Source organism: Mesorhizobium sp. M7A.F.Ca.US.005.03.1.1, assembly GCF_003997975.1.
GTDB lineage: Bacteria > Pseudomonadota > Alphaproteobacteria > Rhizobiales > Rhizobiaceae > Mesorhizobium > Mesorhizobium ciceri.
The window spans coordinates 1-55,654 of sequence record NZ_RZRO01000013.1; the positions used below are offsets into that span (position 1 = coordinate 1).

General features: G+C 60.6%; 60 protein-coding genes and 2 pseudogenes (1 of these 62 cut by a window edge). 27 read left to right on the forward strand and 35 right to left on the reverse strand.

The window, feature by feature from the left end; genetic code table 11:
* Together EN990_RS08545 and EN990_RS08550 are read left to right on the forward strand one after the other, a co-directional pair.
* Positions 1-462 (forward strand): molybdopterin-binding protein (locus tag EN990_RS08545; protein WP_245469174.1); only part of this gene is annotated, 462 nt, incomplete at its 5' end.
* Positions 463-475: 13 nt separating this feature from the next.
* A complete protein-coding gene (locus EN990_RS08550; RefSeq protein WP_127371677.1) occupies positions 476-2,425 on the forward strand; it encodes a molybdopterin biosynthesis protein in 1,950 nt (649 codons plus the stop codon).
* Here the strand turns inward: EN990_RS08550 and mobA are convergent.
* Positions 2,409-3,050, reverse strand: coding sequence for a molybdenum cofactor guanylyltransferase MobA (gene mobA / locus EN990_RS08555; protein ID WP_164753851.1), 642 nt, complete (start codon positions 3,048-3,050; stop codon positions 2,409-2,411). The two genes, EN990_RS08550 and mobA, sit on opposite strands and share 17 nt — an antisense overlap.
* Positions 3,040-3,933 (reverse strand): formate dehydrogenase accessory sulfurtransferase FdhD, encoded by an 894-nt coding sequence (locus tag EN990_RS08560; RefSeq protein WP_064994250.1) that lies wholly within the window; start codon positions 3,931-3,933, stop codon positions 3,040-3,042. The genes mobA and EN990_RS08560 overlap by 11 nt, the downstream gene beginning before the upstream one ends.
* Positions 3,934-4,074: 141 nt before the next feature.
* On the opposite strand from EN990_RS08560, the gene glp reads away from it, so the two are divergent.
* From glp to fdhF, 4 genes are all read left to right on the forward strand, one after another.
* A complete protein-coding gene (glp, locus tag EN990_RS08565; RefSeq protein WP_127368547.1) occupies positions 4,075-5,331 on the forward strand; it encodes a gephyrin-like molybdotransferase Glp in 1,257 nt (418 codons plus the stop codon).
* A gap of 89 nt (positions 5,332-5,420) precedes the next feature.
* A complete protein-coding gene (locus tag EN990_RS08570; protein ID WP_064994283.1) occupies positions 5,421-5,660 on the forward strand; it encodes a sulfurtransferase TusA family protein in 240 nt (79 codons plus the stop codon).
* Between the two features lie 146 nt (positions 5,661-5,806).
* Positions 5,807-7,477 (forward strand): NAD(P)H-dependent oxidoreductase subunit E, encoded by a 1,671-nt coding sequence (locus EN990_RS08575; RefSeq protein ID WP_127365595.1) that lies wholly within the window; start codon positions 5,807-5,809, stop codon positions 7,475-7,477.
* The gene (gene fdhF, locus EN990_RS08580) at positions 7,477-10,269 is read left to right on the forward strand and encodes a formate dehydrogenase subunit alpha (protein WP_127368546.1); all 2,793 of its coding nucleotides are present in this window, start codon (positions 7,477-7,479) and stop codon (positions 10,267-10,269) included. The genes EN990_RS08575 and fdhF overlap by 1 nt, the downstream gene beginning before the upstream one ends.
* A 396-nt stretch (positions 10,270-10,665) precedes the next feature.
* On the opposite strand, the gene EN990_RS08585 is transcribed toward fdhF, so the two are convergent.
* From EN990_RS08585 to EN990_RS08605, 6 genes are all read right to left on the reverse strand, one after another.
* Positions 10,666-10,911: a DUF982 domain-containing protein gene (locus EN990_RS08585; protein WP_127368545.1), complete on the reverse strand. Its 246-nt coding sequence runs from the start codon at positions 10,909-10,911 to the stop codon at positions 10,666-10,668.
* Positions 10,912-11,151: 240 nt separating this feature from the next.
* Positions 11,152-11,427 carry a hypothetical protein gene (locus tag EN990_RS08590; protein WP_127368544.1) on the reverse strand — a complete coding sequence of 92 codons (276 nt, stop codon included), beginning with the start codon at positions 11,425-11,427 and terminating at the stop codon, positions 11,152-11,154.
* Between the two features lie 699 nt (positions 11,428-12,126).
* The gene (locus EN990_RS35460; RefSeq protein ID WP_164753852.1) at positions 12,127-12,270 is read right to left on the reverse strand and encodes a hypothetical protein; all 144 of its coding nucleotides are present in this window, start codon (positions 12,268-12,270) and stop codon (positions 12,127-12,129) included.
* Between the two features lie 41 nt (positions 12,271-12,311).
* Positions 12,312-12,776 carry an Rrf2 family transcriptional regulator gene (locus tag EN990_RS08595; protein WP_064994256.1) on the reverse strand — a complete coding sequence of 155 codons (465 nt, stop codon included), beginning with the start codon at positions 12,774-12,776 and terminating at the stop codon, positions 12,312-12,314.
* A gap of 47 nt (positions 12,777-12,823) precedes the next feature.
* Positions 12,824-13,288, reverse strand: a complete 465-nt coding sequence (locus tag EN990_RS08600) for a group III truncated hemoglobin (RefSeq protein ID WP_127365598.1) — start codon at positions 13,286-13,288, stop codon at positions 12,824-12,826.
* Between the two features lie 137 nt (positions 13,289-13,425).
* Complete coding sequence (locus EN990_RS08605) at positions 13,426-13,950, reverse strand: PTS sugar transporter subunit IIA (RefSeq protein ID WP_064994257.1); 525 nt, start codon at positions 13,948-13,950, stop codon at positions 13,426-13,428.
* Positions 13,951-14,370: 420 nt separating this feature from the next.
* Between EN990_RS08605 and EN990_RS08610 the strand changes: the two genes are divergently transcribed.
* The 3 genes from EN990_RS08610 to EN990_RS08620 all read left to right on the forward strand — a co-directional run bounded on the left by EN990_RS08610 (position 14,371) and on the right by EN990_RS08620 (position 16,247).
* Positions 14,371-14,784, forward strand: coding sequence for a DUF5602 domain-containing protein (locus tag EN990_RS08610; RefSeq protein WP_064994258.1), 414 nt, complete (start codon positions 14,371-14,373; stop codon positions 14,782-14,784).
* Entirely contained in the window at positions 14,781-15,305 is a 525-nt protein-coding gene (locus EN990_RS08615; RefSeq protein WP_164766098.1) for a plastocyanin/azurin family copper-binding protein, read from the forward strand. Before EN990_RS08610 ends, EN990_RS08615 begins: the two co-directional genes overlap by 4 nt.
* A 180-nt stretch (positions 15,306-15,485) precedes the next feature.
* On the forward strand, positions 15,486-16,247 hold the full coding sequence (locus EN990_RS08620) for an ATP-binding protein (RefSeq protein ID WP_127370081.1): 762 nt from the start codon (positions 15,486-15,488) through the stop codon (positions 16,245-16,247).
* A gap of 20 nt (positions 16,248-16,267) precedes the next feature.
* Here EN990_RS08620 and EN990_RS08625 read toward each other — a convergent pair whose 3' ends face one another.
* Positions 16,268-17,122, reverse strand: coding sequence for a LysR family transcriptional regulator (locus EN990_RS08625; RefSeq protein WP_245321858.1), 855 nt, complete (start codon positions 17,120-17,122; stop codon positions 16,268-16,270).
* Positions 17,123-17,556: 434 nt separating this feature from the next.
* On the opposite strand from EN990_RS08625, the gene EN990_RS08630 reads away from it, so the two are divergent.
* Positions 17,557-18,087 (forward strand): uracil-DNA glycosylase family protein, encoded by a 531-nt coding sequence (locus EN990_RS08630; protein WP_280953819.1) that lies wholly within the window; start codon positions 17,557-17,559, stop codon positions 18,085-18,087.
* Positions 18,088-18,167: 80 nt separating this feature from the next.
* Here the strand turns inward: EN990_RS08630 and EN990_RS08635 are convergent, their stop codons facing one another.
* The 10 genes from EN990_RS08635 to EN990_RS08685 all read right to left on the reverse strand — a co-directional run bounded on the left by EN990_RS08635 (position 18,168) and on the right by EN990_RS08685 (position 26,689).
* Positions 18,168-18,383, reverse strand: a complete 216-nt coding sequence (locus tag EN990_RS08635; protein WP_064994287.1) for a DUF2945 domain-containing protein — start codon at positions 18,381-18,383, stop codon at positions 18,168-18,170.
* Positions 18,384-18,996: 613 nt separating this feature from the next.
* The gene (locus EN990_RS08645) at positions 18,997-19,818 is read right to left on the reverse strand and encodes a universal stress protein (RefSeq protein ID WP_127369643.1); all 822 of its coding nucleotides are present in this window, start codon (positions 19,816-19,818) and stop codon (positions 18,997-18,999) included.
* Positions 19,819-20,002: 184 nt separating this feature from the next.
* Positions 20,003-20,299 (reverse strand): hypothetical protein, encoded by a 297-nt coding sequence (locus EN990_RS08650; RefSeq protein WP_064994261.1) that lies wholly within the window; start codon positions 20,297-20,299, stop codon positions 20,003-20,005.
* A gap of 89 nt (positions 20,300-20,388) precedes the next feature.
* The gene (locus EN990_RS08655; RefSeq protein WP_127388281.1) at positions 20,389-21,924 is read right to left on the reverse strand and encodes an FAD-dependent oxidoreductase; all 1,536 of its coding nucleotides are present in this window, start codon (positions 21,922-21,924) and stop codon (positions 20,389-20,391) included.
* A gap of 267 nt (positions 21,925-22,191) precedes the next feature.
* Positions 22,192-22,848: a fructose-6-phosphate aldolase gene (fsa, locus tag EN990_RS08660; protein WP_064994263.1), complete on the reverse strand. Its 657-nt coding sequence runs from the start codon at positions 22,846-22,848 to the stop codon at positions 22,192-22,194.
* A 124-nt stretch (positions 22,849-22,972) separates the two neighbouring features.
* Positions 22,973-23,344: a DUF488 domain-containing protein gene (locus tag EN990_RS08665; protein WP_127369255.1), complete on the reverse strand. Its 372-nt coding sequence runs from the start codon at positions 23,342-23,344 to the stop codon at positions 22,973-22,975.
* On the reverse strand, positions 23,341-23,562 hold the full coding sequence (locus EN990_RS08670; RefSeq protein WP_127369254.1) for a hypothetical protein: 222 nt from the start codon (positions 23,560-23,562) through the stop codon (positions 23,341-23,343). The genes EN990_RS08665 and EN990_RS08670 overlap by 4 nt, the downstream gene beginning before the upstream one ends.
* A 34-nt stretch (positions 23,563-23,596) precedes the next feature.
* A complete protein-coding gene (locus tag EN990_RS08675) occupies positions 23,597-24,022 on the reverse strand; it encodes a cytochrome c family protein (protein ID WP_224674324.1) in 426 nt (141 codons plus the stop codon).
* A 99-nt stretch (positions 24,023-24,121) separates the two neighbouring features.
* The gene (locus EN990_RS08680; protein WP_127369253.1) at positions 24,122-25,891 is read right to left on the reverse strand and encodes a GMC family oxidoreductase; all 1,770 of its coding nucleotides are present in this window, start codon (positions 25,889-25,891) and stop codon (positions 24,122-24,124) included.
* A gap of 27 nt (positions 25,892-25,918) precedes the next feature.
* The gene (locus tag EN990_RS08685) at positions 25,919-26,689 is read right to left on the reverse strand and encodes a gluconate 2-dehydrogenase subunit 3 family protein (protein WP_127366336.1); all 771 of its coding nucleotides are present in this window, start codon (positions 26,687-26,689) and stop codon (positions 25,919-25,921) included.
* A 223-nt stretch (positions 26,690-26,912) separates the two neighbouring features.
* Between EN990_RS08685 and EN990_RS08690 the strand changes: the two genes are divergently transcribed.
* Positions 26,913-27,863: a LysR family transcriptional regulator gene (locus tag EN990_RS08690; RefSeq protein ID WP_224674321.1), complete on the forward strand. Its 951-nt coding sequence runs from the start codon at positions 26,913-26,915 to the stop codon at positions 27,861-27,863.
* Positions 27,864-28,553: 690 nt separating this feature from the next.
* Here EN990_RS08690 and EN990_RS08695 read toward each other — a convergent pair.
* The 3 genes and pseudogenes from EN990_RS08695 to EN990_RS08705 form a co-directional block, all read right to left on the reverse strand.
* Complete coding sequence (locus EN990_RS08695; protein WP_164754921.1) at positions 28,554-29,174, reverse strand: Tim44/TimA family putative adaptor protein; 621 nt, start codon at positions 29,172-29,174, stop codon at positions 28,554-28,556.
* A 56-nt stretch (positions 29,175-29,230) separates the two neighbouring features.
* On the reverse strand, positions 29,231-30,826 hold the full coding sequence (gene ctaD / locus EN990_RS08700; protein WP_127388283.1) for a cytochrome c oxidase subunit I: 1,596 nt from the start codon (positions 30,824-30,826) through the stop codon (positions 29,231-29,233).
* Between the two features lie 101 nt (positions 30,827-30,927).
* A pseudogene (locus EN990_RS08705) lies at positions 30,928-31,531 on the reverse strand (5-formyltetrahydrofolate cyclo-ligase).
* Between the two features lie 190 nt (positions 31,532-31,721).
* Here EN990_RS08705 and EN990_RS08710 point away from each other — a divergent pair.
* Complete coding sequence (locus EN990_RS08710; protein WP_245460868.1) at positions 31,722-32,342, forward strand: LysR family transcriptional regulator; 621 nt, start codon at positions 31,722-31,724, stop codon at positions 32,340-32,342.
* Positions 32,339-32,566, forward strand: coding sequence for a hypothetical protein (locus EN990_RS36055; protein ID WP_245460869.1), 228 nt, complete (start codon positions 32,339-32,341; stop codon positions 32,564-32,566). Before EN990_RS08710 ends, EN990_RS36055 begins: the two co-directional genes overlap by 4 nt.
* A gap of 81 nt (positions 32,567-32,647) precedes the next feature.
* On the opposite strand, the gene EN990_RS36625 is transcribed toward EN990_RS36055, so the two are convergent.
* The 3 genes from EN990_RS36625 to rnk form a co-directional block, all read right to left on the reverse strand.
* The gene (locus tag EN990_RS36625; RefSeq protein ID WP_263499052.1) at positions 32,648-32,776 is read right to left on the reverse strand and encodes a hypothetical protein; all 129 of its coding nucleotides are present in this window, start codon (positions 32,774-32,776) and stop codon (positions 32,648-32,650) included.
* Positions 32,777-32,872: 96 nt separating this feature from the next.
* Entirely contained in the window at positions 32,873-33,274 is a 402-nt protein-coding gene (locus EN990_RS08715; protein ID WP_127367934.1) for a nucleoside-diphosphate kinase, read from the reverse strand.
* 323 nt (positions 33,275-33,597) lie between these two features.
* On the reverse strand, positions 33,598-34,062 hold the full coding sequence (gene rnk, locus EN990_RS08720; protein WP_064994272.1) for a nucleoside diphosphate kinase regulator: 465 nt from the start codon (positions 34,060-34,062) through the stop codon (positions 33,598-33,600).
* Positions 34,063-34,540: 478 nt separating this feature from the next.
* On the opposite strand from rnk, the gene EN990_RS08725 reads away from it, so the two are divergent.
* Entirely contained in the window at positions 34,541-35,398 is an 858-nt protein-coding gene (locus EN990_RS08725; protein WP_127367935.1) for a universal stress protein, read from the forward strand.
* A 7-nt stretch (positions 35,399-35,405) separates the two neighbouring features.
* On the opposite strand, the gene mnhG is transcribed toward EN990_RS08725, so the two are convergent.
* From mnhG to EN990_RS08760, 7 genes are all read right to left on the reverse strand, one after another.
* The gene (gene mnhG, locus EN990_RS08730) at positions 35,406-35,795 is read right to left on the reverse strand and encodes a monovalent cation/H(+) antiporter subunit G (protein ID WP_127367936.1); all 390 of its coding nucleotides are present in this window, start codon (positions 35,793-35,795) and stop codon (positions 35,406-35,408) included.
* Positions 35,792-36,073: a K+/H+ antiporter subunit F gene (locus EN990_RS08735; protein ID WP_064994275.1), complete on the reverse strand. Its 282-nt coding sequence runs from the start codon at positions 36,071-36,073 to the stop codon at positions 35,792-35,794. Before EN990_RS08735 ends, mnhG begins: the two co-directional genes overlap by 4 nt.
* A complete protein-coding gene (locus EN990_RS08740; protein WP_127367937.1) occupies positions 36,070-36,555 on the reverse strand; it encodes a Na+/H+ antiporter subunit E in 486 nt (161 codons plus the stop codon). Before EN990_RS08740 ends, EN990_RS08735 begins: the two co-directional genes overlap by 4 nt.
* Positions 36,552-38,192 (reverse strand): monovalent cation/H+ antiporter subunit D, encoded by a 1,641-nt coding sequence (locus EN990_RS08745; protein WP_127367938.1) that lies wholly within the window; start codon positions 38,190-38,192, stop codon positions 36,552-36,554. Before EN990_RS08745 ends, EN990_RS08740 begins: the two co-directional genes overlap by 4 nt.
* Complete coding sequence (locus tag EN990_RS08750; protein ID WP_127367939.1) at positions 38,192-38,533, reverse strand: Na+/H+ antiporter subunit C; 342 nt, start codon at positions 38,531-38,533, stop codon at positions 38,192-38,194. The genes EN990_RS08745 and EN990_RS08750 overlap by 1 nt, the downstream gene beginning before the upstream one ends.
* A complete protein-coding gene (locus EN990_RS08755; protein WP_127388284.1) occupies positions 38,533-41,451 on the reverse strand; it encodes a monovalent cation/H+ antiporter subunit A in 2,919 nt (972 codons plus the stop codon). Before EN990_RS08755 ends, EN990_RS08750 begins: the two co-directional genes overlap by 1 nt.
* A gap of 300 nt (positions 41,452-41,751) precedes the next feature.
* Entirely contained in the window at positions 41,752-41,958 is a 207-nt protein-coding gene (locus EN990_RS08760; RefSeq protein ID WP_127367941.1) for a hypothetical protein, read from the reverse strand.
* On the opposite strand from EN990_RS08760, the gene EN990_RS35765 reads away from it, so the two are divergent.
* The 11 genes and pseudogenes from EN990_RS35765 to EN990_RS08815 all read left to right on the forward strand — a co-directional run.
* Positions 41,957-42,277 carry a hypothetical protein gene (locus EN990_RS35765; RefSeq protein WP_206519123.1) on the forward strand — a complete coding sequence of 107 codons (321 nt, stop codon included), beginning with the start codon at positions 41,957-41,959 and terminating at the stop codon, positions 42,275-42,277. The genes EN990_RS08760 and EN990_RS35765 overlap by 2 nt on opposite strands.
* Positions 42,278-42,669: 392 nt before the next feature.
* Entirely contained in the window at positions 42,670-43,206 is a 537-nt protein-coding gene (locus EN990_RS08770) for a hypothetical protein (RefSeq protein ID WP_127367943.1), read from the forward strand.
* Positions 43,200-43,898, forward strand: coding sequence for a CBS domain-containing protein (locus tag EN990_RS08775; protein ID WP_127367944.1), 699 nt, complete (start codon positions 43,200-43,202; stop codon positions 43,896-43,898). The genes EN990_RS08770 and EN990_RS08775 overlap by 7 nt, the downstream gene beginning before the upstream one ends.
* Positions 43,899-43,931: 33 nt before the next feature.
* A complete protein-coding gene (locus tag EN990_RS08780; protein ID WP_245321852.1) occupies positions 43,932-44,330 on the forward strand; it encodes a group III truncated hemoglobin in 399 nt (132 codons plus the stop codon).
* Entirely contained in the window at positions 44,327-44,665 is a 339-nt protein-coding gene (fdxA, locus tag EN990_RS08785; protein ID WP_127367945.1) for a ferredoxin FdxA, read from the forward strand. Before EN990_RS08780 ends, fdxA begins: the two co-directional genes overlap by 4 nt.
* Positions 44,666-44,670: 5 nt before the next feature.
* Positions 44,671-46,689: a hydantoinase/oxoprolinase family protein gene (locus EN990_RS08790; RefSeq protein ID WP_127367946.1), complete on the forward strand. Its 2,019-nt coding sequence runs from the start codon at positions 44,671-44,673 to the stop codon at positions 46,687-46,689.
* Between the two features lie 19 nt (positions 46,690-46,708).
* The gene (folE, locus tag EN990_RS36780; protein WP_348629880.1) at positions 46,709-47,824 is read left to right on the forward strand and encodes a GTP cyclohydrolase I; all 1,116 of its coding nucleotides are present in this window, start codon (positions 46,709-46,711) and stop codon (positions 47,822-47,824) included.
* Positions 47,825-47,882: 58 nt separating this feature from the next.
* Positions 47,883-48,563: an RNA polymerase sigma factor gene (locus EN990_RS08800; RefSeq protein ID WP_127367947.1), complete on the forward strand. Its 681-nt coding sequence runs from the start codon at positions 47,883-47,885 to the stop codon at positions 48,561-48,563.
* Between the two features lie 117 nt (positions 48,564-48,680).
* Positions 48,681-49,205 carry a DUF4142 domain-containing protein gene (locus tag EN990_RS08805; RefSeq protein ID WP_064994314.1) on the forward strand — a complete coding sequence of 175 codons (525 nt, stop codon included), beginning with the start codon at positions 48,681-48,683 and terminating at the stop codon, positions 49,203-49,205.
* On the forward strand, positions 49,202-49,528 hold the full coding sequence (locus tag EN990_RS08810; RefSeq protein WP_206519124.1) for a cupredoxin family copper-binding protein: 327 nt from the start codon (positions 49,202-49,204) through the stop codon (positions 49,526-49,528). Before EN990_RS08805 ends, EN990_RS08810 begins: the two co-directional genes overlap by 4 nt.
* Positions 49,529-50,114: 586 nt before the next feature.
* Positions 50,115-50,362 (forward strand): annotated as a pseudogene (locus EN990_RS08815) (hypothetical protein); the annotation flags it as partial.
* Between the two features lie 405 nt (positions 50,363-50,767).
* Here the strand turns inward: EN990_RS08815 and EN990_RS36630 are convergent.
* Complete coding sequence (locus EN990_RS36630) at positions 50,768-50,893, reverse strand: hypothetical protein (protein ID WP_263499051.1); 126 nt, start codon at positions 50,891-50,893, stop codon at positions 50,768-50,770.
* Between the two features lie 540 nt (positions 50,894-51,433).
* On the opposite strand from EN990_RS36630, the gene EN990_RS36785 reads away from it, so the two are divergent.
* The gene (locus EN990_RS36785; RefSeq protein ID WP_084015936.1) at positions 51,434-51,736 is read left to right on the forward strand and encodes a DUF1127 domain-containing protein; all 303 of its coding nucleotides are present in this window, start codon (positions 51,434-51,436) and stop codon (positions 51,734-51,736) included.
* 1,504 nt (positions 51,737-53,240) lie between these two features.
* Entirely contained in the window at positions 53,241-53,810 is a 570-nt protein-coding gene (locus tag EN990_RS08830; RefSeq protein WP_127367953.1) for a DUF488 domain-containing protein, read from the forward strand.
* A 30-nt stretch (positions 53,811-53,840) separates the two neighbouring features.
* Here EN990_RS08830 and pgm read toward each other — a convergent pair whose 3' ends face one another.
* On the reverse strand, positions 53,841-55,499 hold the full coding sequence (gene pgm / locus EN990_RS08835; protein WP_206519125.1) for a phosphoglucomutase (alpha-D-glucose-1,6-bisphosphate-dependent): 1,659 nt from the start codon (positions 55,497-55,499) through the stop codon (positions 53,841-53,843).
* 13 nt (positions 55,500-55,512) lie between these two features.
* Positions 55,513-55,654, reverse strand: partial view of a transketolase gene (tkt, locus tag EN990_RS08840; RefSeq protein ID WP_127367950.1) — the end only. It continues 1,964 nt past the right edge of the window; only the last 142 of its 2,106 coding nucleotides appear in the window; the start codon falls outside the window, past its right edge; it ends in the stop codon at positions 55,513-55,515.

Below are 55,654 nucleotides of genomic sequence, written 5' to 3' on the forward strand. Positions count from 1 at the left end.
TTGCTGCTCCTGATCGGCGGTACTGGCGATGGCTGCGCCGATGTGACCGCCGAGGCTCTCGCGCGGCGCCGGGTTCTGCTCGCGCATGGCATTGCTCTGCGGCCCGGGGGGACAACGGCGATAGGGCGGCTCGGCAAGACACCGATCGTCGCATTGGCCGGATCGCCGCAACAGGCTTTCGCGGGGTTCCTTGCACTCGTCCAGCCAGTCTTGGACCGCCTGTCGGGCAGATCTGAACGGTCCGGCATTATCTTGCCACTCTCGCGGAAAATTTCATCCGCGGTCGGGCTTTGCGAGATCGTTCTGCTCGCAAAGGAGCGGGATGTGTGGACACCGCTCGCTGTCGGCGACTTTTCGCTGGACGCCATGCGTCTTGCCGACGCCTGGCTTGCAGTTCCTGACGATAGCGAGGGGTATGCCGCCGGCACGCCTGTCGCCGCCGTTCCGCTCCGCAACTTTTGATCGGTGTTCCGCCATGACGCATTCTCCAACATCGGCCCAGCAGAACAGCGGCCAGGAGCAGTTCCTGACCATACTATCGCGCGAAGCTGCACTGGCGCGCTTCGAGGCCGAGCTGTTTCCCCGCCCACTACCGACCGAGAAGCGGACGCTGGCCAACGCGCTGGGGCTGGTTCTTGCCGAGGACGTCGCAGCGCCGGTCGACGTGCCGCCGTTCGACCGCTCAAATGTCGACGGCTTCGCGGTGCGTGCAGCCGACCTCGCCGTCGCCTCTGAACCGCGTCCCGTTCGGCTTGCGCTCAATGCGGAAGCGATTGCCTGCGGCACGGTTCCGCAGTTGCCCGTTCTGACCGGCACCGCCACGTCCATCGCAACCGGCGGACCGCTGCCCCGCGGCGCGGACGCGATCGTCATGGTGGAGCACACCCATCCCGCCGGGTTGAGTGCCATTGAGGTGGCCCGCAGCATCTCGCCCGGCCAGTTTATCTCCAACGCGGGATCGGACATGGCGCGAGGAGAAGTCTTGCTGCGTGCCGGAACCGAAATCGGCTCGCGCGAGATCGGCATGCTCGCTGCCTGCGGAATCGCACAGCTGACAGTGGCTCGCAGGCCACGCGTGGCCGTGATCTCCACGGGCGATGAACTCGTTCAGCCGGGCGAGCCGTTGCGACCGGCCGGCATCTATGATGCCAACGGCCCGATCATCGCTGCGGCTGTCACTGAAAATGGCGGCGAGGCGCATTTTCTCGGCGCCTTTCCCGACGACGAGGCGAAACTTGAGAAGGCTATGCGCGAGGCGCTCGCCGCCCACGACGTGCTGATCCTGTCGGGCGGCACGTCCAAAGGGGCAGGGGATGTCACGCATCGCATTATCGGCCGACTGGGCAAGCCCGGTATCATCGCCCACGGCGTGGCACTGAAACCCGGAAAGCCACTTTGCCTGGCTGTGTGCGAGGGCAAGCCGGTCATCATCCTGCCGGGATTTCCGACCTCGGCCATGTTCACCTTCCATGACATGGTGGTACCCGCCCTGCGGCGCATGGCGGGGCTGCCGCCGCGCGTCGATACTCAGGTCACCGCAAGCCTTCCGTTGCGGATTCCTTCCGAACTCGGGCGGACCGAATTCGCCATGGTTTCCCTTGTGCAAGGGCAGGGAGGATTGACGGCCTATCCGACCGGCAAGGGCTCGGGAGCGATAACATCCTTTACCCAGGCGGACGGCTTCATCCGCATCGAGGCACTCGCCGATCACGTGCCTGCCGGTGCCGACGTGGCGGTGACGCTGTTCACGCCGCGGGTCCGCGTTCCCGACCTCGTCGTCATCGGCAGTCATTGCGTCGGCCTCGATCTGGTCGTTGGCGAACTTTCGCGCCGCGGGATTTCAGTGCGCTCGCTGCCTGTGGGAAGCCTGGGCGGTCTTGCAGCGGCCAAGCGCGGCGAGTGCGATCTCGCCCCCATCCATCTCTTCGACCCGAAGACGCGGATTTACAACGCGCCTTTCCTCGGTGACGGTCTCGAACTCGTGCCAGGCTGGCGGCGCATGCAAGGTTTGGTATTCCGCCAAGGGGACGAGCGTTTCGAGGGCCTCGGCGCGGAGGAGGCGGTCCGTGCGGCGCTCGCCGACCGCGATTGCATGATGGTCAACCGCAACCAAGGCTCGGGAACGCGCATCCTGATCGACCAGCTCCTCGGCGTGGAACGCCCGGACGGCTACTGGAATCAGCCGCGCTCGCACAATGCCGTCGCCGCGGCGGTGGCGCAAGAGCGCGCCGACTGGGGTGTCACCATCGCGCCCGTCGCGCGTGCGGCGGGGCTCGGTTTTATCGTGCTGACCGAAGAGCACTACGACTTCGCAATGATCTCTGCGCGAAAGGAACGGCCTTCGGTGCACGCATTCCTCGAGGCTCTCCGGACCGACGAGGTCCTTCTGGGCCTGGAGCGCGCTGGGTTCAGCCGGCCGGGTTAGCAGAAAGCAACGCGGCCAGGCGCTCAGCTTCGGCAAGATCCTCGACCGTGTTGGCGTTGAAGAACGGGTCCACCGGCTCGACGGGCCAGGATACGGTGGCAAGGCGCTGGCGGGCGGTCCACCGGTCAATCTTGCGGAGACCCTCGTTGGTCAACGCATGCCGCAATTCATCCCGCAGCGCGACTTTCCAGAGCCCGATGACCGGATGCGCCTGGCCGCCGGATGCCGCCACCGCCAAGTCTGCTTTCTCTGTGATGCGCGCCTGCTGGAGGCGTGCAACGAGGTCGCTCGGCAGGAAGGGACAATCGCCGGCAGCGCTGACCACCCATTCTACACCCGGCCTGTTCCCCGCCGTCCAATCGAGTGCGGCGAGTATGCCGGCAAGAGGTCCCGGATAGCTCTCGATCGTGTCGGCGGCAACGGGCAGGCCAAAGCGGGCGAAGCGAGCGGGGTCGCCATTGGCGTTAAGAACGAGCCCGTCGCATTGCGGCGCTAGCCGTTCGATGACATGCTCAAGCATCGTTCGTCCGCCGATCACACGCGTCGGCTTGTCTCCGCCGCCCATGCGCCGACCCAGACCGCCGGCGAGCACCACGCCCAGCGTTACGGTTCCCTCAGTCGTCATGCTCGGCACCCTTGCGGCGGTGGCGCGGCGCTTCCTCACCGACCGAAGCGAGGTCCTGGTCGAAGACGATCCGCTCCTGGCCCGAAAGCACGGTGAAGCGCTTGCCGCGCGCCCGGCCGACCAGCGTCAGCCCCACCTGGCGGGCCAGCGCCACGCCCCAGGCTGTGAAGCCGGAGCGCGAGATCAATATCGGAATGCCCATCCGTACCGTCTTGATCGTCATCTCGGAGGTCAGCCGCCCGGTCGTGTAGATGATCTTGTCTGCCGGATCGACGGTGTGGCGGTACATCCAGCCAGCGATCTTGTCGACGGCGTTATGGCGCCCGACGTCCTCCATATAGCAGATTGGCGTGCCCTCCCTGCAAAGGACGCAGCCATGAATCGCGCCTGCTTCCAGATAGAGCGACGGCGTGGTGTTGATCTTGCGCGTCAGCTCGTAGAGCCAGGAGGTGCGAAGCTCAGCGGGCGGAAGTGTGATGTCCTCGATCGCCTCCAACACGTCGCCGAACGCAGTGCCTTGGGCGCAACCCGAGGTCTGCGTCCGCTTTCTGAGCTTCTGCTCGTAGTCGGTGTTGCGCTCGGTGCGAACGACCACGACCTGCAGGTCTTCGTCATACTCGACATCCGTCACCACGTCGTCAGGCAGAAGCATGTTCTGGTTCAGCAGATAGCCAAGCGCAAGATATTCAGGGTAATCGTTGACCGTCATCATGGTGACGATCTCCTGCGCGTTGAGATAGAGCGTCAGGGCACGTTCTATCGGTACGCGGACCTCCACCGTCGCGCCTGTATGGTCGACGCCCGCGACCAACTCGGTCAGCCGTCGGTCTTGCGGGTCGGGTGTGATGATGGCGTGTTCGGGTTGGCGTCTCATCAAATGCATGGCAGTCTCCTGACGTCGTATTCTGGCTCGCCACTGCTCTGGCCTGATGTATCTTACAGGTGTTCAACCGAAGCTAATTAAAAAAAGCTCGGATTGATGCGATTGCTGCCAAGGCGGCACCCTCGTGCAATTGGAACATAAATGGCGCAAATCTCGGATGACTGCTTCGCTTTCGGCGGACCGATGCGGCCCATCGACGAGACCGCCGCGCTCATCGCCTCGAAACTGAGTGCTGTGCAGGAGGTCGAGGCGGTCTCGCTCGTGCTGGCGGATGGACGCTTCCTGGCGAGGAAGATGGTCGCACCGCTGCCGCTGCCACCCTTCACAAATTCCGCGGTCGATGGGTATGCCGTGCGAGGGGCCGACCTGCCGCAAACCGTCAAAACGGCGTTCGCCGTTGCCGGGAGGGTTCAGGCCGGCATGGCGCCGGATGAACCTGTGCTGCCCGGCCAAACGATGCGCATTTTCACTGGCGCTCCAATGCCCAAGGGGGCCGATACAGTGTTCATGCAGGAAGATGTGAGCGTGGACGGATCTGGCCGGGTCATTCTCCCGCCCGGCTTGAAAACGGGTGCCAATGTCCGTCCTATGGGTGAGGATGTCGCACTGGGTGAAGGCGTCCTCCCAGCCGGCCACCGGCTGCGGCCGCAAGATGTCGCGCTGGCCGCCGCATTGGGATTCATCGAACTCCAGGTCAAGCGCAGGATACGTGTCGCAGTGTTCTCGACCGGGGACGAAATCGTTGCGCCTGGAGACCTGCGCGGACCAGCGCAGCTTTTCGACTCGAACCGCTTCATGCTTACGGCAATGCTCGCTCGGCTCTGCTGCGACGTCACCGATCTCGGTATCCTGATGGATGACAGCCGCCTGATTGCCGAAAAGCTGCGCGAAGCGGCATCGAGCCATGACCTGATCCTGACTTCGGGCGGTGTGTCGACGGGCGAGGCCGACTGCGTGAAGGCCGCTGTCGAGAGCGCCGGAACCTTGGTGTTCTGGCGCGTCGCGATCAAGCCGGGCCGGCCCGTCGCCATGGGCGTGATCGATGGAATCCCGCTGATCGGACTTCCTGGCAATCCGGTGGCAAGCTTCGTCACCTTCGCCCATATTGCCCGCCCTGCGATCCTCGCCCTCGTCGGGGCGCGGCAGCAACCGCCGATCCCGATCGCTGTGCGGGCCGGCTTTTCTTACAGCAAGAAGCAGGGACGGCGCGAGTATGTACGAGCAAACGTGCACGCGACCGCGGATGGTTCCTACGAGGCGACGAAGTTCCCCCGAGAAGGCGCCGGACTGCTTTCATCTCTGGTCGCCACGGACGGTCTCGTCGAACTGGGTGAGGAGATAGTCCATGTCGAGCCGGGCCACACGGTCAACTTCCTCGCCTATTCCAGTCTTCTGTGACAGCCGTCCGGCCGCGCCAGAAGCAGGAGCCAAGACCCCAACGCTCCAATTGACGATGCCACGCCCCGTCGGGCATCATGCTGGCCATGATGACCACGACGAAGCTGGATCTGACCGGGCTTAAATGCCCCTTGCCCGCACTGAAGACGCGTAAGGCGCTGAAAGCCTTGAGGCCAGGCGATCGGCTCGAGGTTCACTGCACGGACCCACTGGCGGTCATCGACATACCAAATCTTCTCACTGAAATGGGAGAACGCCTTGAATCGACGGAACGCGACGACGATCGGATCGTGTTCGTGATCGAAAAAGCGCAAGCTGCGACGATCTGAAGGGTTGCACCACATCTCCCGCGGTTCCACGATATGACCTGGCAACGCCCAGCCTTGGTCGTGCAGGGAACATATCGTGCCTCATAGTCGACATCATGGTCCGCCGGATATCGTTACGAGGTAAGGGGCACGCGGGAGGCGAGCACATGACGATGCAGGAACAGCGGCGGCGTGATCGCGGACCAAAGGGCAGGCCGCTGGATGACGCCGCGCTCGCCGAGGTCCAGGCGCTGCTTGGCGCGCGCCAGCGACGGCGCGACTTGCTGATTGAATTCCTCCACCTTATCCAGGACCGATATGGCTGCCTGTCAGCGCGGCATTTGCGGGCGCTGGCACAAGATATGCGTTTGTCGCAGGCAGAGGTCTACGAGGTGGCGACGTTCTACGACCATTTCGACGTCGTGAAGGAAGGCGAGATGCCGCCGGCGCCGCTGACAATCCGTGTGTGCGATTCAGTGAGTTGCATGCTGGCAGGCGCCGAGACGCTCCTGGCCGAATTGCAAGCGGGCGCCGATCCGGCGATCAGGGTCATGCGCGCGCCCTGCATGGGCCGCTGCGCTGGCGCGCCGGCCGCACGTATCGGTAATCGCGAGGTCGACCAGGCAACTGCCGAGGCCCTGCTGCGCATGGCCGCGGCAGCGGAGACCGATGTAAGCATACCCGATTATGTGGGACTGGAGGCGTATCGCCAGGCAGGAGGCTACCAGCTTTTGCAGCAGGTACGGATTGGGACGCTGAACACAGACCAGCTCATCGCCACCCTGGGCGATGCGGGCTTGAGGGGCCTGGGCGGTGCTGGTTTCCCTGCCGGCAAGAAGTGGCAGATCGTGCGCTCCTATCCGGGCCCGCGCCTGATGTCGATCAATGGCGACGAGGGCGAGCCCGGCACCTTCAAGGACCGCATCTATCTCGAGCAAGATCCGCACCGTGCCTTTGAGGGTGCATTGATTGCAGCGCACGCGGTCGAGGCGGAACGGATCTATCTTTACATGCGTGACGAATACCCTGCGGTGCTCGCCATTCTTCGTCAGGAGATCGCCGCACTCGAAGCTACCGGCATCGTCAAGCCGGGGTTCATCGAACTCCGCCGCGGCGCTGGTGCGTATATCTGCGGCGAGGAGAGTGCGATGCTGGAAAGCATCGAGGGCAAGCGCGGCATGCCGCGCCACCGCCCCCCCTACATCGCCGAGGTCGGCCTGTTCGGACGACCGACGCTCAACCACAATGTCGAGACGCTCTGGTGGATCCGCGACATCGTCGAAAAGGGCGCGCAATGGTTCGCTACGCAGGGCAAGCCCGGCCACCCCGGCATCCGCTCATGGTCCGTTTCCGGCCGCGTGAAAAATCCCGGCGTCAAGCTGGCGCCGGCCGGCGTAACGGTACGCGAATTGATCAACGACTATTGCGGCGGCATGGCGGACGGTCATGAGTTCAAGGCCTATTTGCCGGGCGGCGCCTCAGGCGGTATCCTGCCAGCGACACTGGGCGACATTCCGCTCGATTTCGGCGGCGATCTGGCCAAGCAGGGCGCCTTCGTCGGCTCCCATGCTATCGTCGTGTTCTCGCGGGCCGACAATATAAAGCAGGTCACGCTCAATCTGATGAAATTCTTCAAGCATGAGAGCTGCGGGAAGTGTACGCCTTGTCGCGACGGGACCGAAAAGTTGGTGGCTCTCTTGCAGGAGCAGGGTCTGATGCCGGAAGACAAGATTCGCGACCTCGAAATGGTCATGCGCGATTCGTCGATCTGCGGCCTGGGCCAGGCAGCGCCCAATCCGGTCAATCATTTGCTGACGCATTTCCGGAGTGACCTCTGATGGCCGAGAGCACGGTATTCACCCTCGATGGGCAAACCGTAAGCGCCACCCCTGGCGAGACTATCTGGGATGTCGCCAAGCGCCAGGGTACAAAAATTCCGCATCTGTGCCATGTCGACATGCCGGGTTATCGTCCCGACGGCAATTGCCGCGCCTGCATGGTCGACATCGAAGGCGAGCGCGTGCTGGCTGCCTCCTGCGTTCGCCAGCCTTCTGCCGGCATGGTCGTGAAAACCGATACCGAACGCGCCCGCAAATCACGCGAGATGGTATTCGAGCTCCTCGCAAGCAACATGCGATCGGCGAGCGACGGTCCAGACAACCTGTCTGCGTTCTGGCAATGGGCCGGTTCGATGGGAATTTCGGGCAGCCGATACCGTTCCAAGTTCACCGAGGAGGGGCTAGCGCCAGAATTCGACATCACCAATCCGGCCATTGCCGTCAATCTCGACGCCTGCATCACCTGCGGCGCTTGCGTGCGCGCCTGCCGCGAGGTGCAGGTCAACGACGTGATCGGCATGGCCGAGCGCGGAAATCACTCGGTTCCTGTCTTCGATATGCACGACCCCATGGGCCTGTCGACCTGCGTCAGCTGCGGCGAATGCGTCCAGGCTTGCCCGACTGGTGCGCTCTACGAGAAATCGCTGATGGACGAAACCGGCAAGACCCGTGTCGTCCAAGCGTTCGACAAGCTTGTCGACACGGTCTGCCCGTTTTGCGGCGTCGGCTGCCAGACGCGCGTCGCCGTCAAGGACAATAAAATCGTCCAGGTCGACGGCCGCAATGGTCCGGCGAACGAGAACCGGCTCTGCGTCAAGGGCCGCTTTGGCTTCGACTATGTGATGTCGCCCGAACGGCTGACGAAGCCGCTGATCCGCCGCGACGATGCGCCGAAAGCCGGCGACATCGATCTGCGCGATGTCGACCCGCTCACCGTGTTCCGCGAGGCCACCTGGGAAGAAGCGCTGGAGCGCGCTGCCAGCGGGCTGAAGCGCATTCGCGACGACCATGGCGGCAACGCACTGGCCGGCTTCGGCTCCGCCAAGGGCTCGAACGAGGAGGCCTATCTCTTCCAGAAATTCGTTCGGCAGGCATTCGGGACCAACAATGTCGACCATTGCACCCGGCTCTGCCATGCCTCATCGGTGGCCGCTCTGATGGAGGGCGTTGGCTCTGGCGCGGTCTCGGCGCCTTTCATGGATGCCATGAAGGCCGAATGCGTGATCATCATCGGCGCGCGGCCGGCGACAAATCATCCAGTGGCGGCGACTTATTTTAAGCAAGCGGCAAAGCGCGGCACCAAGCTGATCGTGATAGACCCGCGCGGCCAGGAACTGATGCGCCACGCGACCTACAGCCTCCGCTTCAAGCCAGGCAGCGACGTGGCGATGCTGAACGCGCTGCTGCACGTCATCATCGACGAGAGGCTCTATGACCAGCAGTACATCCAGGCCAACGTCTCCGGCTTCGAGGCATTGAAGGCAAAGGTGAAGGATTTCTCGCCCGAGGCGATGGCTCCCGTCTGCGGCATCGAGGCCGGTGTGCTGCGCGATGTGGCACGCACCTATGCCAAGGCGGAGCGTTCGATGATCTTTTGGGGCATGGGCATTTCGCAGCACACCCACGGAACGGACAATTCGCGCTGCCTGATCGCGCTGGCGCTGATCACCGGCCATGTCGGGCGCGCCGGCACAGGGCTCCATCCGCTGCGCGGCCAGAACAACGTCCAGGGCGCCTCGGACGCGGGCCTCATCCCGATGTATTTCCCCGACTACAAATCGGTGGAGAATGCCGATATCCGCGGCCAGTACGAGAATTTCTGGGGCCAGGCGCTCGACCCCAAACGCGGCTTGACCGTCGTCGAGATCGTCGACGCGATCCATGACGGCGAGATCCGGGGCATGTACATTATGGGCGAGAACCCGGCCATGTCCGATCCCGACCAGAGCCATGCGCGCGCCGCACTCGCCAAGCTTGAGCATCTGGTAGTTCAGGACATCTTCCTGACCGAAACCGCATGGCACGCCGACGTGGTGCTCCCGGCCTCCGCGCATGCGGAGAAACTCGGCACCTACACCAACACAAACAGGCAGGTGCAGATCGGCCGACCCGCCGTCAACCTGCCCGGCGAGGCGCGGCAGGATCTCGATCTCATCATCGAGCTTGCCAGACGCATGGGGCTGGACTGGAACTACAAACACGTTTCGGATGTCTTCGGCGAAATGGCGCAAGTAATGCCGTCGCTGAAGCATATTTCCTGGGAGCGCATCGAACGCGAGGAGTCCGTCGTCTATCCTGCCGATGGTCCTGATGTTCCTGGCAACGAGATCGTCTTCACCACCGGGTTCCCGACCGCGGATGGCCGCGGGCGCATCGTGCCCGCCGACCTCCTGCCCCCCGACGAGGTGCCCGACGACGAATATCCTCTGGTGCTAACCACCGGGCGCTTGCTGGAGCACTGGCACACGGGCGCCATGACACGCCGCGCCGGGGTGCTCAACGCGATCGAGCCCTACGGCATTGCTGCGATGAATCCCTACGAGATCAGGCGCCGCGGCCTTGCGCAGGGGGACGTGATAAACGTAGAAACGCGGCGCGGCGTCGTCGAAGCCATTCTGCGGGCCGATCGAGAGGTCGCCGATGGCATGGTGTTCATGCCGTTCTGCTTTAACGAGAGCCCGGCCAACATGCTTACCAATCCTATGCTCGATCCTTACGGCAAGATCCCCGAGTTCAAATATTGTGCCGCGCGGATCGTGCCGGCATCGAGATCGGTCGAAGCTGCCGAATGATGTTGGAAACTGCCCGCTGACGTAGCTTGGTCGATGGCTGACTTGACGAATGCCATTTGCTCTACCGCCGCCGCATTGCCGGAGTCCGGAAGGCGCCAACCCACGTTGCAGGCCTTTGCGAAGATCGATAGATCGGAAAGCGCCGTTGCCGCCCAGACTCAGTCCACGCTTATTCCGAAGATACTCACTCGGCGTCCTCCTCATAGGTTTGTTTGGGCTGAAGGCGACGCGAGATGCATTCTAACGGAACGGTGCCGGCTTGCTTGCTTCAGTTTTCCGAGCGCCAGCCGAAGCACAGAAGCTCACCGCCGGCTTTCCGTTTTTCATTCTGAGTATGTAAGCAGGTCGACGCGTTCATGGGCGCTGAACCGCGGGGCAAGCTCTTGTCACCGCAACTCACCCGACCAACATGCGCGCTTCCCGCGCTGCTTCAATAAAAGCGTCTCTGGCGATGTCAGCCGGAACGTTGCCATTCAACGCCTGCTGGCATGCTCGTAGTGTAGATCGATGCTTGGCGCTTCCTTCGTTGCGCCACTTGTCGTTGAGCAAGTCAAAAGCCTCACGAGCGTTGGTAAGGTTTCGGATGTCGCCGCTGATGCCGGTGGCAACGGCTACAGGTTTGGAAAACCACGCTTCATACATGGGAAAGCCTCTGACGCGCACAGCTCACAACGCACGTCACAACACGGAGTTTCATCATCACGCATCACCGTCCCGCGAAAGCCGGGCTGTCTGAATATCGGTCGCGTCCGCTACTTTCAGCCTTCGGGAGGTATGCCAGGCGGGACCGTCCTAAAATGCCCCCCTGGGGTCGGCGGAGCCGCGTCCGTCGTAAAATGGCAGGTAATTGTGCCTGCCATTTTGATTCGCAAAAAGCCCCATTCAGTTGGCGCCGCCAAGTTGCTTGGTCATCTTGCAGAAATTGTCGTGATTTTTGGCTATGGCTTCGTCGCCACACTCCTTCATCATCCCGGCTCGGTCCTCGTCGTTCATCGCCATCCACGCGCTCCTGAAGTCGGCTTGCGATTTCAAGGTCTTCATGGTGGAGTCGGTGTGAAAGGGCGCCATTTTTGCCGGTTCGTCAAGCGCACCCGCAAATGCTACGCCAGCTACAGTTGTGAGAGCCGCCGCTCCCATGCAAAGTATTTTGATGCTCACGATCGTTTTCTCCTAACTGATTTGCGATCGCCTCACAACGATCGAGGTTAGGCTAAAGCTCAAGTCCTTCGTGAAGCAAATGAATTTTATGATTAAATATCTGCAGTTTCTATGTTGATCTCTTGCGCAGTTTATAGGGCTCAAAAAAAGATCAACTAGTGCCATTTATTCCAAAGTTCTTCTGGGTGGTGCGCGGGTATCCACCTGCTCGACAAATGAAGGCGAGCTTTGCGTCCCTGGCTCGACGGAGCAGCGATTGTGGCCCATCACCCTGTCGTTGTAAGATAAGCTACGCGTCCCACATAGGTGTTGCGTCGAGCGTTTCTCCCCATTCGTCGACGCGTTCCCCTCAGGAGGTATTTACCTTCAAACCTGGCCGGGCTTATCAGTCCGGCCTTTTTTAGCTCACGAACTCACTTCATCGAACTGAGGAGTCTCGGACCTGATTGTACTTAGACACCGACACCGATGGCGTACACAGTCCGGCCACGTACCGCCGTCGCAAACCTGGCGCCATATTGTCGCCTAATACGCGATTGTCTTCGGCGGACACCAGGCTCAAGTGGACTCTGTTCTGCGACAACATGTCCCCAGCGGCGACATCACGAGAGTGCCCGCGCCCTACATTGGCGTCACGCGGGCGCTTGACTGCACGAATGCTGCTGAACGATGTTCTAACACAGCGTCATGCGTCGCCAACTAGACAAACATCATGACGACAATCGCGCCGAGGACTATCAACACAAGCCCGCCAAGAAGCATTGGCAGCAGGCTGTTGTCGGGGTCGATACCGGAATCGATCTCTCTCGGTAACGGCTTTTCCTTCATCTTTGAGTCAGGCATGGGCGTCTCCATCGGAGCAAAACGGGCACGTAACGAAATAATCATGAGACGTTGTGCGCCGCACCGTTGCCAGCGGGTCTTTTCGGGCTGCCAAGGAAGTCCTTCGGCGCCAGCATGATGTCGGCCAGCGTATAGCGGTCCAGGGTGCTCTGGAACGAGGCAATCGCTTCACCAAACATCCCTGAAAGCTTGCAAGAGGCAGTTAGTACACATTGGTTTCCATCAGTCGCGAAACATTCAACCAGTGCGAAATCCGGCTCCGTCAACCGCACGACGTCGCCGATCCGGATCATCTCGGGCCGCTGTCCGAGAACAAGCCCGCCGGAACGGCCACGGATGGCTTTCAGATAGCCGCTGCGGGTGAGGGTATTGGCGACCTTGTTCAGGTGCGTCTTCGATATGTTGAAGGTGCGCGCAGCTTCCTCGATCGTGACCAGCCGGTCACCGGCGGAGGCGGCGTACATCAGCATTCGCAACGCGTAGTCTGAGAAGGCAGTCAGCCGCATGCATCTCTCCTGCTGTTGGCGCGAGAATCCTTACCAACCAGTCTGCATCAAAGGTCCTTCTCGACAATAGGTGCGAGGCCAATCGTGGTCTCACCGCGGTTGAAGGCAATCGCTAAACGGAAACTGTGCGCGATACGAAGCGCTCGGTCCATAAAGAGCGCTGCCACCTCGGGCGGGCAAATGCGGCGAACCGTTTTGCGAAACAACTTTAACCAGCGACGGAAATGCGTCTCGCCGAGGCCGGCTATAGCCAGGTGTGGCGGCAGTGGCCGCCCCTCATATCGGGACGTCCGAAGCAACGTCGCAGACCAGAAGTCACACATCTTCGCTAGATGCTGTGGCCAACTGTCTGGCTCGATCCGATCGTGGAAAATGGGGCCGAGAAGGTCATCATGTCGAATTTCGCCGTAAAAACCGTGGACCACCTCGCGGATCGTTGTCTCATCAAGCAACTCTGGCAATGGGACGCCGTCGACGACGATCGTCCTCCTGCTCTGATCATTCTGGCTCATCTGTTTGCTCCTGGCTTCCTCTGTCCCATCCAAGCGGGTTCAAGCCTTGGCTCGCCCATGATGATCGCCATAAAACATAGATTGTCAATCTATCTTTGCGAAACCTCCCAAGGTCCGCCCCAACGTGGCCTGGGGACCTAGGCGTTGCTGAACTGCCTAGACATTGCGGTGTAAGGTCCGACACGGGAAGTATGCAAATTGGGAGGGAATTCCTGATGCGATTCAGTTTCGAGGATCGCCAACACCTCATCAGATGACCGTGCCTGCCGGAGATGTTCCCGAACCTGAGATGCCCGAAACAGCCGGCACATTTGCGAAAGGGCAGGGAGAAAGGCGGAAGTGGCAGAACGCGGCCAGAGCACGGTGTAAATGAGATCTACACGATCGTCGTCTGGGCCCTCGAAATCAATGGGCTGGGCCAAGCGTGTCAAAGACGCGACCGGCGAATAGATTGTGCTGAGTAGAGCGTGCGGGATCGCGACGCCACGGCCGATGCCGGTCGAGCCGAGATGCTCGCGGTCGAAAAGACCACGCAGAACCACCTGCTGGTCAATCCCAGTTCTTCGCGCAATCCTAATCGCGATTTTTGACAAGGCTGATTGCTTTCCCTTTGTCACAAGGTCAAGCGAGATGTCTTCTTCTGACAGGATGGGGGAGATCATGAGCGTCAATCTTCGTGTCGTTCCAAACGCGCAGTGATCAGTCGCACTGCTTAAGCAGGGCTCTGTTCACTTTCGGATGAAGTGGAATCCTGGCTGTCCCGGCCGCGAAGGCAGTGCCTTCTCGCGTCCGGGTTAAGAGCCCATTTTGAGGTGGATTGGCTCTCGCCGGAAATGGAGGCTGAAGATATCCATGGCAATTCACAGGTAGTGAAGGATTTCCGGAAATCAAGCAAACAGTGCGGGCGGCGCAAGCAGAATTACTGCACTGAAATGCCAGCTAATTTCGTTTGACGAAAATAGGGGCCTCCTACTTACTGGCAGGGCGCGACAGGCGGTATCAACAAGCTAAACAACGATTTCGTGTACCGGTCTCCTAAATTGTCGGCATCGTGACTTTTGAATTCAACAAGGAGATAACCTATGAAGAAGCTCGCCCTCGCACTTGTCGTGACAATGGCCAGCTCGCTTTGCGCCATGGCGGCGTCTGAGGTCACCAAATCCCCGCCAGCAGCGCCTTACCAACAGGTCAGCAAGCTTGTGAAGCTGCCCGACTTCCTACCTGGCATGGGTCAACTTTTTGTCGATCCGGCGACACTGCCGGCCGGTCCGTTCCTTGCCTATGATCACGACGGCAAAATTGTCAGCACCATCTATATGCTGCCGATCAAAGATCTCAATCCGGACAAACGCTTTGACAACCTCGCCGCGCCCGGCGGCAATGTCGACCATGTCGACGTCTACTACAATGCCGGTCATCCAGGCGTCGAAGAGCCGCATGTCCACATTGTGCTGTGGCATGTCCCAGCCGCAGACGAGGCGCGGGTCGCCAAATGACACTCACGCGCCGTGAGATATTGGGCGCGGGCGGCGGTCTCGCCGCCGCCCTTTCCCTGCCTTCTCTGTCGGTATGGGCCGGCGAGGTGGTCAAAATCAAGATGCGAGGGCGCGGCGACGGTTCACAAGTCTGGTTCGATCCGATTGGCATTCTGATCAAACCGGGTCAGACGGTCCGCTGGACCAATCTCAATCCTGGCAATTCGCACACAACCACAGCCTACCACCCGGCAAACTTCGAGCGACCGCTTCGCATGCCCAAGGCGGCAAAACCATGGGATTCCGACTACCTCCTGCCCAAGGAAAGCTTTTCGGTTACCTTCACCGAGCAGGGGGTGTACGATTATTATTGTGTCCCGCATGAGCATGCCGGGATGGTCGGCCGCATCATCGTCGGCGAACCAGAGGTACACGGCTGGTCTGAAATGGTCGGAGCAAATGGCGACCTACCGGAGGAGACCCTCAAGGCATTCCCGACTGTCGAAGACATTATGACGAAAAGGGTCGTCCGGCGTGCTTAGATCATGCTCATGAAAGGTACGGCCCTCAGCAACAAATGAGACAGAATACGACGATATTGATGGGAGCGCGGGTTGCTCGGGTGTCGTCAGTGACCTTTAGGGGCGACTTCTATGACAGGCTGTGTGTTTCCGTGTGAAACTCAACGACCATCTCGGGCCGAACGCGACGCGCGCACTCCGATGCCGGACACGACTCTCTATCTCCGAACTGCAGTCGAGCAACGCGAACGTGCGACGCACCGGCTTGCTGCGCTGGGCGAAATGACAGGCGGTATTGCCCATGATTTCAGAAATCTCCTGGCAGTAATCCAATCCGGGCTCGGGCTCGCGGAGCGGAGAGCTGACGCACCCGAAAGCGTGCGTGCCTACATTGCCGCAGCGCGGGAAGGGATCGATCGAGGGATCGAGCTAACGTCACAGCTACTCGCCTTCGCAAAGCATCAGGAACTCGATGCCCATGCTGGCAATTTGAATGAGTTCCTCAAGTCTTTCGCGCCCCTCTTAAGGTATGGCGCCGGTCCCGATGTCCGCGTCAAGCTGGAGCTTGGTTCCGACGTCCCGGACTGCTTGATCGACCCAGCGCTGTTCGACGCTGCAGTGCTTAATCTCGTCATAAACGCGCGAGATGCGATGCCAGGTGGCGGGGAGATTCACGTCATCACTGAGCGATTCGTGCAGACCACCATGACACCTGACCCACCCGGGCCGGGTACCTACGCACGCGTTCGCGTCAAAGACCATGGTTGCGGCATGGCTCCGGAAGTTTTGCGGAAGGTGTTCGATCCTTTCTTCACCACAAAGGGTGAGAAGGGCACCGGGATAGGGATGTTGCAAGTAAAGGCATTGGCGCAGGCGGTTAATGGTCGGATCCGGATAAGGAGTGAACCAGGGATTGGGACAACAGTGGATCTCCTGTTCCCGTCAATCCAAGCGGACACTTAGACGCCCAAAAAGAGCTCCTATTATTTGTCGGCTCTTGCAACGGAATGCAATCCTGTCAGGGCAGGACCTACTACGCTCTCATCCGCATTTGCGGATTGCACCGCGTAAACCGGATAGGAGAACTGCGGCATTTCGGGCACAAGGTGCAGCCGGCCGGCCACTACGTGAGGCTGCACAGAGCTCATCCTGAAATATCCAGAGCCACCCGCCGCAAGAACATAGTTCAATGCGAGCGGGCCGAGATCGAAAGTAAGATCGGGCGCAGCAGTTGGGAAACTCATCCCGTGGTGATGTCCAAAGTCCGGACCCCAATCCATATAGACATAATCAGACCCATCCAGGAGGCGCGCTTCGGAATTGGTGGTCGCAAACACGAGTTTTTCTTCCAGAAGCAGATCGATTTTCAGGCCGGGTCGATGCTGGGGCGCGTACATGATCGCCACGTCGACGAGCCCGGATGCGACTTGTTTGATCAAGTCCTGCGGCACATCGACGTGCACACGAAGCGCGATATCCGGAAGGGATTGACGCATCCATCGGACCCAGTCGAGCAGAAGGGGTTGGGCAAGGCTGACTTCGCTGCCGACCGTCAGAACAGCTCGGCGTCCCGAGGGCACGGCAACCTGGTGAAGGGTGCGTTGCCACAACTGGACGAACATCGGGGCGTGGCGCAGGAACTGCTCGCCGGCGGGAGTGAGCGAAGCGCCGCCCTTGTGGCGGACGAAAAGCTGGCGACCCAGTTGCTGCTCGAGGTTACGGATTCGTGCGCTTACGGTCGTCTGGGCGACGTTCAAGCGCTCAGAGGCCCGAATGAAACTCCCTGTCGAAACGATTTCGATAAAAGTGCGAGCGAGCTCGATGTCCATGGCGATCATAACATGAAAACTGCGTTAAAAGGTCAATCGAAATCATTTGTCGGATAGATGCCGTCCAGATCTGGCTTCGGAAACCGTTGTTCGGCGAGGTTGACGCGGCCACAGCTAGGCGGGACATGTCGACCAAACAGTCGACGCAGCCCAATCTGGTGTCGGGGCTTTGCCTCACCGCGGCGAACGGTCGCGCTGCGCCAGTGGCGGCTGGTCTCATCTTACCCTGGTTCCCACATTCAATGGTCAGTCGTTAAACTGATCGTAGGGTAAGACACCAACAGGTTTAGAACGATTTGGTAGAGGTTGCTGCAACTAGGCCCGGCCTGGGGAGCCCCGAAACACGCGCTAGGTCGGAAGCGCCGCAACTTGACGTGTTGCTTTCGAGCGTTCGTGCCTGTCGCGCCTGTGCTGGGGAATTCAGCCATGAACCGCGCCCGGTGGTGCAGGTCACTTCCGAGACCCGGCTCTTGATCTGTGGCCAAGCCCCAGGACGACGGGTGCATGAGTGCGGATTGCCGTTCGACGACCCCTCAGGTGACCGCTTGCGCGCGTGGCTTGGGCTGGATCGCAGCGTCTTCTATGGGGATTCGCGAATTGGCGTGGCTCCGATGGCGTTCTGCTTTCCTGGGACCAATCCCAAAGGGGGCGACCACCCGCCACCGTCCCGGTGTGCCGCTCTCTGGCGACGGTCGCTTCTGGCGTGCTTGCCTAGAGTGGAACTGACGCTCCTGGTCGGCGGTTACGCTCAACGGTGGGCGCTGCAACACGCCTCGGGGAGGTCGATGACCGCGACCGTTGCCGCGTGGCGCACCTATGGTCCGGCAGTCATCCCGCTGCCCCATCCCTCGTGGCGCAGTACAGCCTGGCTGCGTCGCAACCCGTGGTTCGAGAACGAATTGGTGCCTCACCTGCGCACCCGGGTTTCTGCTGTCCTGGGCAGCGCGGCTGCTCCTCACGAGCCGGCGGCATGATAAGCGTGCGGTGGACTCGGCACCGGATCGTCCGAAAGTTCTGTCCGTGTTCAGGGAGACCCGTCCACGCGTTGCTCCCGTCAGTCGCTTAATCGGGTCAGCACCTGGCCGCGGTGCAGGGCCACGTGGTCGGTCTTGCTGCTCTTGATCTCGTATTGAGGAGACTGCGGGCTCGCGTGATGCGTGTGGCCTTTATAGTCTATATCTTGGGTATGAATCCGAATGATCGTTCCGTGGACGCGACCTGCCTCCGAGTTCCAACTCACCCGATCCCCGACTTCAAATGTTTTCGTCATCGAGACGGTCGCGGGTCGGCGTCGTGGTGCCTTCTTGTGTTCCGTCATTTCTCGGTGCTCCGCCTGGGTAGGGTCAATTTTGGCGCATTTGGCTGAGGCTTGGCAGTCACCCGTTCTTGCCCATCGCCTAGGCTGGCGCCGCACCCGAACCCTTATGTACGCGTCAGTTTGCTCGACATCATAGCAGGGGATTGATGATAGGGCAGGGGCGCGGACCGCTTCCCCCCTTGCGCAGACTCAAACAGGCGTGATGCCAAAGGGCAACGCACATTATCCTCCACGAGGAGCCATCGGCCAAAGGTGCGCCGTAGTGTGTACAGACCGATCCAACGGCGAATATTTCCTCGCCCCGACGTGCCAGCAAGACAGGCTCGTTGCCGACATAGCCGGAGAGCATGGCGCCATCTGCGAGTTGGCTCAGAGGGATGCCTTTGCCGAAGTCCGGACGGTCAGTATCAGGTGTATCGGAGTTCATGAAGGGCCTCCTTACTCAGGCCGACACCGTGGACATGCAACTGGCTCGGGGGACGGCACGACGAAAATCCTACAGCGGGCAAAGTCCTTGTCACGTTATTCAGCTTGACCGAGCGTATCGATCGTTCGAGCAACGTGATCAATTCGACATCACCCGGTTCAGCCGATCATTTTCAAGCAGCGAGCGGGTAGCCCCGCCGAAGATCCACTCCCTGAACCTGCTATGACCGTAGGCGCCGGATATGACCAGATCCGCACGCATTGCGTCGGCCACATCGGCGATCGTTCCGCCATCGGATTTCTCCGGAAACACTTCCGCCTTCGCCTTTACGCCGTGAAAAGAAAGGAAGGCGACAACATCGTCCAGGCTATTCGAGGTTTCATCGGTCGCGTCATCGTCGATCGTGGTTATACGAACCTCCTTGGCCATTTGCAGAAACGGCATGGCATCAGCAACCGCACGCCTAGCTTCACGGGTGTCCTTCCACCCGACAAGAACCTTGTTGATCCGGATATTTTCCTGGTTGGTGGAGGCGACAAATACAGGTCGTCCTGCCTGAAGGATTAGATTGCCCAGGTCGGTGGAACGATGAATGTTGCCAGAAGAGGCACCTTCGGGCGACGCTGTGACAATGAGATCGGCCACACGCGCCGAGTCGATCAGCAAGCGGGTCGGATTGCCCACCGTCCCGCGCCATTCCGTCTCAACCGTCGCGCCAGCAAGACCTTCGAATTCCGCGCGGAGATCCTCGAGTCGCCGCTCGATGTTCTTCCGCTGGCGCAGCATGTTCTCACCGTCGAATGCGACGCCTCCTTCCATTACGATGGGTGGGGGAACATCGGCAGCCGAAAGGCCGATCAGACGCGCATCGAACCGCCGAGCCAGATCGACACCGAGCTTGATGACAGGAGCAACCATACCATCGATGTCGAGATTGAGAACGATTGACTTGTAGGCCATTGGACTTCCTTCCGGGATTGGGTAATGAGCCTCGGCCAAGGACGAACGGCGACGTGCCGCGAAAATGCGCCGCGACAACTGGTATCAGGCGTTAGAAAGGCGTCCTGCGCTGGGAGCCGTCGTCGCACCGATCATCGCAACGAAGCAGCTCGTCGCCTGGCGCCGCCCGTCAAAGCTCCTCGCCCTACTCAAACACGAGATTAGCTGTGCCTCTTTTTGCGATCAGCATTCGCCGGGCATCCTGGATTCGCTCAGCCTGTAGTTTGGAATAGGGGCCCATCGGCTTGGTCGTTTTGTTACCGCGACGGACCTGACAGTACCACTGGCTGCCGTTCGAGAAGATTTCAACCGAGGTCGGCGTCATGTTGGACGCTTCCTTGCCGACCGTCTTGATGATTTTGACGAACGTTGAATAATGTTGCGCGGGCGCGACCGTGCTCATACCGTTAGTGGTGCTAAGTTCCTGTTGCACTGTGGACATAATTCGAACTCCTTTCGATCATGACGGCATTCCGCTCAGCCATTTCTGATTGCGCTCTTCTTCGAACTGCGGTGCCCGAGAGCGCTCTGCTAGGTCGCCATCTGGTGCTCCATTTCCACCTCGGCCTCCAGACTTTCGATGTCGCGGAAGATCGAAGCGACAGCCAGCGTGCGTCCTTCGCGCTTGAAGCGCAGCAGGCAATCCCTGGAGGCGATATTCCCATCGACCGCGATCTCGTCCCATCGCTCCGCATGACCGACATAGTTGATGGGAACATCGTAATGCTGACTCCAGAAGAACGGCACGCCGTTGAATTTGTCGCGTTGGCCGAGCATGTTGAGGGCCGCGGTTCGTCCCTGCCTCTCTGCAACCACCCAATGCTCGACCCGAATTGTCTCACCGCTGTGGGGATCGCGCCATCGCGCAATATCGCCGGCCGCGAATACCCCTGGCTCGCTCGTTTCCAGAAAGGCGTCCACAACAACGCCGTGATCAACGACCAGCCCCGCCGTTTCGGCAAGTCTGATCCGCGGCCGCACGCCGATGCCGACGACGACGAAATCTGCCGCCAATGAGCCGCCACTGCTGAGATTTACCTTCTTGGCGTCGATGCTGCTCGCTGTATTCTCGAGATGGAATACGACGCCATGCTCTTCATGCAGGGCGCGGATGAAGTCGCCCATTTGCGGGCCGAGGACGCGCTCCATGGGTCGTTTTTCCGGCGCCACGACATGAACTTCGATCGCGCGCGCGCGCAGAGCCGCGGCAACTTCCAGGCCAATGAAACTGGCGCCAAGCACGACCGCGCGACGGGCAGTCGCGGCATGCTCGATGATCGCCTTGCAGTCTGCGAACGAGCGCAGCGTGTGAACGTGCGGCAAGTCGGCGCCGGGGATGGTCAGGCGGACGGGTTCGGCGCCGGTCGCAAGCAGCAGCCTGTGGTAAGGAACCCTTCTTTCATCAGCGAGGACGACCTCGAGGGAACGCAGGTCGATATCAACGGCCTTCGTGTCGAGACGCAGGTCGATGTTGTTTTTTGAATAGAATTTCTCCCCGCGGAGCGGAATCCAGTCCTCCGGCGATTTTCCCGCGAGGTAGTCTTTGGAGAGGTTCGGCCGGTCGACGGGCGCCGATTGGTCCTCGCTAATCATCACGATGCTGCCCTGGAACTGCTCGCGCCGCAGCATGTCGGCCGCTGCGAAACCCGCGGCGCCTCCGCCGACAATGACGATCTTCTCGGGGACTTGGCTGGAGCCTCCAGAACGCGGTTTCGGAACCATCCGTTTGATTTTCTCGCCGACGAATATCCGATCATCGCGTTGTTCCACCGACCAGCAGGCGAGTGGATTGAAGGCGGGGGCGCGCAAAGCCTCGCCTGTGCGCAAATCGAAGCACGCATGATGCCAAGGACACCGGACGGTATCCTCCACCACAAGACCCTCGACGAGCGGCCCGCCGTAATGCGTGCAGGTCGCCCCGACGGCGAAGACCTCCGCCCCGCGGCGCACAAGCAGCACCTGCTCATCGCCGCAATGGCCGACAAGCTTTGCGCCATCGGGAAGATCGGACAACGCGATCCCCTGGACCAGATCCGGCCCGTTCGGTTTGTTATGGCCTTCAGGCATTTTCTTCTCCTTTGGCGATCAGGTGTTGAAATCGCCTATACCGACGAGAAGCGGGAACTCAGGCCCGCCAGCCTCTGAATACCTTCACCTGATTGTGCGTCTTCAGGCTCTCGGCACCGCTTGTGCTAAACGTGCAGCCATGGACTCGATGCCGATTGGACGTCTGTTGTCCGTAGTTTCTCGCCATCTCTGCTATCATGCAAACGAATTTAATCGACAGTTGTGTGCATTATTTATGATTGCTCTCGCGTGATCCCGGGCAGGGAATTACAGGATTACTTGCCCCGTCTTACCCCAGTCGGCGAGAAAGGACGCCAGGCCCTTGTCGGTGAGTGGGTGTTTGGCGAGGTTTCTGAGCACCGCAGGTGGTACGGTCGCGATATCGGCGCCGGCGATCGCCGCCTGTTTGACATGGAGAGGGGTGCGAATTGAAGACGCCAGGATCTCCGTCGTGAAGGATTTGTCGTTGTCGTAGATCTTGCGGATTTCCCGGATCACCTCCATGCCGTCGAGCCCAAGGTCATCAAGCCTGCCGACAAACGGCGAAATGAAGGTCGCGCCTGCCTTGGCGGCGAGCAATGCCTGGTTGGCTGAAAAGCACAGGGTGACATTGACCTTGTGGCCGAGTTGACTAAGCGCCCGGCAAGCCCTGAACCCATCCCAGGTCGATGGCACCTTGACGGCTACATTGGCGGCAATGCCGGCCAAACGCTCTCCTTCGGCGACCATGCCGTCGAAATTGGTCGCGGTGACTTCCGCTGAAACCGGACCCTCGATCGTCTGGCAAATCTCCTTGATCACATCCCTGATGGGTCGTCCGGTCTTTGCTACAAGCGACGGGTTTGTGGTCACCCCGTCGAGAACGCCAGCGGCGGCAAGCTCACGAATTTCGGATATATCGGCGGTATCGACGAAGAATTTCATCGTCTTCTCCTCTAAGGTGAACGCCCATCGATCATTGGATGGGTGTTTTCTGCTTTGGTTCCCGGAGAGTTTGTTGTCGTGGCCGCGATCGCACGCCCAATGGCAATGGAGGAGCGCCCCGTCACTATCGGTGTCTCAGCAAAATCTCTCTAAGGACAACGGCGTCGTTGTGGGCCTCGTCATGAGCCGAGTAGACGAGTGTAACGGTGCCCTGCCGTATCAGGTCGCGCAGCTGTTCCAGTTCATCGCGATGCTCATGGATTTCCGCCGCATATCGCCGGCGGAATTCCTCCCAACGGGCTGGATCGTGTCCGAACCATTGCCGAAGCTCGGTGCTTGGCGCGAGTTGCTTCATCCAACAGTCGATGGCGGCTTCGGTCTTCCTGACCCCGCGCGGCCAAAGCCGGTCAACCAACACTCGCTTGCCGTCGTCGGCAGCGGGACTCTCATATGCCCGTTTCAATTTTACTCTGTCATTGAAGATTTTTTCACTCATCGACCTCGTGTCCCGTCTCCCTCCGTCTCGTTGACCGCATCAAGAAGTTCGGAGAATTCCTTTCCAAGGATCGCCTCGTCGACTTCGTCCAATACGACCAGAAAGACGTCGCCGTGATATCGCTCGATCCAGTGACGACCCGCTCCATGGCTGCGCAGGTAGTCACCGATCCGATGGATCGAGGAATATCCCAGGCCCTTGTGCAGCAGGAACTTCATAAAGGTCGTGCTTTGCGATCCGGACGGTTGCCCCTCACTCAAGGATCGACTTCTGTCCTTGGGCGTTGAACTGTTTCAGGTAGGCGATCACGTCGGCGATGTCCTGGTCCTTGCTGAGACCGGCAAATGTCATCTTTGTGCCGGGGACCAGTTTGCGCGGCGCGTGCAGATAGATCGTCAGGGTCGGTTCATCCCAGGTCAGACCGGAATTCTTGTTCGCCGCGGAATAATTGTAGCCCGGATACACGCCGGCCGCTCGGCCGACGATGCCATTCAAAACCGGACCTACTCCGTTCTTTGCGTCTGGGCCGACCGAGTGGCAGGCCATGCACCTCTTGAAGACGGCTGCGCCGGCTTCGGCGTTGCCGGGGGATGCCTCCAGCGCATGGGCCGACCCGACTGTAGTGAGAATTGCGGTTGTCAATCCAAGCAAAGTCGATTTCATGTTTGCTTCTTTCAACGCGTTTGTTGCGGGCTGGTCCCGGCCGACCCGGCCCTGGCGATATGGGGTTCAAACCCTGCCTGCCGGATCCGAACCGCGGATCCGGCAGGCGTTGCCTCAGGAGGGAACCAGTGCGCCGGGATTCTTCAAATACTGGTTCTTGATCGCGTCCACCGCCCAGTAGGCAAGAGCGCCTACGGGTCCGGTCGGGTTCTTCCCGGCGTTCTGGGGAAACACGCAAGCGCCGGTCACGAACACGTTCGGGACATCCCAGACCTGAAGGTATTTGTTCAGGACGCTGGTGCTCGGGTCGGCTCCAAACACTGCCCCGCCCGTGTTGTGCGTGCTTTGATAAGGCACGATCGAATAGGGCACGGGAGGGATGCTCCGATCAACCTTAGTCGCACCCATCTCCTTGGCGATCTTCACGCAGATGTCGGCCTGGCCGTTCATCTGCTTGACCTCGTTGTCCTGGAAGTCGAACGTCATCCTCATCAATGGACGCCCGAACACATCGGTGAAGGTCGGGTCGAGGCTGAGATAGTTCTGCCGGTAGGCCATCACCGCGCCCTGGTTTCCGACACTGGCCGCGTGGTCATAATTGTCGACCACTGCCTTTTTCCAGTCGGAGCCCCAACGCGGCGTGCCGTGGGGTGTTGGATGCGACTGGATCGGCCGGGCGCCCGAGTTGCTGCAGCTGATGCCGCCGCCGCCGATATAGCCGGCCTTCACGAAATCGTAGTTGTCGCCGTTGAAATCATCCATGCAGGTGCCGAGCGCGCCGGCGCCCATGAAGCGATTGAGGATGGTTTCCTTGTCGAAGAAGGCGGTAGCCCCGCCACCGCACTGATAAGCATAGTTGCGGCCGACCACGCCCTTGCCCGTGGCCGGGTCATAAGGCACGCCGATGCCCGATTGCAGCAGCAGGTTGACATTGCCGAGCGCATAGGCTGACAGGATGATGAGGTCGGCAGGCTGTTCGAACTCCCGCCCGCGTGCGTCGAGATAGGTGACGCTGACCGCTTTCTTGCGGGTCGAGTCGAGATTGACCTTCAGCACGATCGAGTTGGTGCGCAGCTCGAAATTCGGGTTCTTCAGCGCCAGCGGAATGACGGTGAAATGCGGGCTAGCCTTAGCATTGGCCTCGCAGCCGAAACGCTCGCAGAAGCCGCAATAGTGACATTGGCCGAAGGCCACGCCATCGGGATTGACGTAATCGCGCGACGCGTTTGACGACGGATTGGGGAACGGGTGATACCCGAGATTACGGGCCGCCTTCTCGAACATCACCATGCTCTGCGCGGCGATCATCGGCGGGTTGGGGTATTCCTCCTTTCGCGATCCTTCGAAGATGTTGCCACCATCGATCTTTCGGCCGTTGATGTTGCCGGCCTTGCCGGAGGTGCCGCAGGTCTTTTCGAACCTGTCGTAATAGGGCTCGAGATCGTCATAGGTGATCGGCCAGTCCTGCAGGTGCATATCCGAAGGGATGATCTTGTCGCCGTATTTGTCGACCGTCCGGGTGCGCGCCTGATGGTCCCATTCGAGCCAGCGCCAGGTGACACCGTTCCAGTGCACGCCGGCGCCGCCAACGCCCTGGCCAGGCAGGAACGAGCCGAGTTGCCGCATCGGCAGCGCCGTTTGCGATTCACTGTTGCGGAACGTGATGGTTTCCCGCCGGACGTTCTGCATGAGATCGTGGCGGGCGGCGTAGCGCAGTTCGTCATGGATCTGTGGGTCGATGAAGTCCGGATTGGTGTCACGCGGGCCTCCCCGCTCAAGGGCGACGATTTTCAGCTTGGTCGAAGCAAGTTCCTTGGCAATGATGCCGCCCGTCCAGCCCAGGCCGACAATCAGGACATCAATCGCGTTCAATTTGGTGGCCATGTTATAGTCTCCTTGTTCTTTCGCCGATTAAACGAGATCCTGGATGCCCTTCGGTTCAGCCGTATAGAGCTTGTTCCGAAATGGTTCGATCTTGTCCATATACATGGCGTCGGCGCCTGGGAAACCGATCATCTTCCAGGCCGCCCTGTCCTTGTTTCCGCCATACATCGGGTCGGCCAGATAGCCCTCGACCGTGAGTTGGAGCAGAAGCCCGAAGAAGGTCGCGGTCGGCACCGTCGGAAGCTCGACCTTCTTGCCGTCGAGTTCGGTCATCACCGCGGCACGATCCTTTGCCGAAAGGCCGTCGAAGGTGCTCTTGTGGTTTTTCTGTACGTAAGCGCTGACGTCGGCGATCCCAGCACGGATCAGTTCCGATGGCGTCATCGGCAATTGATAGCCCTGCTCGGGCGTACCCTCGCCAAATGGCCCTTCCAGATACAGGCGGTCGCCCTTGCCGTATCCGCCGGCCATCTGCCGGTCGATATAGATCGCGACGCCGAGTTCCTTGGCGCCAGGGCCTGTTGAGTCGCTTGGAATGAGCGTATCGACAGCCGCCTCGATGAAAGCGGACTCATCGATGTTGAAGAATTCGTAGCCAATGCCTCCAGCCTGAGGTTCGGTGGCGACGGCAACGTGATGATGTCTTGTGTCAGCGGTCGCAGCCATGACTTCGTCCGCCGAAGCGGATGCCCCAAGCGGCAGGGTGCTCGCCGCCGCTCCGGCAGCTCCAGCCGCGCCGAACAGCTTCAGAAAATCACGCCGCCCCACATCGCCTTTGCTCTTTTCTTCCCTCGACATGATTCCTCCTGTGACGCTGCAGGCAAAACGATGGGTAGGTGGAGAGAGCCTTGCGCTCCGCTCCAACCGGCGCTGCGCAGCATCCAGCGCTAAGCTTGGTGGATTTCTCGGAGCGTATTGCTGGCGTATGCCGCGTAGCAAACGAATTTAATCGGCAAATGAATACAGATTTTATGATAGATCCGAATCGTTGTTGCTATTGGACTCGATACGGCTTGATCGAATGGCCGCGATAAAATGGGGGCACTTCAGAGCGCAATTTCACTGTCATTTAAATGCAGTTTTTATGTTATGTTTTTTCATGGACGTCGAGCTTGCTCGTTCTTTTCTTGAGATTGTTTCCAGCGGAAGCTTCATCCGGGCCTCCGAACGGTTGAATGTCGCCCAGACAACCGTGAGCGCGCGAATTCGAAGCCTTGAGCAACAACTAGGTCGCCAACTTTTCGTCCGCCACAAAGGCGGCGCTTCGCTCACTCCCGCCGGCGAGCAGTTCCTGCGCCACGCTCCGATGTTCGTTCAGTTGTGGCAGCGCACCCTTCATCAGGTTGCTGTTCCACCCGGCAGTCGTGCTGTTCTGACTGTTGGTAGCGAAATCAGCATCGCCGAGCCCCTTCTGCTCGACTGGGTTCGATGGATGCGTCAATCCCTTCCGGATATCGCGCTTCATGTGCACGTCGATGTGCCGCAGGACCTAATCGATCAAGTCGCATCCGGGCTCGTCGACGTGGCAATCATGTATGCGCCCCAGCATCGGCCCGGCCTGAAGATCGATCTGCTCATGGAAGAAAAACTCGTGCTCGTGACAACCGATCTGGAAGCACGCCTGGCGGGCAGCATAGACTACGCGCACATAGACTGGGGGCCAGATTTTACGTTTCATCATGGCATGAATTTCCCTGACGTCGCGCCGGACCTTTTTATGGATCTCGGCCCGCTTGCGCTCAGCTATATTCTTTCGGTTGGTGGATCCGGCTATTTCAGGATGAGCGCGGTACAGCCTCATATCGAGGCCGGACGGCTTCACCTCGTGCCCGAAACGCCGCAGTTCTCATATCCCGCTTACGCCGTTCAGTCTGCCAACGCAGATGAAGCCGTGGTGGCCCCTGCCATGGCTGGATTGCACTCTGTCTTGAATGGCGATGCTTTTTTAGGTTTCCCACCGTCTTGCACATGAGGATGCTTGATATCGTTCACATCGCGGTACCGATCCCGGATTGGACGAGGGTGACAACCAGTTGACGGGTTGCCGATCAATTTTGTACGAAAGTGCGGTCGATGGACCGGGCTTTCGAGATGTCCGCCATGCACTAAGGGATGGCTTTTTTGCCTTTCTGATGCATCTTTGGTGTGGCCTGGGTCTTGACTGAGATGTGAAGAACCCCAGTCCGGCGCTACTCAGGCAGGAGACTGGCTGGCGCCGATTGTCACCTGTGTGAGCGATCCCGAATTTGGAAACGTGGAAGCAGCGTGTAACTCTGCAGTGCGTTTCCAGCCCAATTTCGGCCGCCATCAAAAAAGACAAGCGACGGGCAATACGATGGCTATCTCGCCACGATACCGGGCTCGTCGCAATGTTCCAGCGAGGCCAGCAAAGAGTCTCATGGCGTTGCCGCCGAAACTAAGACAGATGCAAGAAAATTGCGTTGAAATCATAAGTGTCGTTTCACAACGAAGGCGCCGACGCCAAACCGAAGACCCGACCTAGCCGGGAAGCCATCAACATGTCTCCACCGCACCTGCAGCGCAGATGCGTTTCAAACGTCATCACCGCCGGTCTCTTAGGTTAATCACGGCGCACGCGATGAAAGCCACACACAAGCGTCCAAGCGTCGCCCTTCAGCGGTCACCGGAATGACGCAAGCAGCTAGCCGCCGTCTGTGGCGATCAGCATCCAATTTCGCTTCCTTGACTGGATGTCACTGGCAAACGTCCACGTATCGATCACTTCAATGATCTGCTGGGGATCTCCTGAAACGATGTCGTTGTTGGCCGAGCGTGTAACGCTGACCACGTCGGAAACGAAGCGAACGGCAATCTCAGCGGTACCATTCTCCTCAAGAGCGTCGACGACCTTTGCGTCGTTCGTGCCTATAAAGGTGAGTTGCAGCATCTCCGCCCGATCCCGGCGCCCGGCAATCGCCCGTTCGAAGATGTCGAGCACTTCCGGTCCGACAAGGCGCTTCAATGTCTGGATGTCCGCACTTGCATAGGCCAACAGGACAACTTCATAAGCCGCCTTGGCGCCGGCCAGAAACGTGGCAGGGTCAAAACTCGGATCGCTCTTTCGGATAACCTCCAAGGGCGTGTCGCCGGAAGACGTGATTTCGTTACTTCCGGCTAGACGCTCAGTCGGCGCATCGTCCGGTTTTGCCTTGTCATCGCCCGGACGTGACTGACGTTTGCTCCAACTGCCTAGAAACGCCCAATAAAACGCGATGATCGCCATGAGCAGTATCTGGTTGTTTGGGTCTGTGGTCTCGTTCATGAAGTTCTCCCGACAAAATGTCGAAGCGGGCGCCGGTTCAGAACCGGAGGTGACTTTTAGACAATGCGCGGCAGCCGTTCCCATTGATGGAATGGCGGCGGCGACGGCAGCAGCCATTCGAGCGTGGTCGCACCTTCGCCCCATGGATTGGCGCCAGCTTGACGCTTGCGGGCGAAGGCCTCCGCGACCGCGATGAAGAAGACGATAAGTCCGGCCGTAGAAATGTAGGAACCGATCGACGACACGAAATTCCAGCCGGCGAAAGCGTCGGGGTAGTCGGCATAACGTCGAGGCATGCCAGCCATGCCGAGAAAATGCTGCGGGAAGAAGACGAGGTTGACGCCGACGAACATCAGCCAGAAATGCAACTTGCCGAGCGTTTCGTTGTACATGTAACCAGTCATCTTCGGGAACCAGTAGTAGAAGCCGGCGAAGATGGCGAAGACCGCGCCCAATGACAGCACATAGTGGAAGTGGGCGATCACAAAGTAAGTGTCGTGATAGACGCGGTCGATACCGGGGTTGGCAACCATGATGCCAGTGACACCACCGATGGTGAAGAGCAGGACGAAGCCGAGAGCCCAGAGCATGGGGGTCTTGAACTCGATTGATCCTCCCCACATGGTAGCCAGCCACGAAAACACTTTCACCCCAGTTGGAACGGCGATGACCATCGAGGCGAAGGCGAAGTAGCGCTGGGTGTCCAGGGACAGGCCCGTGGTATACATATGGTGTGCCCAGACAACAAAGCCGATCGCACCGATTGCCACCATCGCATAGGCCATCCCGATGTAGCCGAAGATCGCCTTCTTGGCGAAGGTCGAGATGACATGGCTGATGATGCCGAAACCAGGCAGGATCATGATGTAGACTTCGGGATGACCGAAGAACCAGAACAGATGCTGGTATAGGATCGGATCACCGCCGCTGGACGGTGCGAAGAAAGTCGTCCCGAAATTGCGATCAGTCAAAAGCATGGTGACGGCACCGGCGAGCACCGGCAGCGACATGAGAAGCATGAACGCGGTGACCAGCATCGACCAGGCGAACAGAGGCATCTTGTGCATCGTCATGCCCGGTGCGCGCATGTTGAAGATGGTGGTGATGAAGTTGATCGCGCCGAGAATAGAGGAGGCGCCCGAAAGGTGGATCGACAGGATGACCAGGTCGACGGCGGGACCCGGCTGGCCGTCCGTCGAATAGGGCGGATAGAGCGTCCAGCCGCCGCCGTGACCGAGCGTGCCGGGTGCTCCCGGAACGAACATTGAGGTGATGAAGAGGATAAACGACATCACCAGAAGCCAGAACGAGATATTGTTCAAGCGCGGAAAGGCCATGTCGGGCGCGCCGATCATGATCGGCACCATCCAGTTACCGAAGCCACCGATCAGCGCCGGCATGAGGACGAAAAAGATCATGACCAGCCCATGGGAACTGACGACGACGTTGTAGACACCCGGATCGCCAAATATCTGCAGGCCCGGTTCCTGCAACTCCATGCGGATCAACACGGAAAGCGCGGTACCGAAGACGCCTGCCATGATCGAGAACAGCAGGTAAAGCGTCCCGATATCCTTGTGGTTGGTCGAAAACAGCCACCTGACGAGAAACCGGGGCTTGTGATCATCCAAGGTTGTGGCGGGATTGGACATGACGTGCTTCCTGCTTTCACTGCTGGCTGGCAAGACGGCCTCAACAATGGACGGCATCTGCGATCCGCCGTCACAAAAGGATTAGCCTCGCCTGCGCTCATTCATTCATCCGTGACGATCACATCCATCGGAATGTCATGTGGCTGCGGATAGATGGTCTGGGTTTTGCTGCTGGCGTAACCGACGCCCACGACGAGAGGCCGCTTCGGCGCGGCGGCCAGGGTCCGGTCGAAGAAGCCGCCGCCATAGCCCAGGCGATAATTCGCCTGGTCGAAACCGACTTACGGGCGCGATGACCACATCCGGCTGGACCGAAGGCCCGTGTGACGGGACAAGAATATTCCACATTCCGCGTTCCAGTGGGTCTCCCGGTCCCCAAATACGAAACTCGAGCGGCCAGCCTTTTTTGATGACGACCGGCAGCGCGATCCGCCCGCCGCGCTCGATCACCCGGATCGCCCAGTTGCGAAGGTCCGTTTCCCCTCGAAAAGGCCAATAGCCACTAACGATGCGGCCGCTCACCCGGCCGACAGCCAGATCGAGAGCGGAAGCGATGCGCAAAGACTTCGCGAGGCGTTCCTCGGGGTCTACGGCTAGACGCTCGTCGATCAGGCGCTTGCGTTCCGCCTTGCGCCACCGACAGACATCCGACCAAGTGTCCTGCGCGATCGAATCCGCGCCATATCCCGGAACAAGTTCGTGCATGTAGCACGGCGGAGAGGCGTACTCTTGCGTTTCCAAGGGACCATCCTCCTGATCTGGCATTGCGCGCTCCATTAACCGTCGCAGCGGAAACCGCTCGGCCTCATCAAGGTTGCGCTGTGTAAAACAGGAAGGCAAACGGAATTAAATGCTGTATTGGTGCAAGATTATTGCACTGAACCGAGAAGCCCCAATGGACATCGACCGCGCTCGCACGTTTTTGGAAATCGTCCATTCGGGCAGCTTCCTGAAGGCTGCGGATCGCCTTCATGTCACGCAGACCACCGTAAGCGCACGCATTCGCACGCTGGAGGAGGAGCTCGGACGTCAGCTCTTCATCCGTAACCGCAACGGCGCGCAACTGACGCCGGCGGGCCGGGAGTTCGAGCGGTTCGCCCAGTCATTCGTGCAAATCTGGGAGCGCGCCCGCCACCAACTCGCCATCCCATCGGGACGGACAAGCGTCGTCGCCCTTGGCGGAGAGCTCAGCTTGTGGAACCCGCTGCTGCTCGACTGGCTGGTCTGGATGAAGAACGCCAGGCCGGAAATCGCCATCCAAGCCCAGGTCGGCGTACCGGACCAACTGATCGAGCAACTCAGGACCGGTGTTCTTGACATTGCGGTGCTCTATGCGCCGAGGTTGTTGCCGGGATTCAGGGTGGAGCTTCTCGTTGAGGAGCAACTCGTTCTGGTCCGGACCATGGACCGAGACGGGGAACCCGGCGGCTCCAAGGACTATGTCTATGTCGACTGGGGCCGCTGTTTGCGGCCCAGCATGGTGCCAGTTCCTCTGCCTTCGGCGAGCCGGGATTGATGGTCGGCCTGGGACCGCTGGGGCTGAGCTACATCTTGCGCGCCGGCGGAATGGGTTATTTCCGCAGGGGCGCAGCAGCTCCCCATATCGAGGCCGGGCAACTGGAGGTAGTAGAAGGCGCGCCGGAATTCACCTATCCGGCCTATGCCGTCTATTCGGAAGCAAGCGAGGCGCGAGCCGACGTACAGGAGGCGCTGCGCGGCCTGAAGCAAGTTGTGAATTGAGCGTCGCTCCCGGCGCGAAGCCATGGTTCGCGTTTGACCGCAAAGACTGCAACGGCAAGCTGGTCGGCTTCGCCGGTTCATCTACATTTCGATCAAAGCGTAGGCCAGGCCAAAGATTCCGGTCATTAGAACGGCGAAGAATGCCCAGCCTCTCAACGCGGCTCGCACATCTTCAGGCTTGGCGCCCTTCTGGTTGTTGTAATCATCCATAATCAGACCCTACTTTGTTGGCCTCAATTGATACAGGGCAAGGCCCGACGGGACGCTTGTCCACCCGCCTTCACAGCCTTCGGGACAGTCGAGTTCTCAGGCGGCCGATGGACCCGGGTCGTCGAACCCGGCATCGAATGCCGCCGCGACTTTGCTCTGAGCTTCGTCGTGCGGTTCATCGGAACGATGGACGACGCGCAGAACCGGTCCGTCCGGTCGCCACGAACCCGGCTCGGCAACGCCCGCCAGCTTCAGCCTCTCGCGCCTTGCGGCTTCTGGCTGATAAACCACTTCATGTACGGTCAGCGTTTCAAGGCTGGCGTCCGAGGTCGGAATGGAAATGGACTGACCCTCGGCCAGACCGAGCAGCGCCAGGCCGCGCGGATTGGTGATAGGCAACAGCATGCCAACCAGACCGCGCATGTGGTCATGGGCGACGATGCGGGTTTCGGCAGGGCCGTCGTTTACCCGATAAGCCACGCGGCTGCTGAGCGTCACGACGTTTGCCGGGGATGTCTTCCCGAAACATCACAACTGCGCTCGAAATCTTCCGTTGAAGGATCGCCGACAAGGCATCGCCGAGGGCAGGTCGGCGCTCCTGCATCACCTCAAGAATGGTGTAGTCCTTGGTGGTCAGTTGGCAGCTATCGATAGTGGGCATGGCACGTCTCCAGCCGGCCCTGTGCAAGGGGTCCGGCGTCAGGCAATTGATCGGGTTTGAAAGCTACCGCTGTGCCGGGCCAGGATAGGCCGGCGCAGGGGTCACACTCCCGCGATGAGGCTGCCCGCGTGATTGAGGAGACGGATGCCAACGCCCATGTCTAGACGCCCGCAGCGATTGTCGAAGACGCTGGCGCGCGCCGATCGGCCACATCGCCTGCCGGAGCGGGCTGGCTCACATCAAGCACCAGCAGTTCATGCCGACGCCCGTCTCGGGCGGTCCACATGATCGACTGCCCAGCCGAGAGGCCGACCAGGGCCGTGCCAATCGGCGTGAGGATTGAGACCTTGCCTTCGGAGATGTCCGCATCGCCAGGGAAAACCAGCGTCACCGTTTTCCGATCGCCGGTATCGGGCTTGAAAGTCACGGTCGAACCCATCCGGACGGTGCCGGCGGAGACCCAGCCATCAGCGACGATGCGGGCGCGCTCGAGTTCGGCGAACAGCTCATCTGCCGCCTCCGGATTTCGGGCGGCAACGGTGTTCGCGAGCGCCGACAGACGCGCGTGGTCCGACTTCGAAATGCGGATGTTCGGCTTGCGCCGGCTTTTCGTGATGTCTTGCATTTGAGTACTCATGTTTCTGCCTCGCGTCCGAGCCCGGCAAGGGATCGTCAGCGGTTGTCAGTGCGACGGAAATTTGTTGCTGAATGCGCCGATGCCGCAGGGACTGATGCGACCCTGCGCCAATGTTACATGTTCAATTTTTACATGTTCACCCCTCGGCTCGGGGCGCGCATGGCAGCCGAGCCGGGGGTTACGATCCCGCTATGGGGCAAACCCGGAAAAGAAAATCGCGACGGATTTTGGCGACGGTGCTCATACCCTATAGTTGGGGAAGCAATCTGCGAAGTCAAGGCGCTCGACGTCAGACTCAGCGGCAAGAGAAGCCGATCAAGCATTTCCGGCGGCCCTTGCAGCACAGTAGAGCCGCCGCCTAGGATGCCACTCCGAATACGCGATAGCATCGTCAACCAGATTACTAGCCAAAGTACGCCCAACGACCGGCGGTTATGATTTCAGGGACGAGGAACAAGGAGCTGCCATGAAAATCCTTGCCGCGACAGATTTTTCCACCCGTTCGCTACGTGCATTGCGGCGAGCTGGCCTTGTGGCTCGGGACGTCAGCGCCGAACTCACGCTTGTCCATGTCGTCGACGACGACCAGCCCGCAGATATACTCGAGCTCGAAAGACGCGAAGCACAGCGATATCTTGAAGAACAAATGGCCTCGATCCCCGAACTGCAGGGGCTCCGCTGCAGGTCCACGGTTGTCGCCGGCGACCCGTTCGACGGCATCCTGAAAGCGGCCGCAGCGAGCTCGGCGGATCTCATTGTCATGGGCGCGCACCGCAAGCAGTTGCTCCGCGATATTTTTGTCGGAACGACCATCGAACGCGTGATCCGTACCGGACCATGCCCGGTCCTCATGGTGAATGCTGAGGTGGAACATTCATACAAAAAGGTGATGGCCGCCGTGGATATGTCGGAGCCGTCCGCACGCGCAATCAGGACGGCGAGGGAAACCGGGCTCATAGGCGACGCCAGTCTTTCGCTGGTCCATGGTTTCGATGCGTTCGCCAAGGGAAAAATGTCCAATGCTGGAATAGGCAAGGACGAGATAGCGCGCTACGTGGCGGCAGAACGTTTGCAGGCGGGTAGGGAACTGGTCGCGTTTCTGGAGGCGAACGACTTTGGCGTCGACAACTGGTCGCTGCGTATCAAGGAAGCAGGCCCCGTCGAAGCAATCATGGAGGCGATCAAGGAGGTGGCGCCCGACCTTCTGGTGATCGGAACGCATGGCCGTTCGGGTCTCATCAAGGTACTTCTGGGCAGCGTGACAGAAAGCATTCTGCGATCGGTCGACGTGGATGTTTTCGCGGTGCCGCCGATCCGAAGTTGATCGTGGCCTACGCGCCAGATGATCGTGGTTGTTCGTCTTGGGATTCTGCGGCCATCTCGAATGGCGGGACGCCATCGTTGCCTTCGCTGCGGTCTCGGTAAAGCGACGCGCGCGCCAGCAGCATAAGCGAGACGGGTGTCGTGACAGTCACGAACAGTGCGATCAGTATCTCGTGCAGGAGAGGTTTCGACTGAAGCACGGAATGAAAGATGATCGAGGCGATCAGAACACCGCCCGTGCCCCAGGTGGTCCCTAGCGTCGGGGCGTGAATTCGTTCGTAAAAGCTTCTGAACCTCAGGAGCCCGACCGACCCGAGCAGGGTCAGCGTCGACCCCAGGATCAAGAAGAACCCCGTGAGCAGAGCAGCCCAGACCGGCAGGTCGGCGACAGGGGTCATTCTATTACCTCGCCGCGCATAAGGAATTTCGCCAGCGCCACGGTCGAGACAAAGCCAAGCAGCGCGATCACCAGGGCAGCCTCGAAATAGACCGTGCTGCCGGCACGGATGCCGAAAGTCAGCAGGAGAAGCATGGCGCCGACATAGAGCGCATCGAAGCTCAGGATCCGGTCCTGCGCGCGCGGCCCCCGAACGAGGCGCAGCAGAGCACATGCCATGGCGGCGACCAGAAGCAATTGAGCGGTGGTGACGGACCATGCGATTATGACGCCGCTCATTCGAAAATCTCCATCAACCGTCGTTCATAACGCTGCTTGATCAGGTCGATCCACGCCTGCTGGTCGATCAGGTCGAGAACATGGATCCGAAGCCTGCCGCTGCCGGCGTGATATTCGACCCAGGCGGTGCCGGGCGTGCTGGTGATGATGCAGGCGAGTACGGCCAACCCAGTCCGGTCGCGCAGTTCGAGCGGGATCATCACGAATCCGGATGTTCGCGTATGCCGCCCGCCTTGCAGGATGATCTCCGCCACGGCGATGTTGGAGCGAAGAATGTCCGCCAGGACGACCAGGACCAATTGCGGGATCAGGTCCCAGCGTCGTATTTTTGGTTTAGCGGGCTGAAGCGCTGCCATGGCCAAGGACGCTGCGAGAGCGATGACGCCGCCGAGAAACACCTGGCCGATGGACAGCCCATTGAGCAGTATCCACATCGCGAGCAGCGAAGCTGTCAGCAGCGGATAAGGCAGAAGGGCGATCATTTGTCCCTCGGCGCGTTGGGCCCTGGTATCGGCTGGATGGACAGAACATCTCGCAAGTAGTCCGCGGGCGAATGCAGCGATTGGGCGGTCGCATCCATGTAGCGCATCATCGGTCCACCCTGGACCGTCATCAACAGGCAGAGCGTCAGGAGGAAGGCTACTGGCGCGATCTCCAGGAGCAGCACGCGGGGGACGGTGCCTTCGATCGGCGCCCAGAAAATCTGGATGCCAGCGCGCATCGTGCCGATCAGGGCGCAGAGGCCGGACAGGATCAGCAACGCGACCAGGATCCATGTCGAGCCCGCGATTAGGCCGCCACCCGCCACAGGATCGGGGCGCACCATCGCGGTCAGCAGCGCGAACTTTCCGACAAATCCCGAAAGCGGTGGCAGGCCCGCGAGCAAGAGGCCGCATGCCGCGAAACAGATGCCGAGAACGGCCAGCGTGCCGGGGATGGCAACGCCGACTTCCTCCTGCTCTGGCACCGGCTCCTCCATGTCGTCGCGATAGGCTTCCATGGTCACCGATAGAACATGCGCGGCTGGGTCCTGCACCCGCTCGACGAGTTCGATCAAGAGAAAGAACGCGCCGATCGTCAGTGTTGAACTGACCATGTAGAAGAGGGCTCCGGCAGTGACTCTCGCATCGGCCATCCCGATCGCGGCCAGCAGTGTGCCGGATGAGACCAGGATGCTGAAGCCGGCGAGCCGGCCCACTGCCTGCGACGCCAACACGCCGATAGCGCCGAAGGCGATGGTGGCCATGCCGCCGAACAGCAGCCACGAGTCGCCAAAGCCCGCTGTGGCGCCGGCGTCCACGCCAAACAGCAACAGGGAAAGCCTCAGCAGGATATAGAAGCCGACCTTGGTCATGATCACGAAGATCGCGGCGACCGGGGCCGCTGCCGCCGAATAAGCGCCGGGCAGCCAGAAGCTCAGCGGCCACATCCCCGCCTTGACCAGGAAGGCGACGCCGAGGACGGCGGCGCCTGCTTCGAGCAGCATTCGATCCGCCGCCGGCACCGCCGGGATTCGCTGCGCAAGATCTGCCATGTTCAGTGTGCCGGTCACGCCGTAGATCAGGCTGACCCCGATCAGAAACAGCGACGAAGCAGCGAGATTGACTGCAATGTAGTGCAGGCCCGCCTTGACGCGGAGCGGTCCCGAGCCATGCAGAACGAGACCATAGGATGCAGCCAGAAGCACCTCGAAGAAGACGAACAGGTTGAACAGGTCGCCGGTGAGGAACGCCCCGTTCAGCCCCATGAGCAGAAACTGGAAGAGCGTGTGGAAATGCGGCCCTGCCTTGTGCCAGCGCGCCAGCGAGAAGGCCAGGGAAGCGAGCGCCAGTACGCTGGTGAGAACCAGCATCAGGGCGGACAACCTGTCGAGCACGAGCACGATGCCGAACGGCGCCGGCCAATTGCCGAGCAGATAGACGCCGGTGGTTGCTGACGAAGCAAAGGCATTGTCGACCGAGCGAAGCAGAGCTATGGCGATGACCACCAGCGCAAGCACCGAGACGATGCTGATCACTGCCTTGACGACATGGCGACGCTCGTCCAGCAGCAGCAGCACGGCCCCTGCCGCGAGCGGCAGGACGATCGGCATGATCATGAGATGACCTGCCGTTTCCATCAATTGGGCTCCCTGCCGTCGACATGGTCGCTGCCCGTCAGGCCACGCGATACGAGCAGCACCACGAGGAACAGGGCCGTTGTCGCGAAGCCGATGACGATGGCGGTCAAAACAAGCGCCTGCGGGATGGGGTCGGCGTAGTCCGCTGGGTTGACCACCGCGCCGGATTCGAGAACGGGCGGCGTATTCACCCTGAGTCTGCCCATCGAGAAGATGAACAGATTAACCCCATAGCCGATGAGCGACAGGCCGATGATGACCTGAAAGGTCCGCGGCCGAAGTAACAGCCAAACGCCGGCCCCCGTCAGTACGCCGATCCCGATGGCAAGGATAAGCTCCACTACGCGATTTCCTCGTTGCTTTGCGCCACGATCCGGTATGCGCGCAGTCGGCGGATGGACTGGTGGGCGAGAGCGATCAGCATCAGCACGGTCGCACCGAGAACGAGGCAAAAGACGCCGAGATCGAAAAGGGTCGCGGTAGCCGCCGGCACCGAACCGATCAGTGGCAATTCGACATAACGGGAATACGAGGTCAGGAAAGGGTATCCGAACAGCCAGGAGGCCGCCCCGACGAGGGCCGCCAGGAGAAGGCCGAAGCCGATCCAGTTCACCGGCAGGACCCGCAACCTGTCTTCAACCCAGCGTGTGCCCGCCGCCAGATATTGCAAGATGAAGGCGGCGGCCAATGCGATTCCGGCGACAAAGCCGCCGCCGGGGAGATCGTGGCCGCGCATGAACAGATAGGCGGCGAACACGATGATGACCGGGAACAGCCATTGCATGATCACCGCCGGGATCAGCAAATAGTCGCTCACCGTATCGCCCGCCTCACGGTCGGGCCTGGCTTCGTCGAATGCCCTCTGGACGCGTTGCTGTTCAGGGGATTCGACATTGTCGGGCGCCGGCCGGAACCGGCGAAGCAGGGCGAACACCGTCAACGCGACGATGCCGAGAACCGTGATCTCGCCGAACGTGTCGAAACCCCGGAAGTCCACCAGGATGACGTTGACGACGTTCTTGCCGCCTCCTTCCGAATAGGCCTTTTTCAGGAAGAAGTCGGCGATTGTGACGGGCGGGGTTCGTGTCATAACCGCATAGGCGATAATGGTCATGCCGGTCCCGCACACCACCGCAATGGCCAGATCGCGGTAGCGACGTAGTCTTGCGCCAGTCGTGGCCAGGCCGGGGGCGACGTCTGCCGATCGCTTGGGCAACCAGCGCAATCCCAGAAGGATGAGAACCGTGGTCACCACCTCCACGAGCAGTTGAGTGAGCGCGAGGTCCGGCGCCGAAAACCAGACGAAGGTGGTGCAGGTGACAAGTCCGGCTCCGCCGAGCAGGACAAGGGCGAACAGCCGGTGGAACTTGGCTTGCCACGCGGCGCCAAGGGCGCACACGACGCCGACTGCCCAGATGCCGGCGAAGGTGACGTCGACGCCTTGGACTGTCAGCCGACCAGGATCGAAACCTAGCCTGTAGAGCGGCCAAGCGGCGGCGATGAAGGCCACGACGACCAGCAAGCGAAGTTGCGGCTGGAGCCGACGCGTTCCGAGAAACCTTTCCAGGAAGCGGGCACCTCTCCACGAAACCACCACCAACACGCGCTCGAAGACGCGCTGGCCCCTGAGACGGCGGAAGTAGGGAGGGCCGTCCTCGCAGCGCGCCAGATAGTCCTTCAGCAGCAGATAAAGGATTGCGCCACCGGCAAGCGCCAACACGCTCATGAACAGAGGAATTGTGAACCCGTGCCAGATAGCCAGACTGTACTGTGGCGTCGCGGGTCCCAGGACGGAGGTGACGGCGGTGTGGAGGAACGGACCGATGGTCAGGCCGGGAACGGTCCCAACCAGGAGGCAGGCAAGCACAAGAAGTTGGATCGGAAACCGCATGAAAAACGGCGGTTCGTGAGGTTCGCGAGGCAGCTCAGCCGGCAGCGGTCGGAAAAACACGTTGTGGATGAACCGTGCCGAGTAGGCAACAGCGAAAGCGCTGCCCAGGACGGCAGCATAGGGCGCGGCGGTATCGAGAATGGAATCGGCGTGCGTTTCGATCGCCTCGGCGAAGAACATTTCCTTGGAGAGAAATCCGTTGAGGAGGGGGACGCCAGCCATGGCCGCGCTTGCCACCATGGCGAGCGTCGCGGTGTAGGGCATGACACGGAAAAGCCCGCCCAGCCGCTGCATGTCGCGCGTTCCGGTCTCATGGTCGATGATACCGGCGGCCATGAACAACGAGGCTTTGAACGTGGCGTGGTTCATCATGTGGAAGATGGCAGCGACGGCACCCAGCGGGCTACCGAGGCTGAGCAGAAGTGTAATCAGACCGAGATGGCTGATGGTCGAGTAGGCGAGCAAACCCTTAATGTCCCGCTGGAAGATCGCAAAATAAGCTCCCAAAACGAAAGACATCATGCCGGCGAAGCCGACGATCCAAAACCATTCGTATGTCCCCGCAAGCACCGGCCACAGGCGCGCCAACAGGAACACGCCGGCCTTCACCATGGTCGCTGAGTGCAGGTAGGCCGAGACCGGGGTCGGTGCGGCCATGGCGTTGGGCAGCCAGAAGTGAAACGGAAACTGCGCGCTCTTGGTGAACCCCCCGAGCAGCACAAGAACCAGGATGGGCACATAGAGATCGTGGGAGCGGATAAGGTCGCCCGACGCCAAAACACGATCGAGGTCGTAGCTGCCAACGGCATGGCCAATCAGCAGGAAGCCGGCCAACAGACCGATGCCGCCGATGCCGGTAATCGTCAGCGCCATGCGGGCGCCGTCGCGGGCACTGGCGTTGTGGTGCCAATAGCCAATCAGCAGGAAGGAAAAGATGCTGGTCAGTTCCCAGAATACGACCAGCAGGATCAAGTTTCCGGAAATGACGACCCCGAGCATCGATCCCATGAACGCGAGAAAGAACGAAAAGAACCGCGGAACCGGGTCTTCCGGGGCCATGTAGTAGCGCGCATAAATGACGACGAGGAAGCCGATGCCGCTTATGAGCATGGCGAACAGCCAGGCAAATCCATCCATTCGCAAAGTGAAATCAAGGCCAAGCGTCGGAAGCCATTCGATATCGCTACGCACCACACCTGGACCGAGTACCGAGGGATAAAACATGACCGCCAAACCCAGACAGGTAAACGACGCGGCGGCGGCGAGGACAGCTGCGGCGTTGCGAGCCTTTGTCGGGAGCATGAGAGCGGCAAGGCTGCCTACGAAAGGCAGGACGATCATCAGTATCAGCGCTGTGTCGTCTGTCATCTATTGGAGCCCAAAGTCTTCGGAGACAACCACTGCCTGGCTCCGCCCATTATGGTTCTCCGGTGACATTGGGCAAGGCATTGATTGGCGGGTTCCCAGAACACCTGTCCGCGCCGCGCGATGACCACTCAGTTGGAGGCAGAAGCAGTTTGCGAGGTCGCTGACATCGATCAAGGATCCGAGCGCCATGTGGATGGGAGCGCTCGGTGCGGACTCTCAAGAAAGGTGGCGTTCGGCTGCTTCCGGCATGCCGTCAGCGGCCCCTGCCGTCAGTTGCTATCCAATCCGTTTGACGCACGCCTAGTCGTGGCGGGCGCCAAGCAAGGTGGCTATCACCAGTTCTCGTCCGGCCCTGTTTATCCCGGTCCCGCCCGGTCTTTCTTCCGCCAGTCCGAGGAAGACAAGGCGTTCGGCCAAGGCTTTCGATAAAGAAGGGTAGGGTCCGCGGTTCATTCGTTTGAGCGCCGTTTGCTCGTCCTCGGTGAGATCGTCCCAGATAACCGTCATGAAGGGCTTCCTTCCTCGCGCCTGCGCAGCCAAGCGGGATCTGAACTGCCCAGCAGCGGACTGTGAACGTGGAACCATCGGCTCAGAAGACCTATGGAACGGCGTCCGTTCCGACGATGCCGCCTTCATTTTCCAGGACGCCAATTCGTCTGACTTCGGAGCGGTTGAGTTTCAGGCGAACGCCGACACCGCCGCCGTTTTCCGCGATGAAAACGGCGCCGGCGTTTTCAAGCGCGGTTTGCAGCGTGTCGCAGATATCCTGGTCGGGAAGGTTGATCCGGCGCTCGAATTCCTCGATGACCAACGCATCCACACCTGAATTGCTTGAGAGCTTGTCACGGGTCCATTCGACCAGCGCGCGAGCGGCACGGCATTGAGCACCAGTGATCATCATAATCTCCTGTTACCGCGTTCGGGGCCGAAATCACCGCTTGCTAAGAGCCGGGACAATCGAGGGCGCGATGGCTTCGGCCCATCAGAGATGCATATCGATTCCGAAAAGGGAAGGGCTGTGCCACGCGCTGCAATCGAAATTCTGATGCAAAATAATTGTGCTAAAGCGGCAATAAATTTCGTTTGTCTTGTAGGTAAGGACGAGTGAAGCTCGCGCGTAACGAAATTGACACATTCGGTGCCAGCCAGCAGGTCTAAACGCCACGGGAGTTCTTGGCGTTGTCGCGCGAGGGGCACCTGGGCTCGACGATGACAATAATGGACAGGCTTGAACACGATTTCGGCAGAATACTTTCCGGCAGGGACATCCAGTGTCATGTAGTAGGGCAAATGGTATCTGCCAGCCTCGATGTAGATGGCCGCATTCCAATTGCTCTCGTAGATGGCAGTGCTCTCAAAAGACGGCTCCGAGAGGAACTGCTCCTGCAAGCACAGACCCGGCTGCCGATCACCTATGCAAGACTGGCCGAGAGCATAGTTGGTTCAGACGCAACAGGGGTGATTCGGGATGTGCTCGAACAACTGATGGACGACGATGCGGACGAAGGCCTGCCATTGCTTGCGGCTGTTGCCGTGAAGGCGCTCGAACCCGGTTTGCCCGCTCACTGGTTCTTCCGGAAAGCCGAGGATATGGGGCTGTTCGCTGGCGATCCGACCAATCTGGAAGCCTATGCTTTCCATGCGAGGGAGTTCTATCGCGCGATCCACCTCCATGCTGGCAACGGGCAAGTCTCTGGAACGACCTTGCCGCCGGTTCTGCCGCCCGCAGACAGGTCAAGGAGAACGAAATGCTGACCGCCAAGGACGTCATGACGTCACCTGTTATTGCGATAGGGCCTGACAGTACGGTGGATGAGGTCGGCGATATTCTCCTGTCGTACGGGATCAGCGCCGTGCCGGTGATTGATCGAGGTGCGCTGCTGGGCATCGTCAGTGAAGGAGACCTGATCCGCCGGGCAGAGATCGGTACAGCCCCGCAACATCGTTCCTGGTGGCTTCGGCTTTTCGCCAACAACGCCGCCCTTGCGGAAGGCTATGTCAAGTCTCATTCCGAGCATGTGACCGACGTCATGACAAAGGAGGTTGCGACTGTGGTCGAGAGCACGCCAGTCGTCGAGATCGCAACCCTGCTTGAACACAATCGGATCAAGCGTGTTCCGGTGCTGCGCGACGGACAGATTGTGGGGGTCGTCAGTCGTGCCGATCTGGTGCGGGCGCTGGTCGTCGCCAGGAAACGTTGGCGCGCTCCGGTGTCGCAGGACGACAGCAGCATCAGGCTGGAGATTATTGAAGCCTTGCGATCCGAATCATGGCCCTCGACCGGAAGGTCGGACGTGACCGTGACCAACGGCGTAGTTACGTTCTCGGGAGCTTACCTGTCCGAGCAGGAGCGCAAAGCCACGCTCATCCTGGCTGAAAACACCGCTGGCGTGCGGGCTATCGATGATCACCGCATTCCCCTCGATATGACCTACGGTGTGGTCTGAAGGGCCGGATAAGCGCTGGACCAGAGCATGCCCTTGACACAGACAGCCCCGATTTCCGACGAGCAGATTCGACAACTCGTCGACTCCTTCTACGACAAGATCCGCGCCGACGCGGATCTCAGGCCGATTTTCGAGCGCGTCGTTGCCGGTGATTGCGAAACGCATCTGGCGAAGATGTACGAATTTTGGTCCTCGGTCATCCTGACCAGCGGATTCTACAAGGGAAGTCTCGTCGCGGTCCGCAAGCACATGGGTGGGTTGGAGATCGGTCTGCTCGGCCGGTGCCTCGCCTTGTTTGGCGAAAGTTGCGACGAATTGCTGGACAGGGAGACTGCGGGACTGTGTTGGCTGAAGGCCGCCCATGTCGCCGAAAGTCTGAAGCTGTTATTGTTCTGTCGCCCTGACCGGCCATGGCTGAGAAACGCCTCATGACGTTCGTGGTCACCGACAATTGCATCAGATGCAAATACATGGACTGCGTGGAAGTCTGTCCCGTGGATTGTTTCTATGAAGGCGAGAACATGCTCGTCATCCATCCCGATGAATGCATCGACTGCGGCGTCTGCGAGCCAGAATGCCCGGCGAAAGCCATTTTTCCCGATACCGTGCCTGGTCTCGACGATTGGCTCGCGCTGAACGCCGAGTATGCGTCTGCGTGGCCTAATATTGCGGTCAAGCGTGATCCACCCGCCGACGCCAAGGCGTTCGACGGCGAAGCAAACAAGCTCGCGAAATATTTTTCACCCGAACCCGGGCTAGGCGACTGATCAAGATGAACGCATATACCCACCAGCCGTCGCCCCTGTATCTGGGCGTCGACACCGGCGGCACGTATACCGATGCCGTGCTGTGGTCAGAATCTACAGGCATCGTGGCCAAGGCCAAATCGCTGACCACACGGCACGATCTTGCCGAGGGCATCGCCGGTGCCGTCGACGCTGTTTTATCCGAGGCTGCCATCGAACCCGGCGCGATCAAGCTCGTCTCCATGTCGACCACGCTCGCGACCAACGCCCTCGTCGAAGGGCAGGGCGGACGGGTCGCGCTGGTGATGATCGGTTTCGCCGAAGCCGACCTTGACCGGAACGGATTGTCAAAGGCTCTCGGCTCCGATCCCGTGATCTTTTGTCCGGGCGGACATGACGTCCATGGCGATCCGCGTCCGCTGGTGCTGGACGCTCTCGTGGCCGCGCTGCCGTCTCTCGCCGACACGGTTTCAGGCATCGCCGTGGCCTCCTATTTTGCGGTTCGCAATCCCGAGCATGAGGTCGCGGTACGTGACGTCATTCGCGAGCGTACCGGGCTTCCGGTGACCTGTTCGCATGAGCTGTCGTCTAAACTCGGCGGCCCGCGACGGGCGATGACCACGCTTCTCAACGCCCGGTTGATCTCGATGATTGATCGTCTTGTCGACGCCACCGAAGGCTTTCTGGCAAGACGCGGGATCGTCGCTCCGCTCATGGTCGTGCGCGGCGACGGCGCGCTTATCACCGCAGAATTCGCCCGCGCCCGGCCGATCGAGACCATCCTGTCAGGACCAGCGGCCAGCCTGGTTGGAGCCCGGTACATGACCGGTATTGATGACGGAGTGGTGTCCGACATCGGCGGCACCACCACCGACATCGCCGTTCTGGACGGCGGTCGCCTGCGGCTCGACCCGGAAGGCGCTACCGTCGGCGGAATGCGAACCATGGTGGAAGCCGTCGCCATGCGCACCTTTGGCCTCGGGGGAGATTCGGAAGTCTCGCTCCATGAGCGGTCGCTGACTTCGACGATCGTGCTCGGCCCCCGTCGACTCGTGCCACTGGCGCTCGCCGCGGTGAAGCACGGCGATGCCATCCATAATGGCCTCAAGCGGCAATTGCTCAGCCCCAACACCAGCCGGCTGGACGGCCGCTTCGCGTTGTGCACAGGTGTCCCCGAGCGTCTGGCTGCGGGCCTGACCGTTACCGAGGCGCGGCTCTATGCCCACATTTCGGCAATTCCCGCCGCGCTCGATCGGCTGCTCGTATCGACATCACAGGTCGCAACGCTCAATCGCCTGGTCGCGCGTGGTCTGGTGCATATTGCGGGCTTCACGCCATCCGATGCGGCCCATGTGCTCGGCCGGCAGGGCAACTGGGATCCTGTCGCGGCTCGACTGGGCGCCGAATTGTTCGCACGCAAGCGCGACGGCCAAGGGCATCGTGTCGCCAAAGGAGCGGAAGCATTTTCCGAGATGGTCCTCATCGCCGTCACCCGGCGTTCTGCAGAAGCCATTCTTGAAACAGTCTTTGCCGAGGACGGGCTGGATGGCGGCGTCTCTGTTGCCAATCCGCTGGTTCAGCGTGCCGTTGGCCGACGAGGCGGCATGGCGCAGCTGTCGATCGCACTCGACCGGCCGGTGATCGGCCTCGGCGCTTCGGCATCGCTTCACTACGCGGGGCTGCCGCCGATCCTCGGCAATGCGTGCAAGATCGCCGAACACGCCGACGTCGCCAATGCGCTAGGCGCGGTGGTCGGGCAGGTACGGATGTCAGCGGAAGCCCGCGTCAGCCAGCCGGAGATCGGGCTTTTCCGTCTCAATTCCGGCCTGCGGCTGGACGATTTTGACACCGAGGACGAAGCAATGGCCGCCGCCGAAGCCCACATTCGCGCTCTGGCGGCAGGTCTCGCCGAGCGCGCCGGGACCGATCAGGCTCGGATCGAGATCTCACGGGACATAAGGGTTGCCACAATCGAGGGCGAGCGCAGTTTCGTCGAAGCCATCGTCGTCGCGACAGCCACCGGGCGGCCGCGGATCGCGTCCTGACCCGGATAGGGGCCGCCCTGTGGCCACGGCCGGAACGTTGCGCAGGCTGGAGCCCTTCGCCGATCTGAAGACCGATATAGGCCCTGGTGCAAATGAATACTCCGCACGCCAGCGAGACTTTGCAGTGGGTGCATGTGCCGTCGACCGCCAGCAAATGGTCGCCGACGCGTACCAGGACCACCAGCTGACCGGCGGCATCGGCATTATCGCGATTGCCACGATGAACACACCAACAGCGAGGTCAGGGTCGGTTTCCGCGGGCTGTTTCGATGCCATCTTGGTTCTCCTTCACGATCCTGACGGCGTGCGTCGACCATGCGCCAGACATGAAATTGGATGCAGCGCTTTTCGAAAAGTTCCCGTGGTTCGCCACGGATGGGAACCTTCCTCCTGGGTGTCGTGCCAGTCGGGAACCAATCCTCGCCAGCCGCATCCAATGGTTTCGAGCGTGGAACTGGAGAGACCGATGGACCTGCATTCGCAAATTCTGAACGACACCGAAGATGGCGTGTCGGCCTCCGCCGAAGGAAATTCAGTGGGAGACGGCCAACCCAGAGCAGTCGGCCGCGTCCGGCCGACGCGCTTCGATGCTGAGGCCGCGGTCAGGACGCTGATCTCTTGGGCCGGCGACGATCCGGCCCGACCCGGTCTTATCGATACTCCTGCGCGTGTCATTCGTGCCTATGAAGAGTGGTTTGCCGGCTATCGGCAAGATCCTGTGAGACTGCTCGAACGGACGTTCGATGAAATCGGCGGCTATAACCAGGCGGTCGAACTGCACGACATAGCGTTTCATTCTTTCTGCGAGCACCACATGGCCGCAATCCACGGCAAGGCGTACATCGCCTACATGCCCCTCAACCGCGTGGTGGGCATCTCCAAATTGGCAAGGGTCGTCGAGGCTTGCGCTCGCCGCTTGCAGGTACAGGAGCGGCTCACGGATGATATCGCTTGCGCGATCGAGGATGCCCTGCAGCCGGGTGGAGTGGCCGTCGTGCTTGTGGCCGAGCATGGCTGCATGACATCGCGCGGCGTCCACGCGCACGGCACCCGCATGGTCACCAAACGCATGCTCGGCGTTTTCGAGACGAACATCGATCTGAGGCGCGAATTCCTGTCGTCGATTCCGGTGTGACGAATTTTCAGGAACCTTGTTGTCGAGACCAATCTCTTGAAGGGCAAGGAGACTGCTCATGTCGTACGTTCGGCGAGACGCGACCGAAATCATCGCTGCCTCTGGCGACCTGGAATTGACGCAGCGAGCCCTGGCGCGCGACGGCGCTGCCTTTCGCACCATCATCAAGACGCATAACCAGCGGCTTTACCGCATCGCGCGCGGCGAGGTGCGCAATGACAGCGAGGCCGAGGACATCGTCCAGGAGGCCTATGTCAGGGCCTTTGCCCATCTCGGCAGTTTTCGCGGCGATGCCTCGCTCGGCACGTGGCTGTCGCGCATCGTCATCAACGAAGCGCTCGGCCGGTTGCGTAAAAGATGGCGATCGGTGGCGATGCCCGAGAACCCGCAGGCCGAGATTATCCAGTTTCCCCTCAACCCCAGCGATGATCCGGAGCGGACAATGGCGCAACGGCAAATCCTGGCCCTTGTCGAACGGGCGACCGACAGCCTTCCAGATCTCTACAGGATGGTGTTCGTGGCGCGGGTGATCGAGGGCCTGAGCATTGAAGAGACTTCAGAACTACTCGGCGTGCGGCCCGAAACCGTCAAGACCCGCCTGCATCGCGCTCGCGCCCTGCTGCGCAAGGCGCTGGATGACCAGATCGGGCCGGTGCTGCTCGACGCCTTCCCCTTCGCTGGCCGGCGCTGCGAACGGTTGACCGCTGCCGTGATGAAGCGGCTCGGCCTGGAAGGCTGACCCATTTTCTGATTTGGCGGATTTTCGCGGGAACGTTTGCCGCCGCGCTGCATCCAATGATGCGTCAACCGGAAACGAAGCCCGAGGCGATCCCCGCATCCGGGCGAAGGAGATGTCATGCTTATTCGTCACACCGCCGCTCTGGCCGCCTTGCTGCTGCTTGGCACTGCCCCGCTTGCGCAAGCCGCCGACAAACCAACCGACCCGCAGATCGCCCACATCGCCTATACAGCCGGCGTGATCGATGTCGAGGCGGCCAAGCAAGCGCTCAAGAAGTCGAAGAACAAGGAGGTGCTCGCCTTTGCCAAGGACATGGTCCGCGACCATGAGGCGGTGAATGTCCAAGCGCTCGACCTGGTCAAGAAACTCAAGGTGACGCCGGAAGACAACGCCACCAGCAAGGCGCTGACCAAAGCCGCCGCGGAGGAGCGGGCCAAGCTCGCCAAGCTCAAGGGAGCGGCCTTCGACAAGGCCTATGTAGACAACGAGGTAGCCTATCACAAGCAGGTCGACGACGCTCTCCAAACGCTCCTGATTCCCTCTGCGAGCAACGCCGAGCTCAAGGATCTGCTGGAGACCGGCCTGAAGATATTCCAAGGCCATGAACAACATGCCGAACATGTCGCCGGCATGCTGAAATGAGAACAGCGCTGATGATGCCGAAACGGCAACTGTGGATTGCACTGGCGCTAACAATCGTCGCCGCGCCGGTGAAGGCCGAAACCATCCAGGTCACCATCGACAAGCTGGTGTTCTCGCCAGTGACCGTCGAGGCGAAGGTTGGCGACACGATCGAGTGGGTAAACAAGGACGTGTTTGCCCACACAGCCACCGTGAAGGGTGGCTGGGATGTGATGATCCCGCCGAAGAAGTCCGGAAGCCTGAGATTGAAGGCCGCGGGAGCGGTCAACTATTTCTGCCGCTTCCACCCCAACATGAAGGGCCGCATCACGGTGGCGCCATAGCTGGAGCGTGGGATCGCGACAGGCGTCGCGATCCAACAATTCGGGGGGCGTCGTGCCCAAGGAGGTTACGCAGGCAAAGACCGCTTTGTCTTTGCGGGCGGCGACAGATTCGGCGCCACTCAGGTTGGCATTCTGCGCTCGCTCGCGCGCCGCGGCAATTGCAGCGTATATGGTTGTCGGTTCGAGAGTTGGCGCACTGAACGAGGCCTACTATGCTGGCGATCTCACGATGGAAGGAAACCCGGATCGAGACTATCTGGCGTGGATTGGGCCGGCGCGACGTCTTTCCGTTGACATGGAAAGTGAACCGGATGAAGCGGTCTCGCGTATGGGAGGGTAACGTTCAAGGCCATGCCGACCCCTTCTGATACGCCAGCATCAACGAAGCAAGCACGAAAGAAGCGACAGTCCAATCGAAGGACTGGCGATATCTGGCTGTAGCGGAAGGACAGTGTCGATCGGTCCCGCCTGATCACGCCGAAGCACACTGGCACCGACGGCATGGTCTCTGACTAGCGCTCAGAGCCGTAAATGGGTCGCCTTTATCAAGAACCGCTTCGAGGCGCTGCTGAGGGAGACGGCCGCTATCCTTTGCGGCCATCATGGACTAGCAGCTCATGCTCGTTTCGCCATCGGCTGCTACGTCTACCGAGTGGTCCGGGCCCGCGCACGCAGGACCGGGTGCTCTGCCTCGGCGCGATGTAGGTCTGCGCGATGCTCCTTGCGCTCACTGCCGGCACCCGCACTGGAAGCGAGGTGTATTTCGAAGGGCGTCCTAGGATCCATGTCGAGCAAGCGCTCGCCAAGTTCCTCATGCGCGGGGAGGTGATCGAATGCTCCAAGCCGCCGACCTGCCGCCGTGGGCTGCCTGCCGACCCCCCTGCTTCTGATCGGAGTGGTGCTTACCCTTGCCGGAGCCATCGCAACACTGCGATTCGGCAGCTTTTGCTAGCGAATCCACGTACCTACACTTGGCCTCGGCTGGGGAACGGGCGCGACCGCGCTTGCTCAATCGTCTTCTCGTCGGCGCTCGGTTCCCGCGTCGGAGCCCGCGAACTGCTGGTCGCCGCCTTCGTCACGGTCACCTGATGCTCATTGCCCGGGCAGCACGTTTCCGTGCCAGGACCGCAGGGAAGACCGGCATCCCTTCGAGGTCAGAGGTGAGGCAGGCTTGCGGACATGCGTCGAACACGCTGCGGCGGCACCGGATAAGTGATGCCGCCGCAGTCATTACGAGCGTCAGCGGCGACGACCGGCCAAATTTGGGCCCGCAACGATCGCCGACACCGAAGTCGCCGCCTGACCCTTGACCTCCTTGTCCTGCTTCGGTTTGCGGGTTTCGCGGTTGCCCTTCCTCTTTGCCATTCCTTGTCTCCTTGCTGGCAAGCACTGTGCGGCCCCCGGTCGACGGCCGGCAGCGCGCTTCGTGCGAAAACGATGAAGCTGCAGGATCCCCTGGCCAGGCGGATACTCCCCGCGCGGCCAGGGTTACCGGCGCGTTTTGCGCCGCTTTCGGAACGTTAGGGAGCTTGGAGGAGGTGTGTTCATGACCTCATTATGGGAACGTCGGATGCAGAAGTCCAAGATGGCTGGCCGATACCGGCCGTTTCGCGTCCAAAGGCCGCACGCGGCGCGCTTCGATTGAATTTCCGTGTAGGAGCCCCATCTACGATGCATGGTAATCGCAGGTCGTCACAAGAAGTTTCTGGTCGTTTCGGCGTTCCTCCTGACGCGTTCCTAGCCCGAGCGGCAAGGGCGCGCCCGCCCGCCGTCTCGGGAACAAATCCCACCCAGTCCGACATCGTATCCGGTCGTTCAGCGGCCGGCTTGTCGGCATGTCCATGACCAAGCTCGCATGAGGTTCCGCCATGTGCGGCCGCGGGCTACTTCGGCGGAGAGACCAACATGTCCAAAATCGACCGCACTTATCCATCGGCATCAGAACGCGGGTCCGAACGCAAGTCCAGAACCACAGTGCGGCAGCTGTTCCTTCGTGCCATCCGCCAATGGCAGCGGAGCCGCGCGATCAACGAACTCTCGCGACTGGACAACAGGCAACTCGAGGACATTGGCATTTCGCGCAACCACATCCCGCGGGTGGTTGAGGGTCTTTTCAGTCCAGAAGGAGCCAAACCTCTCCCAATGGCGGACTACCTGGGCGAGAGCCCGGTAATCGTGGCGGAATCCTATATTCCCCGGAGGGCCTGACATGGACACGATCACAAAGACCATCATAGCCGTAGGTCTTCTCGGCCTGATGGTGACCGCGTTCGCGATGCTCTGAGGGGCATCGGTGGCGCATTCCCGCAGTTGAAGTCGGGATGAAGTAGGCAGGACAGCATGTGCATGGAGACGTTCATCAGGATTTCGAGGCTTGCCGGGAAGGTCGCGTCCTTTCCCGGAGCAAACTCTTTGACCCTGAATCCCGCACCTAACCTGCTCCGGAGCATTCCAGGCAAAGCGGTTTGGCGCCGAGCGCCGCATCGATGGAGCGTGTCATGAGAACAGTCCGAACGAGGCAGGTGTGCCTCTCCTGCAATAGCCTCTTGCCCCGCGCCGCAGTCCGCTGCCCCTGGTGCATCTCGTCGACCGTCACTCCTGCCGCGATTGCGGATCACTGCGCGTCGGGGACGAGGCCCGGCGGACGAGCAAGCCGGGCCCAGGTGCTGCAGTGAGACCGGCCAATGCGATGCCGGTCCCGCCGACCCTGATCGATCCCGCCCGAAACGCCGCCACTTCGGCGGAGCGGGGAACGTGGGCGCTTGGGGAGGTCGCCCGGACATCATCCTCTGTCCATCCCGCTACGAAGCGCGAGGCGCTCTGGCCTCTCGGGTCTGCTCGCCGAAAGGGGCGGGCAAGCCGGGAAGCCGTGTTGGCTGCCCTGCTGCGGCGGGAGCGCCGCGGGCCGACATACATCGGCGGCGGAATCGCGATGCCGCACGGACGAAATGACGAGTCCCTGCTGCCAGCGGCGGCAGTCCTCCGTCTCCGGCAACCTGTGCACTACGCTACGGCGGACGGCGACATGGCGGACATCCTCGTAGCCGTCCCGTGGCCGAAGGGGGTCTCGTCAGGATACGTGCCGACGCTCGCCCGCCCGTTCGTCGGCCAGCGGACAAGGCACGCAAGGAATGCCGCAGACTTCACTTCGCCCCCGCCGAAGTCGGAGCGGACCACGTCGGAGAAGGGAAACTACATCGGCGAGCGCATCATGTAGACCATCTCGGTGCCGGACAAGATGATCGCGGCTGATGCCTAGCCGCTGCAACCAAACCCTGGATCCATGCTGCGGTACTGTGGGCGTGGTGATGGGCTTCTTCGCCTTGTGCCGCCCTTGGGGCGAGCATGGTGGCAAGGGGCGCTCTATCTCCTAATCTCCGACGCCGTCTATAGCGCTCATCCGTGGTTGCGTTCGGCACGCCGGTCATCGGCGTCAGTCTGTGCACACGAACGATCGTGCCGCTGCCCCCCCCCTGGCTTCCGAATTCCAGCTCACGTAACGCTGACTCGAGCCATGTGGCTCGACCAAGGGTGACAGGGATTCTCGCGCGAGACGCCATTCTGCACCTGGATGGCGCAATCGAATGGCGATGATCCACCACTCAACCTTTGCACGCGAATTCGGTTCCAGCGATCGCTTCCCGATGCAGGGGTCTTTTTTGATCTGCGCGATAAACAGGCTACAATCCGCGTCGAGGTGGCCAAGGTCGCCGTGCGCCGTCAGATTGGAATCGAAACGAACAGCTTCTTCACCATAGGCCATTCCACGCGTACGATCGTCGAGTTCGCCGAACTGCTTAGGGAGTCTCGTGTCGATTTCGTTGTCGATGTGAGGTCGATGCCGCGCTCGCGCACCAATCCGCAGTTTAACGAAGACAGCCTTCCGGGAGCGTTGGCGCCGTGGCAGATCGGCTATAAGCATGTCGCTGCGCTTGGCGGCTTGCGGGGCAAGGCGCGGGGGGCGGAACCTTCCCCCAATAGCTATTGGCGCGTACGTGGTTTTCGCAACTACGCAGACTATGCGCTGACCGAGCCGTTCGCCAAAGGCTTGGCGCAACTGCGAGAGCTCGGCAGCCGGCATCGCTGCGCAATCATGTGCGCGGAAGCCGTCTGGTGGCGCTGCCACCGCCGCATCATTTCCGACTACCTGCTCGGAGAAGGCGAACGGGTCATGCATATCCTAGGGGCCGGTCATGTCGAGGAGGCCAGCCTGACCCCAGGCGCTGTCGTGCGCCATGATGGAACGATCGTTTACCCCGGGGAGCATCTCCTCGGGACGTAAGCATGGGTCATCACAAGCCGTGCAGCCGGTTCAGCTTCCTTTGGTTGCCCCGAGCGCATGGTCGACGGTCGTCTGCGCCTCGGCCAGGATGGCGCGCAGGTGGTCCTGTCCGCGAAAACTCTCAGCGTAGATCTTGTAGATATCCTCGGTACCTGACGGGCGCGCGGCGAACCAGCCGTTTTCCGTGGCCACCTTGACGCCGCCGATTTCGGCATTGTTGCCCGGTGCCCGGCTGAGCACCGACCGGATCGGTTCGCCAGCCAAGATCTTCGACGTGATCTCATGCGGCGAGAGCTTCGACAGTTTCTCTTTTTGTGCTGGGGTTGCCGTTGCCTGGAGCCGGTCGGCGACCGGTTCGCCCAATGCCTTCGTCAGGTCGCGATAGACCTCGCCGGGATCGCGACCCATCCTTGCCATGATCTCGGCCGACAGCAACGCCGGCACGATGCCATCCTTGTCGGTCGTCCAGACGGCGCCGTTGCGGCGCATGAACGTCGCACCAGCGCTTTCCTCGCCGCAAAAGCCCATCGAGCCGTCCTGAAGGCCCTCGGCGAACCATTTGAACCCGACCGGCACTTCATACAGTCTGCGCTTCAGCCTGGCGCTGACGCGATCAATCATCTGGCTGCTCACCACCGTTTTTCCCACAGCGGTGTCCTTGCGCCATTCAGGGCGATGCTGGAACAGGTAATCAATCGCCACCGACAAGTAATGATTGGCCGGCAGCAGCCCGGCACTGCGCGTGACGATGCCGTGCCGGTCGTGATCGGTGTCGCATGCGAAAGCGATGTCGAATTGATCCTTCAGGCTGATAAGGCCTTGCATGGCATAAGCTGAAGACGGGTCCATGCGGATCTGGCCATCCCAATCAACCGTCATGAAACGAAAAGTGGGATCGACGTGGGGATTGACGATGGTCAGGTCGAGTTTATAGCGGTCGGCTATGGCGGGCCAGTAGTGGACTCCCGCGCCGCCGAGCGGGTCGACGCCCATGCGAACATGCGCTCCCCGAATGGCGTCCATGTCGATGACATTGCCGAGATCGTTCACGTAAGCGTTCAGGAAATCGTGGGCATGGACTGTAGGCGCATGGAGGGCCTTCTCGAACGGCATCCGCCGCACGCCTTTCAGGCCGTTGCCAAGCAGCTCATTGGCCTGTTGTTCGATCCAGCCGGTGACATCGGTATCCGCCGGCCCGCCATTGGGCGGGTTGTACTTGAAACCTCCGTCGCCGGGTGGGTTGTGCGACGGCGTGATGACGATGCCATCGGCAAGCCCGGTCTTGCGGCCTTTGTTGTAGATGAGGATTGCGTGAGAGACGGCAGGGGTGGGCGTATACTCGCCACCGGCCGCCATCATCACCTCCGCCCCGTTCGCGGCCAGCACTTCCAGTGCGCTCGCAAACGCCGGTTCCGACAGCGCATGTGTATCGATGCCGATGAAGATCGGGCCGTCGATGCCCCGTAGCTTGCGGTACAGACAGATGGCCTGGCTGATTGCCAGAACATGTGCTTCGTTGAACGTTCTTTCGACTGCAGACCCGCGGTGCCCGGACGTCCCGAATGCCACGCGCTGCAACGGGTCGGCAAGGTCCGGCGCTTGGCTATAGTAGGCCGTGACAAGCCTGGGGACATTGACCAGCAGGTCGGGCGGGGGCGGCTTTCCGGCCAATGGACTGATGTTCATGATCGTGCTGATTGCCTCATTTGGTGAAAGCCGCACTGCCTGGAGCTTGAATGCCCGCAATTTGCGCCTTGGCAGCCGCAACGACGTGTGCGGGCTCGAATCCGAAGTGTTTTGCGACGACCTTTGATGGAGCGGACAGGCCGAAGCTATGCAGAGCC

Excerpts from the sequence above, each read along its gene's own strand:
- EN990_RS08550 (WP_127371677.1), top strand. The coding sequence starts at position 476 with ATGACGCATTCTCCAACATCGGCCCAGCAGAACAGCGGCCAGGAGCAG.
- mobA (WP_164753851.1), bottom strand. The coding sequence starts at position 3,050 with ATGACGACTGAGGGAACCGTAACGCTGGGCGTGGTGCTCGCCGGCGGT.
- EN990_RS08560 (WP_064994250.1), bottom strand. The coding sequence starts at position 3,933 with ATGCATTTGATGAGACGCCAACCCGAACACGCCATCATCACACCCGAC.
- glp (WP_127368547.1), top strand. The coding sequence starts at position 4,075 with ATGGCGCAAATCTCGGATGACTGCTTCGCTTTCGGCGGACCGATGCGG.
- EN990_RS08570 (WP_064994283.1), top strand. The coding sequence starts at position 5,421 with ATGACCACGACGAAGCTGGATCTGACCGGGCTTAAATGCCCCTTGCCC.
- EN990_RS08575 (WP_127365595.1), top strand. The coding sequence starts at position 5,807 with ATGACGATGCAGGAACAGCGGCGGCGTGATCGCGGACCAAAGGGCAGG.
- fdhF (WP_127368546.1), top strand. The coding sequence starts at position 7,477 with ATGGCCGAGAGCACGGTATTCACCCTCGATGGGCAAACCGTAAGCGCC.
- EN990_RS08585 (WP_127368545.1), bottom strand. The coding sequence starts at position 10,911 with ATGTATGAAGCGTGGTTTTCCAAACCTGTAGCCGTTGCCACCGGCATC.
- EN990_RS35460 (WP_164753852.1), bottom strand. The coding sequence starts at position 12,270 with ATGCCTGACTCAAAGATGAAGGAAAAGCCGTTACCGAGAGAGATCGAT.
- EN990_RS08595 (WP_064994256.1), bottom strand. The coding sequence starts at position 12,776 with ATGCGGCTGACTGCCTTCTCAGACTACGCGTTGCGAATGCTGATGTAC.
- EN990_RS08600 (WP_127365598.1), bottom strand. The coding sequence starts at position 13,288 with ATGAGCCAGAATGATCAGAGCAGGAGGACGATCGTCGTCGACGGCGTC.
- EN990_RS08605 (WP_064994257.1), bottom strand. The coding sequence starts at position 13,950 with ATGATCTCCCCCATCCTGTCAGAAGAAGACATCTCGCTTGACCTTGTG.
- EN990_RS08610 (WP_064994258.1), top strand. The coding sequence starts at position 14,371 with ATGAAGAAGCTCGCCCTCGCACTTGTCGTGACAATGGCCAGCTCGCTT.
- EN990_RS08615 (WP_164766098.1), top strand. The coding sequence starts at position 14,781 with ATGACACTCACGCGCCGTGAGATATTGGGCGCGGGCGGCGGTCTCGCC.
- EN990_RS08620 (WP_127370081.1), top strand. The coding sequence starts at position 15,486 with ATGCCGGACACGACTCTCTATCTCCGAACTGCAGTCGAGCAACGCGAA.
- EN990_RS08625 (WP_245321858.1), bottom strand. The coding sequence starts at position 17,122 with ATGATCGCCATGGACATCGAGCTCGCTCGCACTTTTATCGAAATCGTT.
- EN990_RS08635 (WP_064994287.1), bottom strand. The coding sequence starts at position 18,383 with ATGACGAAAACATTTGAAGTCGGGGATCGGGTGAGTTGGAACTCGGAG.
- EN990_RS08645 (WP_127369643.1), bottom strand. The coding sequence starts at position 19,818 with ATGGCCTACAAGTCAATCGTTCTCAATCTCGACATCGATGGTATGGTT.
- EN990_RS08650 (WP_064994261.1), bottom strand. The coding sequence starts at position 20,299 with ATGTCCACAGTGCAACAGGAACTTAGCACCACTAACGGTATGAGCACG.
- EN990_RS08655 (WP_127388281.1), bottom strand. The coding sequence starts at position 21,924 with ATGCCTGAAGGCCATAACAAACCGAACGGGCCGGATCTGGTCCAGGGG.
- fsa (WP_064994263.1), bottom strand. The coding sequence starts at position 22,848 with ATGAAATTCTTCGTCGATACCGCCGATATATCCGAAATTCGTGAGCTT.
- EN990_RS08665 (WP_127369255.1), bottom strand. The coding sequence starts at position 23,344 with ATGAGTGAAAAAATCTTCAATGACAGAGTAAAATTGAAACGGGCATAT.
- EN990_RS08670 (WP_127369254.1), bottom strand. The coding sequence starts at position 23,562 with ATGAAGTTCCTGCTGCACAAGGGCCTGGGATATTCCTCGATCCATCGG.
- EN990_RS08680 (WP_127369253.1), bottom strand. The coding sequence starts at position 25,891 with ATGGCCACCAAATTGAACGCGATTGATGTCCTGATTGTCGGCCTGGGC.
- EN990_RS08685 (WP_127366336.1), bottom strand. The coding sequence starts at position 26,689 with ATGTCGAGGGAAGAAAAGAGCAAAGGCGATGTGGGGCGGCGTGATTTT.
- EN990_RS08690 (WP_224674321.1), top strand. The coding sequence starts at position 26,913 with ATGGCCGCGATAAAATGGGGGCACTTCAGAGCGCAATTTCACTGTCAT.
- EN990_RS08695 (WP_164754921.1), bottom strand. The coding sequence starts at position 29,174 with ATGAACGAGACCACAGACCCAAACAACCAGATACTGCTCATGGCGATC.
- ctaD (WP_127388283.1), bottom strand. The coding sequence starts at position 30,826 with ATGTCCAATCCCGCCACAACCTTGGATGATCACAAGCCCCGGTTTCTC.
- EN990_RS08710 (WP_245460868.1), top strand. The coding sequence starts at position 31,722 with ATGGACATCGACCGCGCTCGCACGTTTTTGGAAATCGTCCATTCGGGC.
- EN990_RS36625 (WP_263499052.1), bottom strand. The coding sequence starts at position 32,776 with ATGGATGATTACAACAACCAGAAGGGCGCCAAGCCTGAAGATGTGCGA.
- rnk (WP_064994272.1), bottom strand. The coding sequence starts at position 34,062 with ATGCAAGACATCACGAAAAGCCGGCGCAAGCCGAACATCCGCATTTCG.
- EN990_RS08725 (WP_127367935.1), top strand. The coding sequence starts at position 34,541 with ATGAAAATCCTTGCCGCGACAGATTTTTCCACCCGTTCGCTACGTGCA.
- mnhG (WP_127367936.1), bottom strand. The coding sequence starts at position 35,795 with ATGACCCCTGTCGCCGACCTGCCGGTCTGGGCTGCTCTGCTCACGGGG.
- EN990_RS08735 (WP_064994275.1), bottom strand. The coding sequence starts at position 36,073 with ATGAGCGGCGTCATAATCGCATGGTCCGTCACCACCGCTCAATTGCTT.
- EN990_RS08740 (WP_127367937.1), bottom strand. The coding sequence starts at position 36,555 with ATGATCGCCCTTCTGCCTTATCCGCTGCTGACAGCTTCGCTGCTCGCG.
- EN990_RS08745 (WP_127367938.1), bottom strand. The coding sequence starts at position 38,192 with ATGGAAACGGCAGGTCATCTCATGATCATGCCGATCGTCCTGCCGCTC.
- EN990_RS08755 (WP_127388284.1), bottom strand. The coding sequence starts at position 41,451 with ATGACAGACGACACAGCGCTGATACTGATGATCGTCCTGCCTTTCGTA.
- EN990_RS35765 (WP_206519123.1), top strand. The coding sequence starts at position 41,957 with ATGAAGGGCTTCCTTCCTCGCGCCTGCGCAGCCAAGCGGGATCTGAAC.
- EN990_RS08760 (WP_127367941.1), bottom strand. The coding sequence starts at position 41,958 with ATGACGGTTATCTGGGACGATCTCACCGAGGACGAGCAAACGGCGCTC.
- EN990_RS08770 (WP_127367943.1), top strand. The coding sequence starts at position 42,670 with ATGGACAGGCTTGAACACGATTTCGGCAGAATACTTTCCGGCAGGGAC.
- EN990_RS08775 (WP_127367944.1), top strand. The coding sequence starts at position 43,200 with ATGCTGACCGCCAAGGACGTCATGACGTCACCTGTTATTGCGATAGGG.
- fdxA (WP_127367945.1), top strand. The coding sequence starts at position 44,327 with ATGACGTTCGTGGTCACCGACAATTGCATCAGATGCAAATACATGGAC.
- EN990_RS08790 (WP_127367946.1), top strand. The coding sequence starts at position 44,671 with ATGAACGCATATACCCACCAGCCGTCGCCCCTGTATCTGGGCGTCGAC.
- EN990_RS08800 (WP_127367947.1), top strand. The coding sequence starts at position 47,883 with ATGTCGTACGTTCGGCGAGACGCGACCGAAATCATCGCTGCCTCTGGC.
- EN990_RS08805 (WP_064994314.1), top strand. The coding sequence starts at position 48,681 with ATGCTTATTCGTCACACCGCCGCTCTGGCCGCCTTGCTGCTGCTTGGC.
- EN990_RS08810 (WP_206519124.1), top strand. The coding sequence starts at position 49,202 with ATGAGAACAGCGCTGATGATGCCGAAACGGCAACTGTGGATTGCACTG.
- EN990_RS36630 (WP_263499051.1), bottom strand. The coding sequence starts at position 50,893 with ATGGCAAAGAGGAAGGGCAACCGCGAAACCCGCAAACCGAAGCAGGAC.
- EN990_RS36785 (WP_084015936.1), top strand. The coding sequence starts at position 51,434 with ATGTCCAAAATCGACCGCACTTATCCATCGGCATCAGAACGCGGGTCC.